Origin of the sequence: Bacillus sp. 95MFCvi2.1 (assembly GCF_000374965.1) — a bacterium.
In the GTDB taxonomy this organism is placed as follows: Bacteria; Bacillota; Bacilli; order Bacillales; family Bacillaceae_G; genus Bacillus_A; species Bacillus_A pseudomycoides.
Genome location: NZ_KB895707.1, coordinates 1 through 57,671 on the forward strand (window position 1 = coordinate 1; position 57,671 = coordinate 57,671).

Consider the following 57,671-nt stretch of genomic DNA (forward strand, 5'->3'; position numbering starts at 1 on the left):
TTCCTTCTACTTTTGTTTGACCTACTTTTGTATTTGTGATGTCGTAACCAGTTACTTCTGATTTGTAACCATCTACCGCTTGTTCTTTCACTTCATACTTGTAGGCAGCGCCATTCGCATCGTATGCCGCTAAGTCTTTGAATTCATACTTCCAGCCGCTTGCTTCTGTTACTTCTTGTGTGCTGATGGCCTGACCATTTTGTAGTAGGTCTACTTGAATCGTTTTCGGACGTTCTTTCCCATTATCGTCTTTCCACGTTTTTGTTCCTTCTACTTTTGTTTGACCTACTTTTGTATTTGTGATGTCGTAACCAGTTACTTCTGATTTGTATCCCGCTACTGGTTGTTCTTTCACTTCATATTTGTAGGCTACTCCATTCGCATCGTATGCTGCTAAATCTTTAAATTCATACTTCCAGCCACTTGCTTCACTTACTTCTTGCGTGCTGATGGCCTGACCATTTTGTAGTAAGTCTACCTTGATCATTTTCGGACGATCTTTCGCATTGTCGTCTTTCCACGTTTTTGTTCCTTCTACTTTTGTTTGACCAGTTTTTGTATTTGTGATGTCGTAACCAGTTACTTCTGATTTGTAACCATCTACCGCTTGTTCTTTCACTTCATACTTGTAGGCAGCGCCATTCGCATCGTATGCCGCTAAGTCTTTGAATTCATACTTCCAGCCGCTTGCTTCTGTTACTTCTTGTGTGCTGATGGCCTGACCATTTTGTAGTAGGTCTACTTGAATCGTTTTCGGACGTTCTTTCCCATTATCGTCTTTCCACGTTTTTGTTCCTTCTACTTTTGTTTGACCTACTTTTGTATTTGTGATGTCGTAACCAGTTACTTCTGATTTGTATCCCGCTACTGGTTGTTCTTTCACTTCATACTTGTAGGCAGCGCCATTCGCATCGTATGCCGCTAAATCTTTAAATGTATATTTCCACCCTGTTGCTTCACTTACTTCTTTCGTATCAATCTTTTGACCGTTTTGAAGTAAGTCTACTTGAATCGTTTTCGGACGTTCTTTCGCATTATCGTCTTTCCACGTTTTTGTTCCTTCTACTTTTGTTTGACCTACTTTTGTATTTGTGATGTCGTAACCAGTTACTTCTGATTTGTATCCCGCTACTGGTTGTTCTTTCACTTCATATTTGTAGGCTACTCCATTCGCATCGTATGCTGCTAAATCTTTAAATTCATACTTCCAGCCACTTGCTTCTGTTACTTCTTGCGTGCTGACGGCCTGACCATTTTGTAGTAAGTCTACTTTGATTGTTTTCGGACGTTCTTTCGCATTATCGTCTTTCCACGTTTTTGTTCCTTCTACTGTTGTTATTTGTACCACTTTTGTATTTATAATGTCATAACCTTTGACTTCTGTTTGATATCCATCTACTGGTTGTTCTTTTACTTCATACTTATATCCTTTGCCACCTGCATTGTATGCCGCTAAGTCTTTGAATTCATACTTCCAACCTGTTGCTTCGCTTACTTCTTGCGTTGCGATGACCTGACCATCTTGTAGTAAGTCTACTTTGATTGTTTTCGGACGTTCTGTCGCATTATCGCCTTTCCATATTTTTGTTCCTGTAATGAATGTAGTTTTCACTTTATTCGAAATCGGCAACTTAACTCCATTTACAGCACCTGATTTAACTTCAAAACTTACTTTTTCCTGAGGATTGAAATCAATATACTCTGGAGCTGAAACCTCTTGCACATAATATTTACCTGATTGTAAATTAGGAATTTCAATTATTCCTTTTTCATCCGTTACATATACATCTCCAACTTGTTCACCTGACTCTTTATACAACTTAAACGAGACATTCGGTATTACTTTGTCTTCATCCGTTCCAAGGTGCTTAACAATTCTTAATGTTCCTTTAGGAGGTAAATCACCTTGAGCACCACCACCAGATGTTATATTTGTGACTGTGGCACTACCCGACTCAGAAACCGGTTGTTTGTATAGAATTTGATAATCAATCTTATAATCATTCTTAAAAGATTCTTGGCTCTTTCCGCTTTCCGTTATAGTACTTGTATAAAAAACGGTAAAAGACCTAGCACTTCCCATATTCCAATTAATCACGACTTTAAATGAATGACCATCGTCATTAAACTGAACATATCCATAACGTTGATCTTCAAATTGTTTAATTGATAAAGATTCTCTGTCATTAACTGTTATCCGAAAACTATCTTTATTAAGTGTTTGACCTTCCTGCAAACTGTCAGACACAACAATATCTCTACTTAAATATTCTTTATTTAAGTTTATACTCAAGAACCAACGCACTTCATCCGGGTTATCTGGTTGAATATCACCAGTTTTGTAGAAAAACGGTTTAGAGCCTGTACCACCACCACTAGTTGGACCGGTAATTGTTACAGTTTGCTTATCTAAAGTTGTGCCTAAATTTGTTTCAACATCTTTTGTTTGATCCGTTCCTACATTAGTAGCTTGAACTGTAAAATTAAAATGGCCTTTAATATTGTGGAGTTTCTCAACCATATCATTAAATGTACATACCACATTACCTGCATTTACTTGACAAGTACCAAAATTCTTACCTTGCTCATCATTTAATGGAATCGCTCCCTTGAATCCTTTTAATTCTGGGGGCAGCGTTAATGTTAGTGTATCTCCAGACTTCATATTATTTCCAGATTTATCACTAAAAGTTACATTTATTTTAGCCTGTTCGCCGTAACTTAGTTTTGTTTTATCAATCTTAAAACTATCCACAAATCCTGTTGTATTTAACTCTTGTGCATTTGCTATTATAGGCATTAAACTTTGACCTATTGTAAACATAAAAAGCATTAGAATTGAAAAAATCGAAGTTACTCTTTTTACCATATCATTCTCCTATCAATTATTTTCAGATGGCTTCTAATATGAATATGCTATGACAATGACTCAATAGGCTGATGGTATTTTTCTCTTTCGACTGTTATAAGCTTAAAAGCTTGAAAATAGATCTCTATAAATGATTCTTCTACTCTCCATACATCTTCATTTTTTCTAATGTAACACTAAATCTATTAATTTTAATATTTACATCCCTAACATATCATGATAGTATTACAACTAGGAAAATTATATTCTCTCACCATTCCTATCAAATCTCAAAATCTTAAGTTGTATCATATATGCCATCTTATTGTGAGCATAAATTTCTGGTTAATAATGTTTTCATTTAAGTGCTATTGGTTTATTCATATTACTTTCCGTTATTATTAGATTCATAACATCATTATGTCCAAGTTTGATAGCACCTTTTTAATGATTCACAATTTTATTCACCAGAACCCTTCACCTCCCTCTTAAAGGCATTTTTCATGCTCTCACCCGTAATATTAGGACTATTTCAACAATAAAAATAGTTTTTGTAACTTTTGTAACCAATTTTGTAATTAAAGAAACCTAACAGTTGTTCCAACATGTATAAATACCAACTTTTGGATAGACCTCCTGTTTTATAGTCCCTCCTATCTGTACCGAAATATCAATTTTTAATGCTTAATATATATAAAACAAAGAAAGAGTAGTAAACATACACGTCAATCAGATGAAAATTAAAAAGCTGAATTTTCAGTCTTTTTATTTTAAAGGAGGATATTTGCAACTACTCTCTCTTTATGATTATGAGTTTAACACTAAACATAAGGTATAACAAGACAAAAATATACAATTTTCTGATAAATTCGACAATTATTCGAAAGTTAATATAACACCACTTATCGTTAATTAATATGTAATACAAAGAGGCTATTTCAACAAAAAATATTTAAACATTAAAAAAGAAGAACCCTCACTTACTGAAACTCTTGAAGTGGCTCATAAGCGGATTGAGCCAACTGGCGTTTCCCTTTCTTCTGATGGTTTGAATCAACATTTTATTTCTCATACCTATATCTAACAAAAATAAACCAAATGCTGAAAAACATCTGGTTTATTTTTGTTAACTTCATGACCATGGATGGTTGTCCCATCCTTTCCGCCTATCAATTATCATTCCTTTTCGTCTTCTTCTTTCACAAGATACGCTTTTTCATATGCAGGCTTCAATGTAGATTCATCTTCTTTATCGACTTGCTTAAAATGAAGCCTCCTTTGTTTATCTTTACGATCCTCATACTCTGTCCGAAGTTTTGCGGTTCGATTTTGCTGATTCTCGAAACTACTCTTTGATATTTCTAATTTCACTGCGAGGCCATTGATAAATCGAATGATTAAGTTACCATCTGCTAATTCTTTATTGTTTTCAATATGAAAGTGAGACAACCAAGCACATTCCTTTCTAGAATAAGAATACGTAGGAAAAAAGTAAAGTTGATCTGTCGGACTAATCGCAATGGGTGCTTTGTGCGTAATACGTGTCAACTCTTTTGTACCGTCTTTTCTACCTAAAAAACTAGATCCGTGCTTGCGGCAACTTCGTTCGACAATATCAAGTGGCTTTTGAAACATGAAAAAAGAGTCTTCTACTTCAACCACTCGCGTTACAATACGTTTTTCTCCTAAAATAACTGGAAGTAAGGCCATAGTGTTCTTGTTTACGACATAGTTTTCGACGTAGCGTTCTACTTGTTCACCCATCTTACATTCGCTCCTTCATTATTTTTTCTTACAATCCATAACAGCAGCTGCATGGATAATTGTACCACCCAAAAACCAAAATAGTTAATATTTTCAAATATTTTACATTTTCTTATAAAACTTTAAAATTTCATAATATTCCTTCATATAAATATCTATATAAAATCTCCATATTTCTCTACAGGAAAAGATATATTGTTATATAAAAACAGAAATTTTCTTTTTTGAAATATTTGTAACATAACAAAATCTTGTTTCACATATATGATTCAATAAACTTGTACAAAATTATCTATTCCCTATATATTTCCACACCCATTTACGTATCTCTCTTACGGGAAAAATAAAACTTTTATCATTTTTCGGTAGATGTTTTACAATCGTTGGCTTAATTGTAAAGGAAGTTTTTTTGCTACGCTCAAACTCGGATGGAAAGATGATTACAAAATTCTCAACAAAAAAAGGATGGCATATGCCATCCTTTTTTATCACGTACTATAAAATTATAGTTTTACAACGTTTTTAGCTTGAGGTCCGCGGTTGCCATCTTCGATTTCGAAGCTAACTTTTTCGCCTTCTTCTAAAGATTTGAAACCTTCAGTTGTGATTGCAGAGAAGTGAACGAATACATCGTTTCCGCCTGGAACTTCGATGAAACCGAAACCTTTTTCGTTGTTAAACCATTTTACTTGTCCTGTTACTGTCATAATTATTTCCTCCTAAGAAAATATAAGTTTTTTTAGTCTTCATACATAAAAAAAGAATCCACACATTATCAAATACGAAACATAAAACAGTTCTCACATACTTTTTCTCGTTCGTTTTCAGCACTTGATAATATATGGATTGCTTGATTTAGTTATTCAACTGAGATAATCATAGCATACTTAAAATAGAATGTACAATATTTTTTGAAATTCTAATTTTCTAATTTTTGGTATCCCTCATAAAATACAGTATTCCTCGCTGATAGAATGTTTTCACCCATCGAGCTTTTTATGAGCAATTATTGTTAAATGGCAATAATCATTACAATCGAAACAATGAGATGAATTACGCCGTCTGTCCAGGAATACACATTAAACGGTGTTAACATAAACAGCTTCATACCAAAATCTAGCAACACCATTTTCACTAACGTAATGCTTACTATACTAACTAATGCAAAATATAAACTTTGCATAAATGTTAATTCGTCCTGTATCAAACCTAAACTTAATAGAAACAGCAACAACATAATAATATTAAATTCCGGATAACCTGTTACTGTCACCACGATTCCAAGTAAAATTGTAAAGACAATACTTAAAGCGATTACCATTGTATAGGACAGGCGATTGTAACGAATTAATTGAATGTATAATAAGACGTGACTAATACCAATCAACATAATCGCGATCATATCATAAACATACATTACAGCTCACCCTTTAACAGTTGACGTACTTTGCGCACTAAACGGCGGGATACATACAAAAGAAAAGCAGGTGCCCTTAAAGGACACCCGCTCCCTCACTTATTTCGTAAACTGCGCCTCTTCCGTAGACCCTTTCAGAGCCGTTGTAGAAGATGTTCCGCCTGTAATCACTTGTGCTACTTCATCAAAGTAGCCTGTTCCAACCTCGCGCTGATGACGCGTTGCAGAGTAGCCGTGCTCTTCTGCTGCAAATTCTGCTTGTTGTAATTCAGAATATGCTGCCATACCGCGCTCTTTATAGCCACGCGCGAGTTCAAACATACCGTAGTTTAATGCATGGAATCCTGCAAGTGTTACGAATTGGAATTTGTATCCGTATGAAGCAATTTCTTTTTGGAAGTTTGCAATCGTTTTTTCATCTAATTTTTGTTTCCAGTTAAAAGATGGTGAACAGTTATACGCTAGTAATTTCCCTGGATATTTCTCATGAATTGCTTCCGCAAAACGCTTTGCATCTTCTAAATTCGGTTCAGATGTTTCACACCAAACAAGATCTGCATACGGTGCATATGCTAAACCGCGCGCAATTGCTTGATCAAGCCCTGCGTTTGTACGGTAGAACCCTTCTGGTGTTCTCTCTCCTGTAATAAATTCTTGATCAACTGGATCAATATCACTCGTAATTAAATCCGCAGCATCTGCATCCGTTCTTGCTACAATAATTGTTGGCACGCCCATTACATCCGCAGCAAGTCTAGCAGAAATTAGATTACGTACCGCTGTTTGCGTTGGTAGTAATACTTTTCCGCCTAAATGTCCGCATTTTTTTTCTGAAGATAATTGATCTTCGAAGTGAACGCCTGACGCGCCTGCCTCAATCATACCTTTCATTAATTCAAATACGTTTAACTGTCCACCAAATCCTGCTTCAGCGTCCGCAACAATTGGTACAAAATAATCTGTATCACCGCTTCCTTCCATATGCTGAATTTGATCTGCACGCTGCAATGTTTGATTAATACGCTTTACAACAGCTGGTACACTGTTCGCTGGATATAAACTTTGGTCCGGATACATGTGCCCGGATAGATTGGCATCCGCTGCCACTTGCCAACCGCTCAAATAAATTGCTTTTAATCCTGCTTTCACCTGCTGCATCGCTTGGTTTCCTGTTAACGCACCAAGCGCATTAATATAATCTTCTGTATGAAGTGATTCCCAAAGCTTCTCTGCCCCGCGGCGTGCTAATGTATGTTCAATATCAATTGACCCGCGCAGACGAATTACATCCTCAGCAGAATAAGGACGCGTTACCCCTTTCCAACGTTCATCTAACTCCCAGCTTTCTTGTAACTTTTGTACTCTTTCGTTTTTCATCTCTTCCATCCCCTTTTCCTTTTATAAAATCTCGTAACCTGGTAATGTTAAAAATGTTTCAAATTCATCATTACGCACCAAATTAGTAAAAAGCTTTGTTGCTTCTACAAATCTACCTTTCTCAAACTGTTCTTTGCCAATCTCTCGTTCTATTTTCGCTAGCTCTTCCGATTTAAACTCTTCTACTAAAGCAAATGTAATCTTGCGACCATCGTTTAGCTTCCCGCCTTCATGACGAATCCATTGCCACACTTGCGCACGTGAAATTTCTGCCGTTGCTGCATCTTCCATCAAATTATAAATCGGTGCTGCCCCGCGGCCACTTAACCATGATGCAATATATTGAATGCCGACGCTAATATTCATACGAAGCCCTTCTTCTGTAATCGTTCCCACCGGTACTTCTAACAAATCCTTTTCTGTTACATCAATCTCTTCACGCTTTCTAAAAATTTGATTCGGTGTTTTCATAATGTGATTAAACACTTCCAGCGCAACCGGTACAAGTCCCGGATGGGCAACCCAAGTCCCGTCATGTCCATCTAAAGCTTCACGTTCTTTATCAGCACGAACTTTTTCAAAAGCAGCTTCATTCGCTTCCGGATTATTTTTAATCGGAATTTGTGCTGCCATTCCGCCAATTGCTGGTGCATTCCGGCGATGGCACGTTTGAATTACTTTTAAAGAATACGCACGCATAAACGGAGCCGTCATTGTAACTTGCGCTCTGTCCGGAAGTAGAAATTCGTTATGATTACGAAAGCTTTTTAAGAAACTAAAAATATAATCCCAACGCCCGCAATTTAGCCCTGCTGAATGATTACGGAGTTCATATAAAATTTCATCCATTTCAAAAGAAGCGTGGATTGTTTCTAATAACACTGTTGCTTTAATCGTTCCATTCGGAATCCCGATATATTTCTGTGCAAAAATAAAAACATCATTCCACAACCTTGCTTCTAAATAGCTCTCCATTTTCGGTAAGTAAAAATATGGTCCGCTTCCTTTTTCTAATAATGTTTTTGCATTATGGAAAAAGTACAAACCAAAATCAACGAGACTACCTGAGATCTTTTCTCCATCGACTAACATATGTTTTTCTTCTAAATGCCAGCCGCGCGGACGAACAATAAGTACAGCTGTTTTATCACTTAAACGATATTCCTTGCCACTAGGGTTTTTATATGAAATCGTTCCCTTTACTGCATCTCTTAAATTAATTTGGCCATCCATCGCATTTTGCCACGTTGGCGAATTAGAATCTTCAAAGTCTGCCATAAAGAGATGTGCGCCTGAGTTTAAAGCATTAATAACCATCTTACGATCTACTGGTCCTGTAATCTCCACACGACGATCTTCTAAATCTTTTGGAAGCGGGGCAATCGTCCAATCTCCAGCACGTATATGTGCTGTTTCTGGTAAAAAGCTTGGAAACTCCCCTGCATCAATTCTTTTTTGCTTTTCCACACGTTTTTGCAGTAAATTTTTACGGCGTGTATTAAAATTCTCATGCAGCTCTTTTAAAAAAGTGAGCGCTTCCGGTGTCAAAATTTCTCCATACGCCGGTAATACTTCTAAAGCGAGTGTAACCCGTGAAGTTTGCGTCGACATATTAGCATCCCCTCCGTAAACTGTTTTATAACAGATTTGATTTTATGTTTTATATTATATAACAAATTTTCTGAAAGTGAAGGAGTTTTTTGAAAATTTATCCTTTTTCTATAACATCCATCTATTCAAAACCGGCACTTTTCTTACTAGTAAATGAGGTAGCATCGTATTTTGCAGCATATTTAAAGCTCTTACCTGTTACCCTTTACTAAAACAAAACGAGTGCAGTTGTTATATAACAACTGCACTCGTTTTGTTGATTATGTTTTACTTTCCTCTAATACTACTGTCTTTGTTTTGGATTTTTGAAAAGTAAACGCCATCCCAACAAAAATCAAAATAATTCCCGCTGTCTGCATCGTGGTCGGACGAAACCCTGTAAATGCTGTATCAAGTAAAATAGCTACACCTGGATCCAAAAACACTAATACAGAAATGAGCCTTGTTGGTAAATCTCTTAAACTATCAAAAAATAAGTAATAAACAAAGCCAGTATGAATAAGTCCTGTCGCTGTAATCGCAATCCAATTACTCTCTGTTAACCCTTGAAATGCTCCAAAGTCTACAAATGGTAGTAACAGAAATATCCCTAAAAAAGTTTGCAAAAATGTCATTGCATATGCACTTGTTTGTTTAATCCCTTTCCCTAACAAGGTGGTAAATGCATAAAATAATGCTGCAAGAAGTGCCCAAACCATCCCAGAGGACATTAACTTTTCTATCGAAACACTTCCATCTACTCCCGCTACTAAAACAGTACCGAGAAAACAAATAACAATTGAAATAACAGATAGCACTGTTAATTTTTCTTTAAACATGACACTCCCAATTATTAATACGATAATTGGTGCAAGATGATACACAGAAATTGCAATTGTCACTGACATGACTTCGAAAGCTTTAAACAGAAACACCCAGTTAAAAACAAGAAAGACACCACACGCTAATATTTGCAGTATTTCTTTTCGATTCCACTTTTCTTCTTTAAACTGACCTGTTGCAATCCAACATAACGTTAAAAATATAGTGGCACAAATACAACGAACAAATACTAATTCAAATGATGGTAAATTTGTTTTCACTGAAAAAAATCCGATTGAGCCAAAAATAGACATCGATATGATCATTTTTATAGCTGGCGATGATTTTGTTTGGAATAACCTATTTGTGGCGCTCTTTTGAAACAATATAAACAACCCCCATTAGTTTAAAACGAACATTTACATTTCAAGTTTCGTTATATTCTAAATTTTAAATATACAATAAGATGAATGGAATGTAAAAAATCGTAAAGATACTTAATTCTCACGAAGTGGCATTTGCAATCCTCATTCCTTTTACAATGTAAAGCATCATTGTAAAAAATAAAGATGATAAAAGGCAATATAGAAATACTCGTTTTCCACGTTATAGCCACCTATATATTTTACCATATTTTACATAAAAATATTTTTTCCTAAACAATCTATTTTGATTTTCTAACATATACATCACGGCTATGTAAACAAAAAGTGACATCCTCTCTTTTGTTTTCACATGGCATGGGGCGAAAATAGGTACTGATCCTTCTATGCATGGACAGATCCTGTTGTAGCTTTGGAATAAAGTTTGATCAAAAACATGTTGTTTATTTTAGAATTGACATGAAATTATATTAAGTTTATACTGTCAGTAACACATCACTGTTAATGACAGTATAATGTTATTAACAGTGATATGTTACTGTTTTGATAACAAAACTATTTTTTACATTTCATTAAGGAGGTTAGATGTTTTATGAAACATACAGGGAGACATACAGGTGCATTTCTTTTGCTGTTTTTAACAGAGGGAGATAGTTATGGAGGGAAACTTCTGCAGAAATGTGAAGAAGAGCTTCCCATCAATCCAATTGATAGTGCCATTATATACCGCACCCTAAAAAAATTAGAAAACGAAGGTGCTGTTGAGTCTTATTTGGATACATCTGATCAAGATAAGCCGAGAAAGATGTACAAAATTACTACAGTGGGAAAAAAACAATTAGAAGAGTTTCAAATAGATATTGAAGAAAAAATTAAAAACTTATCATTTTTCTTAGACAAATATAAAGACTGGAAAGAGTCTAATCATGATTAATGGCGCTCTCCTTTACTCTTTAGCCATTATTCTTATCAGTATTTCTTTTGTAAAGGATCGGAATAAAACAAAAGATGCTCTATTAAAGTCATGGAAAATGTTTCGTAATCTTATACCTTCCATGCTATCAATTATGCTTTTCGTTGGACTATCACTATCTATATTAACGCCTTCCTTCATTTCTTCCATCATTGGGGAAAAATCTGGATTCATCGGTATTGTTTATTCAGCAATAATTGGCTCTGTTGCACTCATTCCAAGCTTTGTTGTGTTTCCTCTTGGAAATACATTAATCCAAAATGGTGCGGGCCTCCCTCAAGTTGCGGCATTAATGTCTACATTAATGTCAGTAGGAATCACAACTTTACCGATGGAACAAAAGATATTTGGGCGAAGTTTTGCTTATTCTCGTAATGCATCCGCATTGTTAATGTCTCTCATATTCTCGTATATTATTTGGGTGGTGATGGTATGAATGAATTAAGAAGATATCGTTTCTTTTTCATTTTATTATTTGGGCTCATTATATGTACTTTTATAAACCATTCGTTGGGATGGAACGCATTTCAATTAACAGGAAAAAGTATTTTAGATATGCTGTTTCTACTTCCTCCTGTCTTAATATTCGTAGGATTGCTTGACCAGTGGGTGAAGAAAGAAACATTAATTAAATATATGGGGGAAAAATCTGGCATCTATGGCATCTTATTCTCCCTATTATTAGGAGGAATTGCAGCTGGTCCCCTCTATGTTGCTTTTCCAATCGCGGCACTTTTATTAAAAAAAGGAGCGAGCATACGATACATTGTATTTTTTCTAGGAGTTTGGACAACTGCGAAATTACCGGTTATGGTGTATGAATTTTCTTCATTTGGAGCTAAATTTACACTCATCCATATTTGTTTTGGTCTATTATTTTTCTATTTAATGGGTATTATTTATGAGAAGTTCTATGATAAACGACAATTGTTGAAATATGATATAACTAAAGAAGGATAGAGTTAGAGGAATCGTTCTTTAAGCCTCTAACTTTTAGCTCCTTTCGTAACTGTAACTTTTAATTGAACTCTCCCCACCTTCACTTCGTTTAGAGGAGAGGGCTTCTCAGTTAAAATGATAAAATTTTACAAAAAACACTTCATACTTTTGGGATTTCCGCATATAAATCACAGCTATGTAAACAAAAATTGATATCCTCTCTTTTGTTTTCACATGGCATGGGGCGAAAAAGGGCTCTGACCGCTTCTATCCATGGACGGACACTCTTTTCCTAAACTTATACGCAAAGAAATGAGAAGCAGCGTCATCGCTGCTCCTCATTTCTTCTGCTTCTCATACTGCTCAAACACATGAATTCTTTCAAAAATTGGCGGATGTGTATATAAGAAAAACTTCACTAACGCCGGTGGATTCACTTGACTTAAACTTGTTTTCGATAAATACTGGAACGTCTTTACACCAGAATTTCCATCTTTCGTTATATCTAAAGCATATTGGTCTGCTGCCCGTTCTTCTATACGTGATACGTAGTTTGATAGTGGGCTTACTGCAAAAGACAACACAGAGGAGATAAGAAAAAATAATGGGATAATCGATAAGCACGCCATCTTTGATAGGCGCAATGTATCTCCCCATTTTCTGAGGCACATATTGATAATACGGCTAATCAAATACATCCCTACAAACGTTAACACAATATAACTCGCCACACCCCAATATATATGTTTCATCACGTAATGTCCCATTTCATGAGCCATAATAAATAAAATCTCTTTATCTTTTAACTGCTGGAGCGTTGTATTCCACAATACAATTCGAGAATTCGATCCAATTCCTGTCACATATGCATTTAGGGCCGTTGTTTTTTCAGACATGTTCACTTCATATACATGCTCAGCTGGAATATCTGCCCTGTCCGCAATTGCTAAAATTTTCTTCTCTAAGTCTTTATTTTGCAATGTAGAAAAATCATTGTATAACGGATCAATTACAACAGGCTGTACAAAGGTTAAAAAAATTGTAAACGGTACTGACACAGCCCAACCAGCTAGCCACCACCGCTTCGGAAATTTATAAATCAGCCATAAAAGAACAGAAACAACGAGAAACATCATAATATAATTTACCCAAAAATCAATTACATGATCTTTTATCCAACTCGCTGTGGATTGTGTTGAAATACCGTAATCGATTGATACTTGATGCCCCATCCATTGCAGAGGCAATGCAAGAACGGTTGTAAGCAATGATAAATAAAAGAGATAGATAGCAACTTGAATAACCCGTACTTCCGTCGTTTCTTTTGACCATTTTTCAAAACGATTTGATATACCTAAAACAAGCACAAACAATAAAATAATCCATTCAAGAGGCGTCGCTAAAAAAAAGAGTAAATTTTTCACACGCGAATAATCTTGACTTAATGTAAGTTCCTTTGCATTCATAAACGTCTCTGGATCAGCACTCGTTCCTTTATACATATCTGGAATAATTTCATGATTCCATCCAAATAAATACCAATATATAAATAACGCAAAACCAACGTACAAAAAAAGTGACCACTTCACAACCTTCTTCACGGTATCTCCTCCTCTATGCTGCCTGTCTCTTATTATTGTAAGTTCGTTCCTCCTAAAATAGAACAAGCTAATACATCGAATTGTCATGCAATTTTCAATCCCTCCCCATTAATTTTTGGATTTTTCTTATAAAATAAAATTAGGAGGAGGATGGAAATTGAAAAAAATTTATATTACGTTTACATTAGGTTTAGTCATCGTAATTGGAATTGGAATTTACTATTTTACAGATTATCGTAAAGCTTCTGCTGAAATACCACGTGGAATCGTTATGGAGGATGTAAATGGTACAACGCTATCTTTTGATCAACTACCAAAAAAACTTAAACTCGTAGAATTTATATACACAAAATGCCCTGATATTTGTCCCGTTACTACATACAAAATGAAGCATTTACGAGACGAACTAGAAAAGGATAAACTATTTGATAAAAAAATTGAATTTATTACAATTACCATTGATCCTAAGTTCGATACAAAAGAAATATTAACTACATATGCCAACACATTTGAAATGAAAAAAACGAAAGGGTGGCACTTACTGCGCGGTGATGAAGATGAAACGAAAAAACTAGCAGATACATTTAACTTTCAGTACCGCGATCCAGGAAGCGGACTCTATATTCATACTTCTAACTCCTATCTACTCGATGAAAATGATCGTTTAATCGAAGTCTTCGGTATGGGAGAACGTGGTTTTAACAGCAAAAAAGTGCTTGAAAAAATTAAAAATGCATTATAAAAACCTCTTCATCATTCGAAGAGGTTTTTCACACATATTATTCTACATAAACTATGCTACGAAACTTTAAACCTATCCATTCTACACTCTCTATTTATCCCGCATTAACGGGCAATAAAAGCCCGATTGGTGAGGGCCTTTAATCAGTGGGTGATGAAGAGCCCCACTGATTAAAGTTTCACTTTATCTCTCTGTATGTTTCTTCGGCTCATATGTTGGAATAAGAAGCGCACTCGCAATCCAGCAAACAAGACCGAAACCACTTATATATTTCCCGTATTCATAATGGTTTAGATAAACCTTCCCTACAAGAATTAAGATAAATCCAAGTAACACAACTACATAGCCAACTTGTTTTTTCGACAATACCAATCAGCACTCCTTATTGAAAAATGTTAACAAAAAAACTTAAATCCTGAAAAGAAATGAAGCTATATTTCATAATTCCTTGTACAGCTAGAAGTAGTATAAGACCAAGTACACATATATAATTAATTCCATCTTCACTTCTTTTCTCAACTACAATTCCGCCCCCAATGCATAGTAGCCCTAGAAGATGAAGTGCTAAATAAACAAAAAAGTATGCTTCATTCCAGCGAAAGCCTACATTCACTGTTGTAATCACAATTAAACTCACCATGATTACATAAAACAATTTATTTGATTGAATTGTTTCATTCATAGAATCATATCCATTCCTTTCTATATAAATCTTTTTTGATTTTCCAACATACAAATCGCCGTTATGAAAACAAAAGGTGACCTGTATTTTTATTTTCACTTAGCATGAGGATGAAATATGCTCTGACCGCTTCTATCCATAGACGGATTCTCTCTCTAGCCTAAAAAAGATAGGTATATCTTTTTTATTATTCAATAAATTCTACGTTCTCTAACCTATATCTCTCATTTTATTCGTATATACTACCGACACCTCTTTATTCATATAACGACGATTCACGAACAAAAAGACGAGTACTAAATTTAATCCAATGATAAAAATAATAAGTCCTGTAAAAAATGGAGTTTGATTAGAAAAATCTGCGAAGCTTATCATTTCTTCCTTACTGAACATAAAAGATGTAATAAGTACGATTGCATTATTTAACATATGAATACTAATCGGCATCAGTAAGCTTTTCGTCCGAATGTATACAATTGATAGTACGATACTAAACATGACAGCACTGAGGAAATCAATATGAAAACATCCGAAAAGAATCGCTACAATAACCATCGCTTTTCCGGTTCCCCATTTCGCTGCAAAACGCTGAAATAGAAATCCCCTAAATACAAATTCACATACAATAGGAGCTACTAGTACGATTATTATAAATTGATATATGTATCCGCCTGCACTCCCTATAATCGGTTCATGTAATATATTTATAATAAAATCCGGTGTAATCCATACAAAGCTATACATATACAATACAAGATATCCATAACTAAAAAGGCATAGCATTCCCGTAATCATTAAAACTTGTAAAAGATTAAATGCTTCTCTTCTATTCACAAATAAAGTAAATGGAATACGATGGCGCTTACATTGATACCATAACCAAAGTGATGGAAATATGTAGAGTACAAGTGTGCTTGCAAAAGAAGAAATTGATATATGAAATGTATTCTCTAACAATTGTTTACTAATACGTTCAATCAAAACAAGTAGTGTAAATACAATCAAAAAATATCTGGCTCGCATCGAACAAAACAGATTCACACTCATCTCCTCCCCTATGTTACATTTATCATATCATTCGAATCTTATTTTTAAGCAAAGAAAACCTTAAATTTTCCTTAAAAATCCCATAACTTACAATAAAATGTTATGATATTCGATGAAAATAGGGGGCGATTCAGATTGTATAATGCAAATGTTTTACTTGTTGATGATGAAACGGCAATTTTACAACTATTAACTACTATTCTACAAAAAGAAGGATTTTCTCATATTACAACTGCTACATCTGCAGAAGAAGCTTTACAATTCGTAGAACAAAATCGTTATGACTTAATGATTTTAGATGTCATGCTTCCCGGGCAATCTGGTTTTGACATTTGTCCAATTATTCGTCAAAAAACAGATTGTCCAATTTTCTTCCTAACAGCAAAATCATCTGATTTAGATAAAGTATCTGGCTTCTTATACGGGGCAGACGACTATATTACAAAACCATTCAATCCACTGGAAGTCGTCGCTCGTATGAAAGCTCAACTTCGAAGACATATGAAACAAACTACACAACCTATGAAAGAGACACACTTTCTTTCATTTGGGAGATTTCAGGTCGATAAACATGCAGCTGAATTACAAGTAGATGGGAAAATTGTGGAATGTTCAGCTCAGCTCTTTCAACTACTACTCTTTTTCTGTGAACATCCTAATTACGTATTCTCAAAAGAAGAAATATACGAAAAAGTATGGGGGGCTCCTGCCTATAATGGGGATGACAACACAGTTATGGTTCATATTCGAAAACTACGTGAAAAAATTGAGCTTGACCCAAGTAACCCTCAATACATAAAAACTGTTCGCGGACTTGGTTATAAATTCATCGCAAAGTAGGTACCAACTATGAATTTAAGTAGAAGGATTATTATACAATTTATTATACAACATATTTTCGTCTTGTTTACTTTACTCATTGCAGTCATCGTCGCTTTCGTCTACCTGGGGCATCTTTTTAGTACGACCCTTTATGAACCAAATGTTCCAGAGTTTGATAACTTTACTATGTCTCAGCATGTTTCTTCAGAAAACGGACGTATTACATTAAGTTCTGAGGTAAAGGAAATGATTGAGGAGAAAAATGATTGGCTTCAAATTGTCGATAAAAATGGAAAGGTACTCTATGACTTCAATACTCCTGAAGATGTTCCTGGTTCTTATACAAAAACAACATTAGTTGCTTATTTGCAGCATCATATACAAAGCCCTTACAAATTTACGTATTGGGACATTGAAGTTAAAGAGAAGACAGCAATTGTGATTTATGGTGGAAAGCTAAAGAGTAATACTTTACTGCAAGAGTTAAAACAAGAACACGGTTCACCATTATCAGCTGAATTTTCTTTAACAGAAAAAGAAAAGAAACAGCTTACCGCAGAAGGTGCTACGCTGCAAATATTTAACGCACAAGGAGAAGAGATTTTTGCTTATCCTAAAACAAAAAGAAACTCCTTTTCAGCCATTCAAGCTGTACTTTCTGAAAAAGAGCCTTGGAATCACAAAGAAAATATCTCGAGTTTATATAATCCAGAGGACCAAACCTTATTTACCATAACAGTAAAAAATGATCATTACTATCCATCTGATATGAATGAAGATTTATTAACAAAAAAAATATTCATAGGATTTGGAGTTATTATTCTAATCGCTTTTGTCTACTTAGTTATTCTTTCTATTTGGTACGGAAGAAAATTTGGTAAACCATTATTACACACAATGCGTTGGCTCAAAAATATAGCTAGTGGAAAATATGAAGAACCGGTAAGTAAAAAAGGAAGAACAGTTCGCTTCCGGCGCTCAGGTAAAGAAAAATGGTCATTCAGACTGTTTAAAGATGTAACAAATGCTCTAGAGCACCTTTCTATTACACTCAAAAAAAATGAGTCCATACGACAAGTTATTCAACAAACACGTGAGGAATGGATTACTGGCCTCACTCATGATTTAAAAACACCACTCAGTTCCATTTATGGGTATTCTCTATTACTAGAATCGAAACAATATAACTGGGATGATAACGACATTCAACAATTCGGTCGTGTTATACGAGAAAAATCTCAATATATGACAACATTAATTGATGATCTAAGCTTAACTTACCAATTAAAAAACAACGCGATTCCCTCTCAGCACGTTAAAGTTGAGATTAATCAATTTGTCCAAAAAGTCTTGTTACAATTTATTAATAACCCGACACTTCAAAATCAAAACATAGAATTTGTTCCTAGTTCCAATGCAATTTATTACTCTATTGAAGAAAAATGGTTCCAACGTATCATTGAGAATTTATTAGCAAATGCAGTAAAGCATAATAATGAAACAACAAATGTTATTGTAAAACTTGGACAGAATAAACAATCTTTTACACTTTCTATTTCTGATAATGGAAAAGGAATGGATGAGCAAACGAAAGAGCTTTTATTTGAACGATATTACCGCGGTACAAATACTGAAGAAAACAACGCAGGAACAGGCCTTGGCTTAGCGATTACAAAACAACTTGTTCTTGCACATAACGGTACGATTTCCATTGAAAGTGAAATTGAAAAAGGAACAACCATTACGATGGTGTTCCCATTCTCACCTAATAGCAAAAAAGAGTCCTAATATAAAGTGAAACTCTAATCAGCGGGGATAAACTCCCCCCGCTGATTCAAGTTTCACTTTAGTTATCATTTGCTCCAATTCTAATGGTTGAAATGTATATGGTTGTACATCATATCCGATGTTGTAAGTAAAAGACAGGTAACAATTTTGATATTAGGAAAGTACTACTATAGTTAATAGGAAATCCGTATATAGTAGTCCATCAATAATACGTGGTACTACATTTCATGAACAGCCCCTACTTCCATACCGTCGTCACTTTTCATAATCGTTGGACACAGCGCCCGAAGCTGAGCTATCGTTTAAACAACTTCTTTAATATGATTAATCTTAGCCTTAATACGAGAAAAAGTTTCCTAGAATCTAGGAAACTTTTTCTCTTCTTATTGTTGTTTCTTCTGCACCGGCAACCAAATCTCAACTTGCGCAAACTCGCTCTTATCCTCATGACAACGTTCATCGTATAATTCAAACTCTGTAACTCCAGCATGTTCATACCCTGAGTGCGGGAACCATTCTGTGAAAACTGCATTCCACGTTTGTTGAATGGAAGATACCATATCTTTATGCGGTACTTTAGGCGTTGTAAATACAGCGTAAGTTGCTTCTGGGAACGTGCGCTGCGCTAGTTCAGTCGGCACCCCGTCAAAACTTGTTACTTCCATTCCAATAATATACGTGAAATCCCCTGTTTCTAAATTAAAATCCGTGCACATTCCAAGCTCTACATATTGATCTGTATGTTTACGGTTTGTAATGTTACTCGCAAGATTGTTTTGTAGATAACGGTCCCAAAATGCCGGAATATCTTTAAGGTTTTTCCCTTCTTTACTAGACGTCTTCATCTCATATCCAGCCACATGAAAAGCTGGTTTTTTTTCAATACGAAATTCCATTTGTATTCCCCCTAAATATGGATTGAACTTCCGCTGCTTCACATTTGCTTTATAATACATCGGTGTCTTAATTCCTTGCCTTCGGTAGCTACTTGGCGTCATCTGAAACAACTTTTTAAAGGCTCGAATGAACGTTTCATGAGATTGAAAGCCATGTTCTAATGCGATATCAAGAATTTTTTCTTCCGTATGAGAAAGCCGATAAGCTGCCCGGGCTAGCCTCCTCCTACGAACATACTCCATGACAGTATCGCCTACTAGCGCTTGGAATACGCGATGAAAATGATACTCCGAGAACCCTGCAATACGAGCCAAATTACTTAATGTTTGCTTCTCCATTACATCTTCTTCAATATAATCAATTGCTTTTTGAATTTGTGTTTCATAGCTTTCCATCTCTGTTCACCCGCCTTATGTATTATCATAAAAGAGAAGACAATTCTTTTCTTGACGTTTTTTGCTTTTATTTTACAGAAATTTGTAACTTTTTCATATTACATTCGTTGTTATAAGTGAAAGGAGGGAGATAATTGAAAAAACATGGTGTGAAAGTGTACGGTATTGTCATTACTGGCCCATCGAAAGAATTAGTAAAATTACAAAATTCTCCTCATGTTCGCGACGCTACTCTTGGAGATATTGAGTTTTGGAATTGGTTTAAGCATCCAAGTGGTTCTCGTCACTAAAGTGAAAACAACCATTCGAAGTTGAATGGTTGTTTTATTATTACATCACTCAAAAGTAACATCGATATGAATAACTTCCGACCGGCTCCCAAGTCTAAGCGGCGGACCCCAAAATCCGAATCCAGAAGAAACAATCGCATGAAATGTTTCCTTTTGTAAGTATCCCCAGTCCAGTTCATACATTCTTCTAGTAATAAGATGATTCGGTGCCATTTGTCCTCTATGCGTATGGCCTGATAATAATAAATCAACGCCAGATTCCGCTGCCTGTTTTAATTCAAATGGCTGATGATCCATCGCTATAACGGGAAGCGATTTATCTACGGTGCTCATTAACTCTTCGAAACTTTGACGATCTCGCTCCGTTTTATCTCTTCTTCCAACGAGATAAAAACTATCTTCAATTTTGATTACTTCATCTAACATGATATGAATATCGATTTTCTTCATTTCTTGCAAAAATTCTGGAATGGCTCTTCCGTAATATTCATGATTTCCGAGTACTCCATACACACCAAGAGACGCCTGCATTTGTTTCATAATTTGTCCCATGTTCTTTTTTATAAATTCTCCTGGATGATCGTCAATGATATCACCAGGTAGTAAAATGATGTCCGGCTCCATTTCATTTACACGGTGGACTAATCTTTTTAAATGTGAAACACCTGATAACTTGCCGAAATGCATATCGGAAGCCATCGCAATGCGAAGTGCTTTCCGCCCTTTCGCTTCTTTTGGTATATGAATTTCATACTTTCGAACAATCGGACTATACGCATTAAATGTTCCATAACCGAATATGAAAAGAAACATAATAAGGGTAACAATTCCTGTCCAAATAATAGCTGTATCTCTCGGCACCGCTACCAGTTGTAAGATAAATACTGCTATATCAGCTAGCGGCAGCAAAATAAGTGCATATTGCATTACCGCAAACCAATAGGAACCAATTGTCCTTAAGAACGGAAGGAATTTGAAAATCTGGACGATTACATACGCATATGAGAATAATGCAACTAACAAAGCATAATATTCCCAAGATTGCCAACCAAAACTTGTTTGAAGCCAAACCCATCCGTTCCATCCGATGTAGATCATCAGTAATGTATATAGAATCAAAATAGTAACTATATTAAAATATCGACGAATTTTCACAGCGTGCCTCCTTTTCTCTTTCTTTTATTATAACTCGATAGCTATTCAAACTATAAATATTACGTATCATGAACGACTAACAATTCCCTATCATTTCATAAAATGAAGCTTTAATTAGTTGGGATTTTCTTCCTCTCCCCCTAACCTCTTTGCTTTTGCTGAATGTTGTAGTACGTACTACCCAAAAAAGTTTGCTCATTTTAGGATACGTTTTGTTGAGCAGGGACAGGGACATTTTCTTTTATTGAAAAGTTTTAATATCTTCTGCTATATTTAAAAAGAAACTAAAGGAAGTGCTACTTGATGAAACAGGCTCTAGTAATCATTGACATGCAAGAAATTTTCTTTAATTATCCTCAAAACTATTTATTTAACAATGAGCAATTAGTTACAAATATAAACGAACTAATTAAGCAAGCTCATGAAAAAAATGTACAAGTTATCTTTATTCAACATACGAGTCAAAACGAACAAGACGAACTTTTTGAAGGAAAAGATGACTGGAAACTTCATAAAAATTTATTCGTATCCCCTACCGATAAAATTATCCAAAAATCAAAATGGGATTCATTCTATCAAACTGAACTCTTAGATTACTTAAAGACCAATGAAATAGAACAACTTATTTTTGCAGGAGCACAGACGGAATTTTGTCTCGACACAACGATTAGAGCTGCCTTTAGTTTAGGGTATCAAAAAAATCTACTTTTCAAAGAAACACATAGTACAATAGATGGTGCTATTTTAGATGCGGGTGATATTATTAATCATCATCAATCGATTTGGAATAACAGATTCCTAACTGTCATTGATGGTAAAATAAAATTATAAATATAGAATTCTATTATAAAAATAAAACGAACCATCCTTATTTACGGACGGTTCGTTTTATTTTCCCTAACAGGTATCCATGTTTTATGCTTGCACTGCCTTTTCCCTTAACGCTCTTCTAAGTAGTTTACCAGTCGTATTCTTCGGCAACTCCTCCAAAAACTCGATACTCTTTGGCACCTTATATTTTGCAAGATGTAAAGAACAGTAATGCGTTAACTCCTCTTCTGTTACCGCACCATTCTTCAGAACAACATAGGCGCGCACTGCTTCTCCTAAGTTTTCATCTGGAACACCAATCGCAACAACTTCCGCAACCGCTTCATGTTGATATAGTACTTCTTCTACTTCACGAGGATATACGTTATAACCGCCTACAAGGACAATATCTTTTTTACGATCAACAATATAAAAGTAACCTTCATCATCCATTCTTGCTAAGTCCCCTGTATACAGCCATCCATCACGAAGCACTGCCGCTGTGTCTTCTGGTGCATTATAATATCCTTTCATCACGTTTGGACCACGAACAATTAATTCACCTACTTCGCCTACAGAAACTTCTTCCCCAAGCTCATTCACAATTTTATTTTCCACATGCCAAATATTTGTTCCAATCGAACCTGGTTTACGCGGACGATCTAATGGATTAAAGCAAGTAACTGGTGAAGCCTCTGATAATCCATATCCCTCTGAAACAATAACATTAAAGCGATTTTCAAAGTTTTTCAGGAGAGCAACAGGCATAGAAGCCCCGCCAGAAATACATAGACGAAGTGTCTGAACATCGTCTGCGCTTGCTTCCTCATATAAATATAAATAATTGTACATTGTCGGTACACCGGCAAATATTGTCGGTTCATACATACGACAAATACGAAATACTTCTTTCGGACTAAACTTTGGTAGCATTAAAATCGTTGCACCGTTAACAATTGGGGCATTGACTGCAACGGTTAAACAAAACACATGGAACATTGGAAGCGCAGCAACAACGCGATCATCCGCAGTATATTGCAAATACGATGCTACATCGCTAGCATTACTATATAAATTTTTATGTGTAAGCATAGCGCCTTTTGGCTTTCCAGTTGTTCCTGACGTATACAAAATAACAGCTACGTCTTCTTCATTTAGCTCAGGACCTTCATAAGATAGGTCACCGGTTCCTATAAGACTAGTAAACGTTTTCATTTTTTCGGTTTCTGTATGATTGAAATCTGCTGAGGTTTCACATATGATGATATGTTCAAGAGAAGGAAGTCTTGTTGTAAGAGATTGTATAACAGGTAGAAGAACGTCGAGTGTGATGATTGTTTTTACATCTCCATTTTGTAAAATATAATGCATTTCGTCTGCTGTATAAATTGGATTAATTGGAACGACAGTTGCTCCAGCTTTCATTGTTCCATATAAACCAATTAAAAAATGTGGTGAATTACCAACAACTAATGCAACATTGTCCCCTTTTCCAATGCCCATTTTTGCTAAATTACTAGAAAACTGTGTGACCATTTTATTTAATTGGTCATATGAGACCGACTGATCCATAAATATATACGCCGGTTTCTCTCCTTTCTGTTTTGCTGTTTCAGCTAAAGATTGAACGAGATTCACACAAACCCCACCTTTATAAAATTTAGAAAATTTAAAAATTCTAAATACATTATATTAAAAGAAAATTAAACTAGCAAGTAACATTTAATTAACTGCATATAAATGAGCATTCATTCATTTTTTAATTAGAGACTCTATTTCTTGTTTTTATGCACTTTTTTGCAACAAAATAAAAAACAGTCATACGGACAATATGACTGTTTTTACGAGTTAAAAGAATAACGCTAAGAAATCTTCTTTTGTTATATTACCAAAGTAGCGTTTTACATCTACATCTTCTAAAGCCGCGGCAAAAGCTTCTTTATCAAACTGTACTCCTGTTAAACACTCTTCAATATCATGAACATCTTCCACGCCGAAGAAATCACCGTATACTTTACATTCAGTTACTGTTCCTTTTGTTACCTCTAGGCGAACATCAACTTGTCCAACTGGGAAACGGTGTGAATGTTGTAAGTTGAACTTAGGAGACTTTCCGTAGTTCCAATCCCAATTACGGTAGCGCTCTTCAGAAATTTTATAGATTTCTTTCCAATCTTCTTCTGTTAATTCATACGTTGGAATTTCTGTTTCTCCTTCAAAAATCGTCGCTAGAAGAAGCTGTTTAAATTCTTCCGTTGTCATTTTTTCATTTAAAAATTCCGTAATGTTCGCTACGCGGCTACGAATTGATTTAATCCCTTTTGATTGAATCTTATCCATTTTTACTTTGAGTGCAGATACAACGTGATCGATTTCAGAATCAAATAGTAATGTACCGTGACTAAACATACGACCTTTCGTTGAAAACTGCGCATTACCTGAAATTTTTCTACCTTCAGCTAAAATGTCATTACGACCGCTAAGCTCTGCATTTACACCTAATTTTCCAAGCGCTTTCGTAACAGGCTCTGTGAACTTTTTAAAGTTATGAAAACTATCCCCATCATCTTTCGTAATAAAGCTGAAGTTTAAGTTCCCTAAATCATGATATACAGCGCCTCCGCCAGACAAGCGCCTTACGACATGAATACCTTTTTCTTTTACATAATCAGCATTAATTTCTTCTACTGTGTTTTGATTTTTTCCAATGATAATAGAAGGTTCGTTAATGTAGAACAAAAGGTATGTTTCGTTAATATCTAAATTTTTCACGCAGTATTCTTCAATCGCTAAGTTAATTGTTGGATCTGTAATTCCTTTATTATCAATAAATAACATCATATCTCACCTCATGAATTCCAAACATAACCGCTATGCGCAAGCGTAATGCGGCCGTCAAAAATTTGTTTTGCTTCTTCTACTAAATCAGATATGTTTCCTGTGTGCGGCAGATGCGTTAACAGTAATTCCTTTACATTTGCATTCTTTGCAATATCCGCTACTTCTGTACTATTCATATGCCCTGCTTTTGCAGCTTCCTGATGTGCATACATATTACACTCACAAATAAATAAATCTGCATCTTTTGTAAATGGAATAAATTCAGGAATGTAGCTAGAATCAGCACTATATACAATAACTTTATCTCCCACCGTAATACGCATCGCATAGCATATAACAGGATGCACCGTCTTTAAAAATGAAATAGAGAACGGCCCAATCTGTAATGTTTCTTCCGGATTGTACACAATCCCTTTCGTGTGTGGTGCATGTGTTAAGGAAGAGAATCCTTGCACATCAAATCCATGTCCATAAATCGGTAGTTCTGGTAATTGCCCTTTTGCCATGCTTGTAATTAATCTTGCATATTGCAATACCCCAATATCCGCAACATGATCGTGATGATAATGTGACAACAGAACCGCATCTATATCAGATGGTGTTATATATTTTTGAATCTGTGCTAGTACACCACTACCACAGTCAACAAGTAAACGAAAACCATCGTGTTCAAACAAATACCCCGACGTTGCTTCTCCCACTTCTGGAAAGCCGCCCCAAAAGCCAACAACAGTCATTTTCATATGTATCCATCCTTTCTAAACCACTAGAAATGCAGTATTCTTCCTCTAATGAGAAAGATTTTTACTTACACTCTACATTGTTAACTATAATCCATTTCCTAAACTTTTTCATTATTTTTCACTTTGTTATAAAACAGTTGTTGACATTTCATTTTTGTACTAATACAATGATACTAAGAAATGGAAATGGAGGGATTTACATGATCGATCAACCGATGGAATTTTTCAGAAATTTACCAACAAAAACGTGTGCGCACTGCGGGAAGGAAATTGATGAGCAACACGAAGCATATCATAATAAATGTGACGATTGCGTTCACGAAGAATAATAGTTTGTAAACATAAGAAAAACCTAGCAGACATTGTCTACTAGGCTAGTAACATCGTATTTTTCATCGTTGAACCTTTCACCAAGAGCTCCAGTTCAAACTCATACAATTCTTTTTTACGATAATTTTTCGTATGGATTTTATCCATCATTAAATCAACAACTTTATGAGCCATTTCATCAATTGGCTGTTCAATCGTTGTAATACCCGGTTCTGTAATCTGTGATAAAATTTGATTATCAAAGCCAACTACAGCTAAATCATCAGGAATGCTCCAGCCATGGCGTTTCGCTTCTGCGATAATTCCAGCTGCGACTTCATCGCCTCCTGCCAAAATAGCGGTAGGATTTTTTTTGTCCTTTAATACTTCATGGAATATTCTTTTTCCATCTTCCCAAGAGAAAGCGTTTTCAAGAAAGTCAATCGCTTCTACTTCTTTGCTCTTTTCAGTGATTGCACGTAAAAAGCCCATTTTTCGCTGTTGGCTCACTACTTTTGTTTCATTTCCACGGCAAAAAATAAGGTTGCGATAATCTTGTTCTAGCACATGTTTCGCAGCTATGTATGCCCCTTGCGCATGATCAAATTTAACCGTTGGAATATTTGCTTCTTCAATGTATTCATTACATAACACGATTGGACCGTGTTGTAAATATGGCTCCACGTTCTCCCATGGATTCTCAAGTGAACATAAGATAATACCATCAACTTGTTTTGTTGATAACAGTTGTAAGTATTCCATCTCTTTTTCTGGTAAATATCTTGTTTGACAAATAATCAGTTTATATTTATGTTCGGAAGCAGCAATTTCAATTGCTTCAATAAATCTACTGAAAAAAGGATTTGTAATTCTTGGAACAAGAACTGCAATTGTTTCTGTTTTCTGTTTACGAAGTCTTCTTGCTGCAGAATTAGGAACGAATCCTAAATGCTTCATCGCCAATTGAACTCTCTTTTTCTTCTCATCTGATACATACGGATGGTTGTTAATCACCCGAGAAACCGTTGTTCTTGATAACCCCGCTAATTTCGCCACGTCCTCGATCGTTGACACGAAATTCTCCCCCTTTGTATGAAAACGTTTTCTTAAGTAGATTATATAGTATATTATTGGAAACCGCAATACAGGCTCGCATGATTTTACTATATTAATATTATACATAGGGAAAAGTCTGTATTTGCAGGAAGATTTGACTCATATTTAGAACTTCACAATAAGGATATTTATTACATATGAAGGATGATATTTCATGAATCGAACAGATCGTTTACTTTCTATTCTCATTGAATTACAGAGAAAGCAAATCGTCACAGCTAACAGTTTAGCTGAAAAATTTGAAATATGTAAAAGAACAATATACAGAGATATGCAAGCACTCAGTGAATCAGGTGTCCCAATCTTTTCAATGCCTGGACAAGGTTATTCTTTAATGGATGGTTATTTCTTGCCGCCCATTCAATTCAAACCAGAAGAGGCAGTAACTCTTCTATTAGGAAGTGATTATGTCGAACAAAATCTCGACTCAGCTTTTTCTACACATGCAAAATCTGCTAAAGAAAAATTAGAAGCAATCCTCCCTTCTGAACAGCAAAAGAAGGTCAAGGAGTTAAGAGGAACTTTTCGTTTCCTCTCCGGTACTTTCTCTCATCAAACATTTGCTCAAGAACAACTAGAGAAACAACTTCTTCTATTACAAGAATCTATTCTGGAACAACAATGTGTTTCTTTTTCTTATCGTAAACCGAATCAAAGTGAACAAAATAAACGTACGGTAAATCCTTATGGTTTAGTCAATATTTCAGGGATTTGGTATATTGTTGCCCATTGTCTACTTCGGCAACAAATACGTCATTTCCGTTTGGATCGCATGGACAACTTACAGCAAGAGCAAACGTTCTTTACTAAACCGGAGAACTTTTATTTACCAGACTATCAACCTGAAAATAATCGAACCATTATCATTCATTTATTATTTCCATCCCATATTGCACACAAAATTATTGAGTCTCGCTACTTTTTTATAGATTCCTATGAACAAAAAGATGATGGCTTTCATGTGCTTCTAACATCAAGAAGTATAGATGAAGTATTTCCATGGGTATTGAGCTGGGGAAGCCAAGTAAAAGTGCTAGAACCGACTATTCTTTCTGAGAAACTTCGAGAAGAAGCAAAGAAAATGCTACAAATGTAATTTTTCCTTTCACTGCTGACATAATGGTGTCAACATCACTCGTTTATAGTGATCCTTAAGAACTACATTTTATAAAAGAAAAGGAGCTAACCCTATGAATCCAAATGCCATTTTAGAGAAATTTGAAAGTGTAACAATGTATTACATAAAAGAATTAGAGAAATACTCCCTTGAACAATTGAGAAGAAAACCTTCCGAAGACGAATGGTCTCTTGGACAAATGTATAATCACTTACTTACAGCTTCAAATATGCAATTAGATGCCATTGCAAAGTGTACAACTGATTCTGCAACTATAGATGGTAAGAAAACAGAAATGGGTGAAAAAGTATATGCAATGGGTGCTTTCCCTCCAGTACAAATAAAAATACCTGATCGCCCTGGATACACGCCTGAAAATCCTACAGATAAAGAGGAAATTAAACAAGCATTGTTACAGATCATTGAGAAAATGAAAGGGATTGAGCCACAACTCCCTTCAATTCTAGCCAATTATAAAGTGGCACATCCAGGACTTGGGTACTTAAATGCTGTAGAGTGGTTTCAATTGATTTATATGCATTTCTCTCACCACCTTCATCAGAAGGAAAGGCTGGAGCAGCATATTATTCTAAAATAAGTGATACTTTATGACTAGAGATATAGTTGCTTATTAATTTAAAAGAACTCCTGGTGAATAAGAAAAAGGATTCCCTATATTTTAGGAATCCTCTTTTTGATCTAGAACAGAAGTAAACTAGTACACTTACTTAAAGATTATTTTCAAATTAATTTAACCTGATTTATCCCGCATTAACAGACAGTACCAATCCTTTTAGGCTAAGTCCTCAGTTACTAACATAGAACGGTTTTGAAGGCCTTTGGAACGCAGACTATACCCGACTACTTTTTTCTTGTATTGTTTGATTACATCAACGTGATCGTCGTAACTGTACACAGAAAAACGAACATCGGTTTTTCCTTTTTTCGTATTAATAACTACTGGAGTCCCACTGCTCTGTGGCGGAAAATAATATTTCTCTAAAAATATCGCTTCATTAAATTGATCAATAATTTGAATTTTATCTTTACCTTCTAATTGCTTTCCTTCGATGGTTACAGTGACAGCCGCATCACTAAGTTTTGGATGCAATTCAAATTTGCTGGAAAGCGACTTCACAACAGAGCTTGGAAGGCACGTCACTATTATTTTAAGACCACCGAGAATAATTAACATAACTATAAAATATGTCGTCATATTGTATCATCTCCATTACGTTCTAAATTAATATGATTACATTATTAATATTACCATAGTGTAAATGGTTATTTTTTGTACATTATGTGAAACTTGGTAAAACAAAGAAACATACTAGGATTAGTGTGTTTTTCTATAATCTATAAATCCCCCCACTTATTCCACGCTTCCTTGGCATTTACATGATACATACTTTTATTCCGATCCATAAATCCATGAATGATGAATTCTCTTCTAATTGTACAAAAATCTTCATGATACTGTTTATTGAACTACTCCCACCTACCTCTACACGAGCTTGAGGTGGGGATCTTCTCGGTTAAAATGATAAAAAACCTAGAGGATCACTCCCCTAGGCTTCTATCGATTTTTCTTCTACTAAATTCCGAAATTGTCGCTTATGCATCCAAGTTAACGAACCAATTGTTCCAAGTGACAACAGAACAATAAAGATCGTTAATATCCCTGCATTTTGCCACATAAACCCGAAGTCTCCACTTGATACAACTGCTTTAAATCCGGATACAGAATATGTCATTGGTAACCACGCATTAAAGTGTTGTAAAAACTTTGGAATTAATTCCAGCGGGAATGTTCCTGCGCTTGTTGTTAACTGCATAATTAATGTTAAAATCGCAATAAAACGTCCTGCATCTCCAAAAGCTGTTACTAAGCATTGAATTAACGCAATAAATGCTAAGCTTGTAAGAATACTAAACAGAATGAAATATGGAACACTCTGTACTTCCACACCTAACCCTAGCAATAGCACTAAATCTGCTACTAAAGCCTGAATAATACCCACTGATAATAAAACACCAAATTTACTAATAAACCAGCTAAATCCTGATTTTGGAACACCAACTGTATCACGTAATGGATACACAATCGATAATAAAAGTGCCCCAACAAATAAACCTAGAGATAAGAAATATGGTGTAAATCCTGTTCCGTAGTTTGGAACCTCTGACATCTTCTCAGTTTGTACTTTCACCGGATCTGCAAACATATTATATGTTTTATCAGTTCCTTTTACCTCACTTGTTTTTTCTGCGCCTTCGCCGAGCTTTTCAGCTAATTCACCAGTTCCGTCGTTTACTTTGATTAAACCGTCTGTTACTTTGCCGGAACCGTCTTGTAAACGAGCAAAGCCGCCTTGGAACTCACCTTTTGGATCTACTAATTGTCCTAACCCTCCTGTTATTTGCTGTGAACCACCCAGTAAAGCACCCACTCCATTTGTTAACTGGCCTGATTTACTTGCTAATGTATTTAAACCACCTGTTACTTGACCTGAACCATCTAGTAAAGCACTTACCCCACTTGTTAACTGGCCCGATTTACTTGCTAGCGTATTTAAACCACCTGTTACTTCATTTGAACCATTTGCTAATTTATTTAATCCTGCCGTTGATTTTTCTAAAATTTGTCCTAAACCTGTATTTAATTGGTCTGCCCCTACTGTTAACTGTTTCGTTCCTTCAACTAATTGCAAACTACCTTTTGCCAGTTCATCAGCTCCATTTACAAACATCTGCTGGCCTTCTTTTAATGAACTTATTCCTGTTTCCAAGCTAAGCTGTCCTTTAGAAATTTTATTTGCACCATTGGAAATTTCCGTTGCATCAGCTTCTATTTTTCCAGCTCCTGCTTTTCCAGCTAGTTTTTGTACACCTTGTGCTACTCCTACTGTTCCTTTTGAAACCTTTTGATTACCTTCTATTATTCCTTGAATAACAGGTTGTAATTGTTTTCTATATTCTTCTGGCAAATCTTCAATTTTTTTATTTAATTCTCCCAAGTCGTTTGAAACTTGTTGGGCTCCTCCTGCTGTTTCATTTGCAACGGAACTTAATGTATCTGCTTGCTTCTTCCATTCTGATACACCCTGTGAAAATTGAGAAGATTTTACACTTAAATCTTTTGTCCCCTTCATTAATTCAGGAAGTTTATTCTCCATATTTATTATGCCAGCTAATGATTGGTTTAAGCCCTCATCTAAATTACTAATACCTTTTTGAGTTTTTTCTGTCCCCACTGATAGCTCTTTTAGCTTTTCATGAAGTTGCTCTGAGCCTTTAGCAGATTGTTTTAATCCTACTTGAAAATCTCCCCGTGAATCAGTGAATTGATTTAACCCCTTTGTAATCTGTTGTGAACCCGCCAATAGTTGGTTCACTCCACTAGGCATGCCACTTACTTCACTATTCAGCTTTCCTAATCCATCTGTGATTTTACTAGAACCTGCTAATAGTTGATTCACTCCACCAGGCATTCTACTTACTTCACTATTTAGTTTTCCTAATCCATCTGTTAATTCTCTAGAACCCGATGCTAAACGATTAAATCCACTATTAGTTTTCTCCGACAATTGATTTATTCCATCTGTCACTTGTTGGGAGCCATCCTGCAACTCCCCAGCCCCATCATGCAGCTTATTTGCTCCATCTTTTGCATCAGTAAATCCTTTGGAAACATCTTTTATAGAATCAAACATTTTCTCTGCATACGTTTTTGTTAACGTATTAGATACTTCACCTTTAATTTTTTCAATAGCTGTTCCGCCGATTTGTGAAGATAAGAAGTTCAAGCTTTCATTTGGAATATATTCTAAGTTTAATGGTCTTGGATTTTCTTTTAACAGCGTTGTCGCATTGTCTGAGAAATTTTCTGGAATCCGAACTAACATATAATATTTCCGATTTTCCATTCCCTCTTTTGCTGTTTTTTCACTGACAAACTCCCATTTAAAACTTTTATTGTCTTTTAATTCGTCGACTAATCCTTTACCAACTTCAATTGGTTTCCCATCAAATACTGCACCTTTATCAAGATTGACTACTGCAACCGGCAAATCATCTAATTGTTCATACGGATCCCAAAACGCCCATAAAAACATGCCCGCATATAAGAGTGGTACAAATAAAACAGCAATAATAGGTATTAAGATTTTTTTGCTTTTTATAATTTCCGTAAATTCCTTACCAAGCAACGTAAATCCTCTCATTCGTTTTCCTCCTCTTTGTTTATGACCGAAATGTTCAATCGGTCATTTTAAAGTAAATAAAAAGGTTACATCCTGTTCTACATATTACCTAACCTAACTTTTATCCCGCTATTTGCGGACAGTAAGACCTCCGTGGAATCAACTTTCCATAAAAGCCCGATTAGTGAGCGTTAATAATTAGCCGGGGATGAAGCGCACCTACTGATTAACGTTTCACCTTATCTCTATACTCTATGCACCTTTTTATTTTGAATGACTATTAAATTCATTTGGTCAACGTGAACGTATTCAAAAATTATCTTTTCACAACCTTACATACGTAATCTGATTTTTTCTCTACTTCCCCCTTTTGGACTTATGACTGATTTGTTCAATCGGTCATTTTTAACTATAATAAAAGGATTATCTTAGTTTGACAATCCCTTTAACAAATAAAGTTCAAATAATTCTGCAATTCTTTCCTTTTCTAATGGTTCATGATTCTTTTCCCAATCGAAAATAAGTGATACATATAACCGAAGCATGATAAACGCCGTAATTTCTGGATCACACTTACTAATTTCACCTTTTTCAATCGCAATTTCTAAATAAGATTGAATAACAGATACAATTTCAACATCTACTTGTTGCATAACATCTTGTACTTCTTTTGTTCCCATATCTCGCTCTTCTTGAATCAGTTTAATCATGAGCTGATGTTCTTTTCTAAATTCTAAGATGTTATATAATGCTCTATGTACATTTTCAAAAAATGAAACATCTGGACGAATTGCTTCTTTTGCAACTTGCTTCATTTCAGTAATTAAATTAGAAATAATTTCGCCAAATAATTCTTCTTTATTTTTGAAAAAAGTATAAATTGTTCCTTTCCCTACATTCGCTAATTTTGCGACTTGATCCATTGTTGTCGCCTTATAACCAAATGCTGAGAAAGATTTTGTTGCAGCTTCAATAATAGAACGTTTTCGATCGACAGCCACATCTTCACCTCCAAAAATGACCAATTGGGTAATCTAGTCAATTAGTACATTTTTGATATTATCACGGTTTTCCATTGTTTACAAGTTCTCTTTTTATTTATTTCCAAGTATAAAACATTTAAATCTATACATCGACCTTTATTTAAGATACTACTGTCATAGTGTATCAAAAAAAGGGAGAAAATGAAAAGGTAAAGAAACGTAGTAAAATCCATTAGCAAATATTAAGCAACAAAAACAATATCTTTTATGAATTTTCCCTCTTTTTCAAATTATCAATTGAAAAAACAAGAAATTTTTTACAATTAGTAGTAATATAGAACATAGATATATTTATTAAAAATAGTGGGGGCTCTTTCAATCATGATACGTGCACTTAGCTTACATATAAAACAAGCCTTTTTAAATAAGATTTCTCTCACTCTCTTGTTTAGTTGGTTGATTCTTGTTTCAATTTATCATTATTTCTATATTTTAAAATATTCAGGAAGGGTACCTGACGAGCTTTTAGCAACGGCTTATAAATGGATTGGCTTTCGTGATGATGAAATGGATGTGTATTTGCTTTTAATGCCTGTACTAGCAGCACTCCCTTTTAGTACAAGCTATAACTCTGATAAAGCTGATAAATTTAAATCATTTGTAAGTAAAGAAGTTCCCTTTTTTCCCTATGTATGTACGAAATATATCGTTACCTTCTTAAGCGGGGGGCTTCTTTATATTCTCCCATTCGTATTTTCATTGCTTTTTTGTAAGCTGACAATCCAAGATGGTATTCCTACACCCGCCTTAAGTATTATAAAAGACAACGGTATGTTTGCATCATTGTATTTCTCTTCTCCAATTACTTATATTTCCCTATATATTGGGATTAATTTCTTGTTTGCTGGTCTTATGGCGGTATTGGGTCTCTCTGCATCCATATGGTCCAGAAAAGATTACATGGCAATTCTATTCCCTTTTGCTATAACCTCTCTACCATATGTTGTTTTAAATATCGTATTCCCTACGATTGGAGGAGCACCTATTCATTTATACGATCCAAAACAGCCGCTCCAAGGAATGTCGCCTTACATTTTAATCATGCAATGCACCGTATTTTTTGGAATTAGTTTATTTATGTATATGAAAGGTGTACAGAAAGATCGGAAGATATATATGCGGAGACTTCAAAAAAGAATCCGGTGTAAAAAATCGATTCAAAAATCAGTTAGTATGTAATGTAAAATATCCCACAGCAATTATGCTGAGGGATATTTATACTTAGGAAGCTTTTTTTAAATCAATTTGCGCAAGCACTGGATCATGGTCACTTACACGGCCATGTTCTTTCATAATGTTTGAATTTAAATGTACCGGATCGACAACTGTATGCGGTGCAATATTATTTGTTACTAAAATATGATCTAGTACTTGTGCATTTCCGTCATGAATATACGTGTAACGATTTTCTTTCGAAACCGTTTCTAACATATCTTGCATGTTTTCTGCTTTTAATGCTTGCAGTGGTTTCGAGAATTCGAAGTCATTCATATCACCAACTATAACAACTGGTGCATTCACATCTCGTTTTTGAATTTCTTTTACAAAATTGTTTGCTTCTTGTGCAAGCTGAATTCGTTTCTCTTCACTCTTTAATACAAGTGGTTGAATTTTCCCAAACGGCGTCGCATCACCAAGTTTTGAATTTAAGTGATTTGAAACAACGACGATATTTTGTCCTTGGAATGTAAACTCCGCAGCTAACGGTTTACGAGTATTATCAAACAGCGAATTTTCTTGTCCTATGCGCGTTGGATTTGTTTCTAATAGCTTTGGCTTATCTGCCAATTTCACACGTGATGGATTATAGAAGAAACCAACGCGAATGTTCGCTCCTGGCGCTCCTCCATCTTGATTATTTTGCGGAGCAACTTCTACATATTCATATTTTGGCCCGCGAATCTCTTGTACCGCATCAATAATACGCTTTGCACTTAATGAAGCATCTGTTGTTCCATCATTGATTGATCCATTATTATCTTGCATTTCTTGTACACCAATAATATCTGGCATCTTTAAATTATATTTAATAGAATAAGCAATTGCTTTTACCTTTTCATCAGATGTTTCTTTTGCATTCGCTGAAAAGTTTTCAATGTTATATGTTGCTACTGTTAATTTTCCAAGGCGAGGCTGAATATTTGCCCCTACTTGTTTAAATCCACCATCTGTTACTGATGGTAATTCTGTTACTGGTGAAATTCGATACGCACCATAGTCATACCCGACTACACCTGTTATATCTCCAGTAAACTTGTCTCCTGCTTTCGCTACATAATCACGAGGTACTTTTAAAGATAGACGCTCTGGATTGAATTGGTTCTCGCCTAATAACGGCGTTCCATATTTCGTAGTTACTTTATCTCCACCATTTGCAACTGTTACATATAAATTCCCATTTTTCTGCGGTCCAACAATTTGAGGAGTCGGCATTGTAACACGCATACCTTCTAAACTCTCATAAAAGTCAATTGCATCTTCATTTGGATCGAATACACCAAATGCATCATTATCAATAATTTGATCAGGAATCTTTACGCCATTTTCACCTAATACAATCGCAGATGGCAATTGTTGATTATTTGCTTTCACAGCAATATTGCTTGCTTTAATTTCTGTGATGGATAAATCTGTATCAAATCTGTCAGCATATCCAGATCCAATAAACTCTTCGACTTCTCCATCAATTTGAACAAGATCTCCGGCAGCTACATTTGCCTCTTTTTTATATACATAAATCCCTTCTGAAGTTGCAGGATCATTATCAGGCTGCGAGTCTTGCATATAAAATCCATTCTTATCTAGCGCTGTTACAATACCTTCTACATTTCGTACTTTTTTCCCATTATAAGGAGAAATATGTGATGCACCTTGAATATCATGAATGCGAACTTGCTCATTTTTTACAACCGTAAAAGAAAAAGTAGCAACGGCTGAAGATGAAAGACCTTCTTTTACTCCAATTGCTTTTAGAACACTGTTTTCATTTAAAACAATCGGTTCATTATAACGAATACTTTTATTCGTAGGAACAGATCCATCTAACGTATAATAGATTGTTGCCCCTTCTGTATTTGTTGTTAATGTAACTGCCGTTCCCTTTGCAATTTCTCCACCATTTGGTGATGCAGTAACATCGCTAACACGATTTTCTGTTTCACCTTGAAATTTATATGCTGTTACTGACTTTAAACCAGGACTATTAAAATATAATTCAAGTGTCCCCGTTAAACGAACCTTCTTCCCGACGTTTTCAGGATGATCCTTTACATTCACTGCTGTTCTCACGTCACCTTTTGGCAACTGAACAGGCATAATTTTCTCTGGATCCGTCTCATTTGGCGAATCTGCTATCGCTACATTCGTATCTCCAAACTTCGCTGGATCCTTCGTATACTTAGAAGAGCTTTCTGTATATCCAACAATATACCCTTCCACTACCCCTTTACTGCTTCCTTGCTGCTTAAACATTTGAATCGCATCCTGCACAGACAATGCAGAACGTTCTTCTGCTTTTACTAAAGTTCCAGTAAATGAAATCAGTAGTATAAATGATAGCAAGATACTTACTAGTTTCTTCAAATTCATCGTCCTCCCCTAATTTTAATATTCTCTTAGCATGTATTATCATAACAAAAAATTCTTTATAAAGAACTTAAAATTCGACAAATTTTACAAAAAATTAATCTCATACTTCCGTATGAGATTTCTATTATGATTCCCCTACTATTTTCTTACAGTATTCCATTCCTTTTAGGGATTTTATTGATAGCTGATTTTCTTACAATATAAGTAAGAATCATACAGAAAGAAGTGACTTGAAATGTTTATCTATATATTATGCAGTGTTTTAGTCTTATCTTTTCTCTACGACTTTGTATTTGATGCAAATTTATTACCAGCTCTTGTACTGAATGACCACCCTACGAAACAACCTCGTGAGTATGAAAGAGAGTATTATAACAGCAAAAGCACCCTTATACATTAAGAGTGCTTTTTATCATTGCTCAACTCATTCAGTTTTATCTATTTTTTCTAAGTAAGATAACGCGCTGCTTCTTAAAATACACCTTTCTATTGAGTTGCTAATACTATTAAAGTGTCTGTCCATTATCAATTGTAAATATCTGTCCTGTAATAGATTCCTGAGTCAATTGAAAAAGGATAGCCTCTGCAATATCATTTGGTGTTGAAATTCTTTGAAGTGGTAAGTTCCCCGCAAGTTGGTACATCTTCTCCTCATTACCTGACCACCATCTCGTATGAACTGCACCAGGAGAAATACTATTTACTCTGATGTCAGGTGCTAATGCAATAGCAAGCGACTTTGTCATCGTATGAATGGCTGATTTTGTTGCTGCATACGGTATAGATGATCCTAGTCCCGTTATCCCTGCAACGCTCCCCATATTCACAATCGCACCTGATTTTTGCTTCTTCATATAAGGAACAACAGCTTTTATACAATGAAACATCCCTTTCACATTTACGCTGAAAAGCGAATCCCACACTTCCTCAGTTACAGACTCTAAGTCATCCATAGGTATTTGAGCTGTTATACTCGCATTGTTTACTAAACAATCAACTGTTCCAAAAAGACGAACAGTTTGAGATACCATCGCCTCCACTTCTTCTTTTTGTGCTACATTTGCTTTCAAAGTGATCGCTGTACCTCCTCGCTGCTTTATTTCATTCACTGCTTCTAGCGCTTCTTTTTCTGAACGACTATAATTAATCACAACTTTTGCTCCTAAACTAGCTAACTTCAAAGCAGTAGCCTTTCCGATACCCGTACCGCCACCTGTTATAATAACGACTTTATCTTTTATGTCCATTTTAAAATCTCCCCACTGTATCTGATTCCATTTCATTTTATCTTCGTTCATTTGAGGAGTATAATACTGAATAATGAAGCCGATATTATTTTAAATGATACCTAGTGGAGGGATCTATTCTTGGAAAGCCATGACTTATGGATTTTTAAACATGTTGCAGAACTACAATCAATATCTAGAGCTGCTGAGAAATTAGGATATGTACAACCGAATATAAGCCAGCGCATTAAAAATTTAGAAGATGAATTAGGCGTTAAAATATTAAAGCGTAATAATAGAGGTGTCACATTAACGGAAGAAGGAAAAGTGTTATTAGATTACACAAATGAAATTATGCTTTTAATGAATGAGGCAAAATCAAAAATAAACCCTCAGAAATGGAGAGAATCTTTAACAATTGGAGCATCTCAAACCATTTCTGCGGTGAAAGTGCCTCAGCTATTCTCTTCTTTTTTGGCATCCTATAAAAATATGGATGTGAAAATAAGAACGAATGATAACGCAAAGTTACAGGAAATGCTTTTATATGGAGAACTTGACGGGATTTTTTTAAGCGGGACATACAACCATTCACAACTCGAAACCGTGTACAGTTATTATGAAAATATCATACTCATCTCATCAAAACATAATCCACTCGAAAATCAAATTTTACTCGTGAACAGTGATCCAAATTGTATATATAGACAACAACTTTTAGATTACTGTAATAAGAACGACTTTGACCAGAAAACGATAATGGAGTTTGATTCACTTGAGTCTATTATGCAAGCTGCTCATGATGGGCTCGGTATTAGTATAATACCAGCTAATGTTGCGTATAGCCGAACAAAGACAAAAGCGATTCATTATGAAGAACTACCTGAAACAGTCAAAATTGACTTTGTGATTAGGCGTAGAAAACAACAACCGCAAAGCTTAAAGAAATTCATTCGTTTTTTAAAAGAATTATAAATTTCAAACAAAGCCCCTTTAGTTTTTCAAAAGGGACTTTGTTTGAAACCTCACTTGAACAGAAGATACGTTTTTCCTCTCTCCTAAATCAATATGGGTATTTATAACAACAACGATTCAATTAGTTTCATAAGTTGTTGTTTTGTTTGGCTCAAATAGTTTCTTTTTTTAGAAGAAATTAATAATCCTATAGGCACTTTAGGATTAAATCCTTTAATCTTAAATGATATATTACTTTGTTTTAAGACCGTTCCCTTAGGGAGAATACCTATGGCATTTCCAAAAACCATTTGTGGAATGAGATGTACCGCACTACAATTGTAGACTCTTTGAAAAGATACATTGTTTTCTACTAAGAAAGAGTTTACAGCTTTGTAATAATTACAACTATTTTCTCCAATCAAGATTGGATAATGAATGATATCAGATATTTCAACTGACTCTTTTTTTAATACTGGATGATTCGGGTTATTGACTATAAATTCGATTTGTTCTTTGCTAAGTGGGGTGAAATTTAGATTAGAAATATTTTCGTTGTTTGCACAAACAGCAAAATCAATCTTATTTTGCTCTATCATTTGTGATAAAAGCGCTGTGTTTCCTACAACAAAATCACAATGTATGTACGGTTTCTCATCGTTTAAATATTTTAATATGGGGGGAATTAATTTTTCTGCAACAGATTCTAATATCCCGATTCTTAATGTTCCTTTCTCCTCATTACTTATACGCTGCGCTTGAGATATTGAATAATTCCAATGCATTAATAAGTTATCTACTTCCTCTGCAAATAAAATGCCTTCCTCTGTTAACCGAGCATCCCATCCACGTTCAAATAGAAGAAAACCAAGTTCATTTTCGAGTTTTTTTATATGTGTTGTTACGGTTGATTGAGCATAGTTTAATTTTTTGGCCGCAAGTGAAAAAGTTCCTTCCTGGACAATCATTTTGAACGTTTTTAACTCTTTTATTTCCATTTTCACACCTAATCTCTATCGGTTTTATTGATAATTTTATTATATATTTTCAATTATACAAATCAAAATCACAGCAGTAAAATAAATCCATAAGAAAGGGAGTGAATATATGCCATTTGTTACTGTTTATTATCCAGACGGTCAATTGCATAGAGAAGAGTTAAAAAGAGTAAGCAATCGTATTCACTATTCATTAATTGAACATTTTAGCATTCCAGAAAATGATTACTTTCACATGTTTTTACCCTACCCACCCGATCAATTTTTTTACGACCCGCATTATCTCTTAGAAGAGGAGAAAAAGAGAACAGATAAAATGATACATGTTTCTATTACATGTGGACCTGAACGAACAATACAGCAAAAAAGAAATTTGTATCAATCAATCTCAGAAGCTTTTTATGACCATTTAAACATCTCTACAACTAATATTTTTATTACATTGAATGAAACATCTGCTGAAAACTGGTCATTTGGTCAAGGAATAGCCCAAATGGTTACAATGAAGGAGAAAAAGAATCATGAATGATCGTATCGAACTCAATATTTCAAAGAAAATGAGGGATACTGCTCCCAATTTTGTTGATTATAGTGAAAATGTGTTATTCGAAAAGGTATGGAGAGACCCTGCTTTAACACCAAAAGAAAGAAGTTTCATTACACTTTCTGCTTTAATTAGTATTGGTAATACTGAACAACTACCATTTCATCTACAACTAGCCGAAAAAAACGGAATGAACCAACAAGAAATCATCGCTCTCATAACACATTTAGCCTTTTACGCCGGATGGCCAAAAGCAGCTGCAGCACTGAACGTAATACTGCGTTAAAAATAAATGACTTATTACATTATCCTCTGTTTCCTATTGGCATTCGGAAACTTATTAAAAACTTTCATACAGGTAATCACTCTAGTCCTGTTTATATAGGGGAAATTGATTAAATGAAATCACAAACCCTATTTTAGCAATTAACGTAAAAACTCCATTTTGAATAAAGATTGTTCAAAATGGAGTTAATTCTTTAAATTATGTTTTTGATTTTTATAGAAAAGTTTAATCATTTCTTGCGATTATTATTAAAAAAGCGCCTGTTAACTTAATAATCACTCTTATGCTTCGCAAAATAGGTTAGAAAAAGTATGACCACCTTCTAATTTAAAGGTGGTCTGTTTCATCATTGCGCAATTAATTCCGCTTCATCTATTTTTTCTAAATAAGACAACACATGCCTGACTGCCGCCTCACCTTGATCAATACAATCTGGAAGACCAGATCCAGCATAAGAACTACCTGCTAAATAAACACCCGGTAATTCTTTATCCATAAATGTTTTTAACTTTGTCATACGTTCTTTATGTCCCACTGTATATTGCGGCATTGCATCTTTCCAGCGGCTTACAACAGTAAAGTCTGGATCTGCCTTAATATCCATTGTTTTTTGCAAATCTTCTAATATAAATTGAACAATTTCTTCATCTGTTTGCTCTACGATTGCTTCATCACCAGGACGCCCAACGTAACAACGAAGAAGAACTTTTCCTTCTGGTGTTGTATGCGGCCACTTCTTATGTGTCCACGTACATGCTGTAATAGAAAAATCGCTATTTCGAGATACAACGAAGCCCGTACCATCAATATCACGCTTGATTGCTTCTTTCGGAAAAGCGAGTGCAACATTCGCAACCGATGTTGATGGAATATTGCGGAAGAAGCGGAACTCTTTATACTGTGCAAACATAGATGGCAATACTTTATGAGACGCAGCAACAACGATGGAATCCGCCTCAATTTCTTTTCCATTACTTAGTGTAATATGATAACCATCACCCATTTTTGCAACTTTTTCAATGCGAGTGCCCTTCACAACAGTTCCATCTTCTAGCTGCTCTTCTATTTTTTCTACAATGGATTGTAAGCCTGTTTTTAATGTTAAAAAGATCCCTTTCGGCTTTACATCTTTTATTTTCTTCGGAGCCAACGTACGCATACCTAGTGAAATACTACGATATTTTTGCTCCACTTGATAAAATTGTGGGAACGTGGCCATTAAACTCATTTGATCAATATCCCCCGCATAAATTCCAGATAACAATGGTTCGATTAAGTTTTCAACCACTTCATTTCCTAGACGACGACGGAAAAATTGACCAAGTGATTGATCAGAAACAGGTTTTGAACGTGGCAATACAAAATCAAAACCTGCTCTTACTTTACCAATCGGAGAGAACAATCCTGAAAATAGAAACGGGGTAACTTGCGTTGGAATGCCCATCATAGATCCGCTCGGCATCTTATGTAATCGATTGTTCACGAGAACAAATGATTGACCAGTTGCATTGTTTACAAGCTCATCTCCAAGTTCGAGTTCTCTTGCTAGTCTAGCTGCACTCTCTTTTCTTTCTAAGAAAGAATCTGGACCACGCTCAATTGTAAATCCATCTTTTCGAACGGTTTGAATTTTCCCTCCAAGTTTACCCGATGCTTCTATTAACAATGTATCAATCGGCAATCCTTTTTCGCGAATTTCTTTTTGTAAGTAATACGCTGTTGTTAAACCTGTAATTCCACCACCGATGATAACAACTTTCTTCTTCAAAACGGCTCCTCCTTTCCCAAGGTATTACGAAACATCCATTTGTTTCTTTAACACTACATCTGCTAAACAAGAAATAAATGAATCTGATGCATTTGGCATTTCTGGACGATAATACTTTGCTCCAATTTCTTCTGTAACGATTTTGCATTCAATATCATTGTCATATAACACTTCTAAATGTTCAGCTACAAATCCAACCGGTGCATATACAAATGAAGTGTAGTTATACTTTTCATGTAGCTCTCTCGTTAAATCTTGTACATCTGGCCCAATCCATGGGTCCGGTGTATTTCCAGCACTTTGCCAACCGACTGCATAATTTCGAACTTCCGCACCACGTGCAATATAATCAGCTGTTTCATTTAACTGTTCTGGGTAAGGATCACCTAACGCAATAATTTTCTCTGGTAAACTATGCGCAGACACGATTAACACTGCTTTTTCACGTTCTTCTTCTGTCATACTATCATATATTTTTTTCACTTCGTTTACCCAATACTCGATAAACTTCGGTTCTTTATACCAGCTATCGATACCATGAATTGTTAAGTTTCCAAGCTTATCTGCTTCTTCTTGCGCCCGGCCGACATAGGACTTTACGCTGAACGTAGAATAGTGCGGAGCAAGAACAAGGGCAATTGCCTCTTCAATCCCATCATTATGCATTTCTTTCACAGCATCCTCAATGAAAGGTTCTATATGTTTTAAGCCAAGATACATGTGGAATTCCACATGATCCTGCATTTCGTTTAAACGCTTTTCTACTTTTTTCGCTTGTTCTAATGTAATAGTAGCTAAAGGAGAAATACCACCAATCGCGCGATAGCGTTCCGTTAAGTCCTTCAGCATTTCTGGACTCGGCTTTCGCCCTCTGCGAATATGCGTATAGTACCGTTCAATATCTTCTTCTTTATACGGTGTGCCGTATGCCATTACAAGCAAACCAATTTTCTTTTTCATACACCTATTCTCCTTTACTTCGCTAACTGTTCTTTAGAATACTCATGAATAAATGTCGTCAAGCGTTTTAATGTATCTGGATTTACTTCTGGGAATACACCGTGACCTAAGTTAAATACATAACCAGGCTGCTTCATTCCTTGATCGAGAATCCCCTTTACATGCTCTCTGATAACGTCCCATGGTGCAAGTAAGAATGAAGGATCCATATTGCCTTGTACTGCTTTATGAATGCCGCGTGCACGCGCTTCTTCAATTGACAGGCGCCAATCAAGTCCGACTACATCAAGAGATAAGTCATTCCATTCATTTGCTAAATGTCCTGCTCCAACGCCGTGCATAATCATCGGAACGCCCATCGTGCGAACTTCCGTGAAAATACGCTCCATTGCAGGTTTAATAAACAAACGATAATCTGCTACATTCACTGTTCCAACCCAAGAATCAAAGACTTGCACTGCTTTTGCCCCTGCTTTGATCTGTGCCTTCAAATATGTAACTACCATATCTGCAAGCTTATCCATTAAAGCAAACCAAGCTTTCGGTTCTGCATACATAAACGCCTTCGTTTTGTGGTAATTACGAGAAGGTCCGCCTTCGATCATATAACTTGCTAATGTAAATGGCGCCCCTGAAAAGCCAATTAGCGGAACATCTAACATCTCGTTTGTTAATAAACGAATTGTATCTAATATGTATGGAACATCCTCTTCTGGATGAATTTCACCAAGTTTTTCTACGTCCTGTAAAGAACGAATTGGGTTATCAATAACCGGTCCAATCCCAGATTTAATTTCAACATCAACGCCAATTGCTGGAAGTGGTGACATAATATCTTTATAAAGAATTGCTGCGTCTACATTATATTGATCAACTGGAAGCTTTGTAACATATGCACATAACTCCGGATTGTGTGTAATTTCAAATAAAGAATACTTCTCTTTTATCTTTCTATACTCAGGTTGTGAACGCCCTGCTTGTCTCATATACCATGCTGGTATATATTCTGTTTGTTCCCCTTTACATGCTTTTAAAAATGTCTCATTTATATTTCTTACCAAAACCCTTGCTCCCTTCCTTACCTATACGAACCCTATCCTATTATTTATCTTTTTTTACTATACAGCTTGTAAAAACAAAATGCATAACATTATGTACGTTGTTCATGAAATTGACACAAACGCTCGTAAAACCGCTTACTATTTTCATAACATTCTTATTATATCACAAGCAAAAATTACGGTTTAGCTACTTTTGTCTTTTCTCCTTCTCGATTTGTTTGTGGATTGTACGGAACTACATAAAAGCTTGGTTTAGAGAATATGTTAATAAACTTTTCCTCATACTCACCAATCCCTTTTACCGTTCCAACGTGAATATGCTTCCCTTGTTCTACTTTATAGATTCTATATACAACTCGTTTATCGAGAAGTGGAGTCCAGTGTAATTTTGCAGTAAACAAGCTAAATGGACTAAAAGATAACTGTGCTTCCACGTTCTCAATTTTACTTAGGCGGATTGGTTTTCCAATTGTTTCGACACCTTTTGGCCGCTTGAAATTTGAATTATCTTGTACATTTGCCTTCGTTAAAATCTTTTTAAATAATTCTGTTGCAGATAGCTTTCCATCATAAAGTTGGTGTTCTTTATCCGTACGATCATACCCAATCCATACCGCGCCTACTAAACTCGGAGTATATCCAACAAACCAAATATCCCTAGCGCCTTCACTTTGATTAGGAAGTGACGTTGTACCCGTTTTCCCAGCTAATGCACCGTTATATACTCCCGCTCTCGCTGTCCCCTCCCTTACAACCCCTTCTAACATTTTTGTCATATACCATGCTGTTTGTTTTGAAAAAACTTTCGTTTCGTTTTTAGGTGATTCTCCAATCACCTTTCCGTGTCGATCGAGTACCTGTTCAATAACATGTGGCTCAATAATTTTTCCATTCGCTAAGAACGCACGGTACATCTTTACAAGTTCAAATGGAGAGACCCCTTCTTTAAGTCCGCCAAGTGCCGTACTTAAACCAGATTCTGCAATATGAATATTTCCCTTCTCTAAATATTGCTTCCCTTGCTCTACACCCATTTCATGTAATAAAGATACAGCCGGTACATTCGCCGATTCTAAGAGTGCATCATACATCGTTACTTCTTTTGAATACCTATGATTATAATTTCGTGGTTCATACCCTTCAAAAGATGTTTGCTCGTTTGTTAATAAAGAATACGGATTATATTTTTTCGTTTCCAGCGCTGGTGCATACACAATGAGCGGCTTTAAAACAGACCCTGGCTGTCTTTTCGCAAACACTCTATTAAATCCTCTTGGGACATACTCTCTTCCGCCAATTGCGGCTTTAATTCCTCCAGTTGCATTATCCATTAATAAAAAAGCACCTTGTGCCCCGTTTTCTTTACCTGGAAAATTTCGTGCATCTTGAAATTGATCATAAGCTACTTTTTGAATTTTTTCATCCATAGATACAATAAATGTATATCCTCCGCGAAGCACTTCTTGATGTGACAAACCATATAACTGTGCTGCTTCATCTACAACCATATCCACATACGGTATATAAGCAAGTTCTCGCTCATCTAAACTTTTATAAAGAGCAATTGTCTTTCCTTGGTAACGAACACTCTCCTCAGCTGATAAATATCCTTGTTTATGCATAAGAGATAAAACTAAATCACGGCGCTCTTTGTTCTTTTCTGGATATAAAAAGGGAGAATATCCATTCGGTGCTTTCGGAAGACCTGCAAGCATCGCCCCTTCTTCAACTGTTAATTTTTCTACATCTTTATTAAAATACAATTTCGCCGCTGCTTGAATCCCGTAAGCACCATGACCAAAATAAATATGATTCATATACATTTCAAGAAGCTGTTGCTTCGTATATTTATGTTCCAATTGAAGAGCGATTGCCACTTCTTTTAATTTACGTGTAAATGTTTTTTCATGAGTTAAAAAAACATTTTTAACTAACTGCTGCGTAATTGTACTTCCGCCTTCCACTTTCTCTCCTGCTAAAATGTCTTTATACAACGCGCGAAACACAGAAGGGTAATCGATTCCATAATGTTCATAAAATCTAGCGTCTTCTACAGCTATAAACGCCTCTGCTACATGTTTTGGAATTCGCTCAATTGGTACAAGCTCTCTATTTTCTACATATAACTTCGTAATTTCTTTTCCTCGCTGATCAACGATACGTGATGAAGAGTGGAAAACAAGCCGTTTTTCATCCATTATATAACCACCAGCTAACACAATCAGTTTATAGAATACAATCGCCACTACAAACACTGCTACGCCGCCCATTAGGCTCCACTTTATTTTCTTCATACATCGTCCTTCTTTCCAAATGATGGTATGTTTATTATTTGAAAAACGATTATCTTTATGTATATAATCTTCGAAGTTTTTTGTAAGAGTTGCTATAATGAAACTAAACTCATAAAGGGGGCATTACAATGAAAGCGATTATTTCATACGAAACACCTCTAGAACAACCACATTTCACTGCAAAGAATGATGAGAAAGATATGTTTTATAAAGAAAATACCGAGGAAACTGTAGAAGGATCACTTCAATATGACGTGCTAGATGCAGTCGGGGAATTTAAAGGACAACCTGGCTATATTGTGTGTAACAACATTTCTGTTACAGATGAAGGCCGTCCTGTTTTTGAAAATCGTTTTAAAAACCGTGCAGGACTGATTGAAAATGAGCCTGGTTTCCAAGCAATCCGCGTTCTTCGCCCATTAAGTAACGATACCTACGTCATTATGACAATGTGGGAAAATGAACAAAACTTTAAAGATTGGACAGAGTCACGTTCTTTCGAAAATGCACATAAAAAACGCCCTGCACAAACAAATGCAGAGCCGCAAAAGAGCATTTTTTCAAGACCTTCTTTTGTGACTACTTTTGATGTGTTAGCTTAAACAAAAAAGCTGTAACTTCGATTGAGGAGAAGCTACAGCTTTTTTCTCTGTCTTCCACGAACTCATCGCTCTTTTATCTTGAAATACTTTCCACTTCATTTACGAATTGCTACATATTATCCCATGTCCCCAACATAAATTGCGGACTTCCTACTTTGAAGACCATATTCTATTAAGAACGGTATGATTGCTTTTGGATAAAGGTTTGTGTTTAAAAAGTCTTCTAGCGGCAACCATTCAAGTGCTAGTTGATCAGGATCAAATTCTGTCCCTTCCCCAAAAGAACGATCGTCATCCGGATACAGGCATTCAAAAAGATGAACAACGACATGAACATTACGATCCCACTCGGCATGTTCATGATTCTTTCCTATATACTCATCACTTACAAATAGCAATTCTCCTGCTTGTACTTTTAATCCAGTTTCCTCCAAACATTCTCTGACAACAGCTTCTTTTAAAGTTCCCCCCGGTTTTTGACCACCACCAGGTAGGATGTTCATAAAGTGAAACTTTAATCAGTGGGGGTTTTCTCCATCCCCCACTGATTATTAGTTGAACCAATCGGGCTTTTACGGACAGTTCATCTCCCACCTAACTTCCTTGCTTTCGCTGAATTTTGAGGTGGGAGTGTTACTGTCCGTTAATGCGGGATAAACTTGTTACAGTCATATTTCTTAATCGTTAATATTTGGTTGTCTCTAATTATAATCGCCTGCACTGAATTCTAATTTTCACCTATCTCTTCCCTCTTTCACAATACTTGCGTCAAAAACACTTCTATCTTAAAAATGACCATAAAATACATGCAATAACATACAAGAAACCCGAATAATAGAATTTTTGAATTATCCACTATCCGGGTTATATATCTAACTTTTTCTTATTTTTGCTTATACCATTCATGAATACGGGCTACATCCTCTTCACGCACATGCTTCAATTCATAATGACGTCCCGCAACACTGCAAGCTACTGCTACAATATACGTATACAATCTATCTTTTCGTTGAAAGTATGATTGCGTTTTTGTCATTGCTTGTACATGTCTTCTTTTCACAAATCCTGTATACTTTGCAATGCCCCTGTACACAAGCGTTAACTGATCAGATTTTATCGCATATCCACCCGTTTTATACTTGCCATATCCAAGAATCGTAAAGAACAAAAATAATGGCACTAATACAAATAAAGCACTATATTGCTGAAAATATACACTCGCTCCTATAATCGGTACTGCTACAGCTACAAAAATCATCCAACTCATAATGAGATAACGGCGTAATGCTGCTTTCGGTAAATGGACGATCTCCTCTTCCATTTCATAAGGCAAATCTAAATATGCCAGCAACTCTTGCACATCTTTTTTCTTCATGAGCGGGTGCAATATGACATTCATATTATTTGTATCTATGCTCTGAATGACTTCTACTTCAATAGAACAATACCCAAACGGTTGACGAAGGATTCCTTCTTTCATTGTCAATGCCTGAATCCGGTGCAGTTTTAACACAATCTCTTTCTTTTCAAGTAGCCCTTGTGAAATACGAATTTCATTTCCATTTCTCTGCACTGTAAAGTTCGCATGTTTTAAAGCATAACCAATTGTAGAAATGATCCATGAGATTACAATTAAAATAGCAACCATACATAACAAATCATACACACTATTGTCTTTCACATACGTTTCTACTTTTTCTATTAACCATTTCGGAAGAACGTTATCAAACTGTGTATAAAGGAAAATCAACCCAGAAAATAATAAACCGAACCGACCAGATGTAATAGATGCTAGCAAAATTTCTTTTGGCGTTAACTGATAAACAGTTGTATTTGTTTCTGACGGTAGGGTTTCCTCTTCTTTTAAAGTTTTCTTACTTTCTACTTTATTTAATAAGGCGATTAATTCTTTCGCTTGCTCTTCCTTAATGCCAGCTAACGTCACCTCTGGGTCCTTTCCGCCACCAGCCGTTTCAATTTTAAGCTTCGTTAACCCAAATAACTGATAGATGATATTTGAAGCTGTACTAATTGTTTGCACACGCTCTTTATTTAAATAGCTCTCTTTTTTGACAAATACCCCGTATTTTATATGTAAAATATTATTTTCAATCCAATACACTTTAAAGTACCATTTCACAAACGAAAATATGGCCAAAATCAACAAAAAACCTAGAATGAAAATGGGAAATAAGTACCAAGGCTCTACTTCATCTTTAGGACCAAATAAAACAATGATAATAAGGGGAAATAAACTAGAAATCCTTATATCAAATAATATAGTAATCGGATGTTGCCTCTTATACATCCTTATCACTCACTTTCGCAAGTTCCCCAATTTGTCGTTTCAACTGTTCTGCCTCTCTCTTTGTTAGTCCTGGAATACTATGAGAAGTCGCTGCCGTTGAAATTTGTAATTCTGCTAGTTCATATTTTCTCATAATCGGCCCTTGTTCAATCGTCACATGCTGAACACGAATCATTGGAACTAACACACGCTTTACAACAAACATCCCTTTTTGAATTTCAATCTCTTCTTCATCTAATCGATAGCTATAATAACGCTGGCGTAGTTCCGGAAAGATAAAATAATCTAGCGGCGTATATATAATCGTGGCAACGACCAATATACTAAACAACCAACCCCACCAATTAAACTTGATCATAAAAAAGAGATATGCTAAAACGATACTTACAAGTACCCCTGCACCAATTAATGCATGGATCTTCCACACCTTAACCATATTCGAATGAATTTCATTTTCTAATGGCTGCATTTGATCACTCCAAATTTAGAAATCTATTAAATATGTATACTTTGTAATATGCCATAATCATACAATACAAAACAAGGAAGAATAAACATTTTTTGTAAAAATAAAACTTGTTATTTTCTGAATATGTAGAATACAACCAACAATAGATTAGATTTACGTATTTTACTTTTCCAGTCATTGAATATTTCCCTGGATTTGAGTCAATATATTTATGATAGAACTGAACCTTTTAACTACATTACACTATTATTAATGTGCATATTAAATTATAAGTATGTAGTGAACCGTTGAAAGTAAACTTTTAATAATAGATAAAAATACTTTGTTATCCATATCACCCGTAAACATAAATATCCAATAAAGATATTTAATTACAAATATCTTTATTTAATTTATAATTATATTTAGAAAATAGAATAGGAAGGTCTTGGTGATATGTTAGGTATTGATGTTATAAAAACAACAGAGGAACTAATTATTAAATGGCAATTAGCAAAAGTTAGTATTCCATTAAATGAAATTATTGAAGTTACTGAAGATGATACTTATGCTGGTATTGAAAAAGCTGATGCGATTCGAATAGGAACAGCATATGGCACAACTGATCGCATTTTAATTAAAACTAAAAAACAGAATTATATATTATTTACCACTAATAAGGTTTCAATTTTAAATAAAATAAACGCTTAATTACTTAATGATTTAACATGATTTTTTAGAAAAAAAGGCGACTAATGTAAAGTCGTCTTTTTTTCTTCTTATAATAAATATGAAAGTAAACCTCTTATTATTAGTTTACTTTCAAATCCTCTGATATCCTCAAAATTAACAATAAAAGTATACATTCAAAACAATATAAATAAAGGGATTAAATCCCATGCAAGCAAAAAAACGAGTATCTCATCACTATTGAGATACTCATCAAAGAAAGCATAAATTAACTAGTAGTATTTAGCTCCTTACTGTATTTCTTTACAAAAAACGCCATTATTAACGTAATAATTCCTATACTTAAACCAAGTAATTGATCTAACGAAATTACATCACGAAAAATCCAACGTATAATAAATCCCATACCAAATACTAATACAAGTAAAAAACCAGAATATCTTAGTCCTCCATATACGTCTTCCATACCCACACCCCTTTTAACTTTACAACTAAATTATACCATATTGTGGAATTCAAGTAAGGGTATCTAAATCAGTTCACATAACCCCACTTATCAGTAGCAAAAAAGAATCCAAAGATCGGATTCTTTTTTATTTTACTTATATATGGCGGGACCCCATGCCCATCAACTTAAGAATTTTATAACACCCCAAAACAAAAAAATGCACATTTTCTCCTGGAGATGTCAATTTTTTCGTTTTGGGGTATTCGCTATATCCCTGCTGGGCATCGGTGATTGCAAGCTTTGAATAGACCTCCAAGGACTTGCGGTCATGCCCCTGCCCGCTTCCACTCCGTCCAACCAACTCCGCGTCACGTCCTGATTCTGCCCCAATAAGGTCGATGAAATTCACCAGCCTTTTTTTAAACGAACGACGAACCACGGGCTCGGTGTCAGTCTTCGATTGCCTGGTAGACCATGGTCCAGAAGTCGTGGATAAGCCGTGCCGAATTCGGGACTGACAGCCCGACCTGAGTAAGCAGGATTCCGGTGAGCTGGTTGTCCGGGTCGGCGTAGGTCGTGGTGCCGCTTCCGCCGTCCCAGCCGAACTGGCCGATGGGCGCGTAGTCGCCACGATAGGTGCGCACCGCCATCCCGAAGCCCCAGCCGCCGTGCTGCCCTTGGCCGAATGACACATGGACGTTGTTTGTGGCCATGGCGTTTCGAGCGGCTTGCTGCTCGGGCGTGAGGCGGTTGGTGGTCATCAGCTGGACGGCGGGCCGGGACAGGATCCGTTCGCTTTCGTGCATCCCGTGATTCAGCAGCATCCGTAAATACGCGTTGTAGTCGTCGACGGTGGAGACCAGCCCACCTCCGCCGCCCTGGAACGCCGGAGGCTGGCTCCAGCGTCCCCCCTTGGCCTCGTCCCACACGATGAACTCTCCGGTCTGCGGGTTCGGGGCGTAGAGGGTCGGCAACCGGTCGATCTTGTTGGCGGGCACGTGGAAACCGGTGTCCTTCATGCCTAAGGGGGCGAAGATGCGTTCGCGCAGGAACGTCTCAAACGACTGGCCCGTGACCCTGGCGACGAGCACGCCGAGTAAATCGTTGCTGATGTGGTATTGCCAGCGCTCTCCGGGCTGGTGCATCAGCGGAAGCTCACCAAGGCGGCGCATCCACTCATCCGGCTCGGGCATCGGCACCGGTAGATCGGGCGTGAGCCCCTTCTCGAAGATCGCGTTCATGATCGGAGTGCCCAGCGACGTAATATCCATACCGAGCCCGAACGTGGAAGTCAGCAGGTCCCGTACGGTGATCGGCCGCCGCGCTGGCACGGTATCGTCCAGCGGGCCGTCGATCCGCTTCAGCACCCGCCGGTCGGCGAGTTCCGGTAGCCACGTCTCTACCAGGTCATCCAGCCGCAGCCTGCACTCGTCGAGCAGGATCATTGCCGCCGCAATCGCAAGCGGCTTGGACGTCGAGGCCATCCGAAAGATCGTGTCCCGGCGCATCGGCGCACCACCATCATGGCGCATCGTGCCGAGCACTTCGACGTGCGTCTCACCGTTCCGGCTGACTAAGGCGACGACCCCAGGAATCTTCCCGGAATCGACATGTCGTGCCAGCACGTTGCGCATTTTGTGCAGCCCTGTTTCGGAGAAGCCTTTGTTACTTTGTCCCATCATGAATCTCTCCTTTTTTCCCATTTTCTGATGAACGAAAATCTTCTGTTGTAATCTTTTTCATTTGGTTTCCCTCTTTTTACTTTTTTATCAGCCCTATTGTTTTAAAACTACAAATTCTCTTTTGTTGTTCATGCTTGAAAGCCCTTTGTCAAAAAGGTGGATTCGATGCATCAAAGAAAATGAATATTGGCAATCAAAATCTGACTCACTTCCTTTTCTTGCTTATCAGAATCGAGATATGTCCTGCACTTAACATAGAGCCATGTGTTCATCAGACGTTTATTCTACAACCGTTGTCTTGTCCGCCCCATTGGAGCCGAGCAGGGCGAAAATACTGCCCTTATCCACCTCGAAATCTACGCCCTTTAGGACTTGTAGCTATATATCTTTATCTATCTAAATATCTAATTCAATACTTCCCTTTTTTGGAAGTAACTTTAACTTTCTAGATGCCTTATCTAAATCCCTTTCTTTTTCCAGAATATAGCCCGATTGCGGAACAAAAATAAAAGAGCTCTCTTCAGCTTTTCTGTGTGCTTAATAAATTCGCCCCATAAATGAAGGGTATAAGTTTTCACGAGAAGATCATGTTATGCTGAGTTCATACCTTACAAGGCACATTAAACGTTTTGGTGATTATGTCATCGATTTACAAAGCATCCCTCAACCAGTAGAGGAAAATATACCGGTATAAACATAAAACGGGTCATCGTCTGGAAATAAAAGTAAGCCTATGACCCGTTTTTACACGTATCTCGGCTGAACCCCATATTTGCACCAGAACCGAAAATTTTACATATTTCTGTATTATGTTTTTCTTAGCTTGATGGCGATGTTGCCGTGCCCCTTATAGGGAATTCATTATACTTATTAAAACAACAACATGATATAGACAAAGCCAAAGAATAAACATAATGGACTATAGAACCAAGTGTCGTATCTAGCAAACTGAGAATGTTTAATTTTTTTAAAAAATCCAACAAACTTAAAATCACCAATTGCCCTAATAATGAAAACTAAAGCACAGACAATACTTCCGATTTTAGATAAACTACTTGCTTGGAACCCTTGCAAATAACCTCCTTGAACAACAATAATGACACTAGCCAGTAGAATAAGAATGGCTACGAATAATGTTCCCCATATGCTCGGAGTAAAAGCGGGCTTATGTTCTCCCTCTTTTACTGGGAGAACAGCGGCAGAACCCCATCGACCTCCAAAAGCCCAATAAATATGCAAAAAACTGATAAACCACAGAAGCCCTACAGCTACTAATATTAATAGTAATTTCATTTATTCGCCCCCAATGTCGTAACTTCAAATAAAACATACACTACCGTATGTTATAGTGAAAATTTTGTCCCTTCAGGTTTTATAACCATATTAGGGACATTTATTATCGAATAATCAATTATGCCTCGGCATAATTGCGTCCGGAATCGGATTTGTGCTTGCACAAAGAACTCCTTTCCGATTCCGTGACATCCGCCGGAGGCTTTAACTTCTTTCAGCGGATGTTTGGACACCCGCTGAAAGAAGTTAAAAGCTCAACCATTTTATCAATATCAAAATTAGGATTTGCTTCAAACCTTGTCATCCATCCTACATACGTTAAATAGGCAAGTCTCGCTCGATCAATTGATTCAGTTTCGTCTATGCCCATTTTTTGATACAATTTTGCAACACAAGAAATTCTCTGTTCTTCCATATCTACTAAACGTACTGCCACAACAGGATCATATTTAGCCCAAGTATAAATACCATTCTCAATTTTTTTATCTCGATTAAAACTAATCTGTAATAGCTTTTCTAAAGAGGCATCCTGTTGCTCCATACTTTGAACAATCAGCTTTGTTGCATGTACTTCCCAAAAGTCGAGCATAGAATCTAAAAGCTCTTGATGGTCACGAAAATAGTGATAGAAGCTTCCTTTGCTTATTTTTAGCAATCGAGCAAGTGCTTCAATGCGAACTTTATGTATCCCTTCATCAGCTAATTGTTGTAATCCTGCTTTTATCCAATCTTCCCTCGTTAATTGCATATCATCTCTCCAGTAAAATACGGTAGCGTATGTTTTACGTTAGATTACTACTATTCTCATTTTTTGTCAATTAGGGGTTCAGCCCATAGCCATCAAGCTAAAATTTTATAGTACCCCCAGAACGAAATTTTGTGCTAACTTGTAACAAAAAAGCTTATTTTTTCGTTTTAGGGTAATTCTGAATTCTTAAGTTGATGGGCATGGCCCCCTATATATGCTATAAAACAATAATCTGTGAAAATTAAATATTTTCATATTGAAAACTATGAATGTTTTTTTCACAACATAAACATTCATACAATAAAAAGGCACCTTTTTAACTTTACTTATTGTACACCATATTGAATATAACTCGCATCATAATAAATCCATTCATTTGTTCCTAAACAAAGCCAGCCATCTTGTTCACCCCATACTCGATACGCTTCTCCATGATGTAATTGACGTATAATATTCCCGCTTAGCGATGGTACATCTCGTAAATTCACGTTATCTCCAGTGATAGTAGCAACGTAATGTTTATACTGAATATAACTAGGATCATCGTAAACCCATTCATTGGTCCCTAAACAAAGCCAATTATTTTGTTCACCCCATACTACATACTCTTCTCCATGGTTCAATTGACGGATCACACTTGCTTGTAAAGATGGACCACTTCGTAAATTCACATTATTTCCATTAATGACAGCAATTCCATATACCGATGTTGCGTTGCCAGATGATGATCCACCATCCTTTAATGCATCTAAAGAAATAGCCGCTGATACATCACAATTCCCTACCCCTGAAATATAACCAGAATCTGTATATTGCCAAGCTGTCCATTTTGTCCACCCACCACAATCAACAGGTGGAGTATTGGAATATCTTGCAACCCAAAGTGGCACATCACTTAGTCCACTAATCCCAAATTCAGTGATATACCAAACACCTGTATATAACATTACATTTTTCCCAGTAGCTTGTTTCACATAATTAATAAAATCTCTTGCCCACTTGGATAGAAATGCTCCGGTTATGTTACTTGTATTTGAATTTGTTGGAGATTCAAAATCTAAAACTGGTATAAGATCCGTTTGATTTTCTTGTAAAATACTAACAAAATACTTCGCCTCGGAAATCGCATCATTTTGATCCGGGTGAGCAAAATGATAAGCTCCTATCAATACACCAGCACTTCTCGCTGCTTGTACATTTTGAACGAAAATAGGATCTGTATAACCCACACCTTCCGTTGCTTTCGCATACGCTGCTGGAATCCCTGAGGTTTTAACAGCATTCCAATCAATAGTCCCTTCCCAATGCGATACATCAATAAACTCAGTATCTGAACTTGATCTATTTTGCATACCATATTCTCCTATCAAAAATATTTTTCTTCCATATATGGTATGTACGATTTTAACGGACGGACACTATCACATTCTCATCAATTTTTCCTCAAGAATATCACAAAAAGAATCTTATTTTTCATCTCATTTCGAAAGTAAACTTTAGTATATTAGTTTACAGTTAATAAAAAAGTTTAATCAAAACCCAATTGGTTTTTTTGAAGTAATGAAATATCGCGTCTTTCTTCAAAACATCGTGACTTTATTTCAAACCCACACAAGAAAAATTAAATTACCTGTGCACTAAAAAGTATAGCGAACAGGTAATCTAGGTGTTTTGATGTTTGTCCCATTTTCAGAACTCACTTCAGTAAGAGGGATGAGGCTGATTACGAGTGCCCTGCATCAATGTTTGTATTTTGAATCCCGATTTTTCCTGATTTAATCTTGCTCCGGAACAGTGCAAAGTATACAAGAGTTCCCATTAAAAATAGTGTTCCGCCTACAATTGCTACTTCATGGAACATATCAGGGATGGTCAATATCCCCATTTCGAACACGAGCCATATTAAAGCACCGTACGTGACAGGTACTCTCCATTTCCCTAAATTAAATGCCTCTGCGTCAGGTAAATCTTTTCTACGCAAATAGTAAACCAAAACTGTTATGAAGTATACAGCTGTAAGAACAACGGATGTTGATCCGACTAGCAAAGTCAAAGAATCA

At 35.9% G+C, this 57,671-nt stretch carries 52 protein-coding genes and 4 pseudogenes (1 of these 56 running past the window's edge); 17 read left to right on the top strand and 39 right to left on the bottom strand.

Features of this window, described 5'->3' with window-relative positions; all coding sequences use genetic code 11:
• From C568_RS33385 to C568_RS0121115, 7 genes and pseudogenes are all read right to left on the bottom strand, one after another.
• Positions 1-2,869, bottom strand: a 2,869-nt coding sequence (locus tag C568_RS33385; protein ID WP_018782639.1) for a Cna B-type domain-containing protein, incomplete at its 3' end; no start/stop codon positions are given.
• A 1,155-nt stretch (positions 2,870-4,024) separates the two neighbouring features.
• Positions 4,025-4,612: a competence protein ComK gene (locus C568_RS0121090; protein ID WP_018782640.1), complete on the bottom strand. Its 588-nt coding sequence runs from the start codon at positions 4,610-4,612 to the stop codon at positions 4,025-4,027.
• 503 nt (positions 4,613-5,115) lie between these two features.
• Positions 5,116-5,319, bottom strand: a complete 204-nt coding sequence (locus C568_RS0121095) for a cold-shock protein (RefSeq protein WP_003195857.1) — start codon at positions 5,317-5,319, stop codon at positions 5,116-5,118.
• 308 nt (positions 5,320-5,627) lie between these two features.
• Positions 5,628-6,029: pseudogene (locus C568_RS0121100) on the bottom strand (GHKL domain-containing protein); the annotation flags it as partial.
• 99 nt (positions 6,030-6,128) lie between these two features.
• Positions 6,129-7,406: an isocitrate lyase gene (aceA, locus tag C568_RS0121105; RefSeq protein WP_018766564.1), complete on the bottom strand. Its 1,278-nt coding sequence runs from the start codon at positions 7,404-7,406 to the stop codon at positions 6,129-6,131.
• A 21-nt stretch (positions 7,407-7,427) separates the two neighbouring features.
• Positions 7,428-9,017, bottom strand: a complete 1,590-nt coding sequence (aceB, locus tag C568_RS0121110; protein WP_018782642.1) for a malate synthase A — start codon at positions 9,015-9,017, stop codon at positions 7,428-7,430.
• Between the two features lie 260 nt (positions 9,018-9,277).
• Entirely contained in the window at positions 9,278-10,144 is an 867-nt protein-coding gene (locus tag C568_RS0121115) for a DMT family transporter (protein ID WP_042511532.1), read from the bottom strand.
• Positions 10,145-10,793: 649 nt separating this feature from the next.
• Here C568_RS0121115 and C568_RS0121120 point away from each other — a divergent pair.
• From C568_RS0121120 to C568_RS0121130, 3 genes are read left to right on the top strand one after another with little or no spacing between them, the layout of a single operon-like run.
• Complete coding sequence (locus tag C568_RS0121120) at positions 10,794-11,135, top strand: PadR family transcriptional regulator (protein ID WP_003195853.1); 342 nt, start codon at positions 10,794-10,796, stop codon at positions 11,133-11,135.
• Positions 11,128-11,610: a hypothetical protein gene (locus C568_RS0121125; protein ID WP_018782644.1), complete on the top strand. Its 483-nt coding sequence runs from the start codon at positions 11,128-11,130 to the stop codon at positions 11,608-11,610. Before C568_RS0121120 ends, C568_RS0121125 begins: the two co-directional genes overlap by 8 nt.
• Positions 11,607-12,134: a permease gene (locus C568_RS0121130; protein WP_018782645.1), complete on the top strand. Its 528-nt coding sequence runs from the start codon at positions 11,607-11,609 to the stop codon at positions 12,132-12,134. Before C568_RS0121125 ends, C568_RS0121130 begins: the two co-directional genes overlap by 4 nt.
• Before the next feature lie 317 nt (positions 12,135-12,451).
• Here C568_RS0121130 and C568_RS0121135 read toward each other — a convergent pair whose 3' ends face one another.
• On the bottom strand, positions 12,452-13,714 hold the full coding sequence (locus C568_RS0121135) for a M48 family metallopeptidase (RefSeq protein WP_018782646.1): 1,263 nt from the start codon (positions 13,712-13,714) through the stop codon (positions 12,452-12,454).
• A 157-nt stretch (positions 13,715-13,871) separates the two neighbouring features.
• Between C568_RS0121135 and C568_RS0121140 the strand changes: the two genes are divergently transcribed.
• Entirely contained in the window at positions 13,872-14,456 is a 585-nt protein-coding gene (locus tag C568_RS0121140) for an SCO family protein (protein ID WP_018782647.1), read from the top strand.
• A 183-nt stretch (positions 14,457-14,639) separates the two neighbouring features.
• Here the strand turns inward: C568_RS0121140 and C568_RS0121145 are convergent, their stop codons facing one another.
• The 3 genes from C568_RS0121145 to C568_RS0121155 form a co-directional block, all read right to left on the bottom strand.
• Positions 14,640-14,828 (bottom strand): hypothetical protein, encoded by a 189-nt coding sequence (locus C568_RS0121145; protein WP_003206100.1) that lies wholly within the window; start codon positions 14,826-14,828, stop codon positions 14,640-14,642.
• 10 nt (positions 14,829-14,838) lie between these two features.
• Positions 14,839-15,138 (bottom strand): hypothetical protein, encoded by a 300-nt coding sequence (locus tag C568_RS0121150; RefSeq protein WP_018782648.1) that lies wholly within the window; start codon positions 15,136-15,138, stop codon positions 14,839-14,841.
• Between the two features lie 210 nt (positions 15,139-15,348).
• Positions 15,349-16,179, bottom strand: coding sequence for a CPBP family intramembrane glutamic endopeptidase (locus tag C568_RS0121155; protein ID WP_029427575.1), 831 nt, complete (start codon positions 16,177-16,179; stop codon positions 15,349-15,351).
• Between the two features lie 141 nt (positions 16,180-16,320).
• On the opposite strand from C568_RS0121155, the gene C568_RS0121160 reads away from it, so the two are divergent.
• Together C568_RS0121160 and C568_RS0121165 are read left to right on the top strand one after the other, a co-directional pair.
• Positions 16,321-17,025: a response regulator transcription factor gene (locus C568_RS0121160; RefSeq protein WP_006093894.1), complete on the top strand. Its 705-nt coding sequence runs from the start codon at positions 16,321-16,323 to the stop codon at positions 17,023-17,025.
• Between the two features lie 9 nt (positions 17,026-17,034).
• Entirely contained in the window at positions 17,035-18,795 is a 1,761-nt protein-coding gene (locus C568_RS0121165) for a sensor histidine kinase (protein WP_018782650.1), read from the top strand.
• Positions 18,796-19,178: 383 nt separating this feature from the next.
• On the opposite strand, the gene C568_RS0121170 is transcribed toward C568_RS0121165, so the two are convergent.
• Positions 19,179-20,087 carry an AraC family transcriptional regulator gene (locus C568_RS0121170; protein ID WP_006093890.1) on the bottom strand — a complete coding sequence of 303 codons (909 nt, stop codon included), beginning with the start codon at positions 20,085-20,087 and terminating at the stop codon, positions 19,179-19,181.
• A 134-nt stretch (positions 20,088-20,221) separates the two neighbouring features.
• Between C568_RS0121170 and C568_RS0121175 the strand changes: the two are divergent.
• Positions 20,222-20,377 (top strand): annotated as a pseudogene (locus tag C568_RS0121175) (anti sigma factor C-terminal domain-containing protein); the annotation flags it as partial.
• Between the two features lie 45 nt (positions 20,378-20,422).
• On the opposite strand, the gene C568_RS0121180 reads toward C568_RS0121175, so the two are convergent.
• A complete protein-coding gene (locus C568_RS0121180; protein ID WP_018782652.1) occupies positions 20,423-21,532 on the bottom strand; it encodes a metallophosphoesterase in 1,110 nt (369 codons plus the stop codon).
• Positions 21,533-21,835: 303 nt separating this feature from the next.
• Between C568_RS0121180 and C568_RS0121185 the strand changes: the two genes are divergently transcribed.
• Complete coding sequence (locus tag C568_RS0121185; protein ID WP_018782653.1) at positions 21,836-22,363, top strand: isochorismatase family protein; 528 nt, start codon at positions 21,836-21,838, stop codon at positions 22,361-22,363.
• A gap of 84 nt (positions 22,364-22,447) precedes the next feature.
• Here C568_RS0121185 and C568_RS0121190 read toward each other — a convergent pair whose 3' ends face one another.
• From C568_RS0121190 to C568_RS0121200, 3 genes are all read right to left on the bottom strand, one after another.
• Positions 22,448-23,980: a fatty acid--CoA ligase family protein gene (locus tag C568_RS0121190; RefSeq protein WP_018782654.1), complete on the bottom strand. Its 1,533-nt coding sequence runs from the start codon at positions 23,978-23,980 to the stop codon at positions 22,448-22,450.
• A gap of 210 nt (positions 23,981-24,190) precedes the next feature.
• Complete coding sequence (locus C568_RS0121195; protein ID WP_029427577.1) at positions 24,191-25,180, bottom strand: lipoate--protein ligase; 990 nt, start codon at positions 25,178-25,180, stop codon at positions 24,191-24,193.
• A gap of 11 nt (positions 25,181-25,191) precedes the next feature.
• On the bottom strand, positions 25,192-25,926 hold the full coding sequence (locus tag C568_RS0121200; protein WP_006093885.1) for an MBL fold metallo-hydrolase: 735 nt from the start codon (positions 25,924-25,926) through the stop codon (positions 25,192-25,194).
• Positions 25,927-26,126: 200 nt separating this feature from the next.
• Here C568_RS0121200 and yhfH point away from each other — a divergent pair, with 200 nt between their 5' ends.
• Entirely contained in the window at positions 26,127-26,255 is a 129-nt protein-coding gene (gene yhfH / locus C568_RS33395; RefSeq protein ID WP_000567010.1) for a protein YhfH, read from the top strand.
• 40 nt (positions 26,256-26,295) lie between these two features.
• On the opposite strand, the gene C568_RS0121210 is transcribed toward yhfH, so the two are convergent.
• Positions 26,296-27,309 (bottom strand): LacI family DNA-binding transcriptional regulator, encoded by a 1,014-nt coding sequence (locus C568_RS0121210; protein WP_016113707.1) that lies wholly within the window; start codon positions 27,307-27,309, stop codon positions 26,296-26,298.
• Between the two features lie 196 nt (positions 27,310-27,505).
• Here C568_RS0121210 and C568_RS0121215 point away from each other — a divergent pair, with 196 nt between their 5' ends.
• Complete coding sequence (locus C568_RS0121215) at positions 27,506-28,447, top strand: helix-turn-helix transcriptional regulator (RefSeq protein WP_018782655.1); 942 nt, start codon at positions 27,506-27,508, stop codon at positions 28,445-28,447.
• Positions 28,448-28,541: 94 nt separating this feature from the next.
• Positions 28,542-29,066, top strand: coding sequence for a DinB family protein (locus tag C568_RS0121220; protein WP_003195824.1), 525 nt, complete (start codon positions 28,542-28,544; stop codon positions 29,064-29,066).
• A 195-nt stretch (positions 29,067-29,261) separates the two neighbouring features.
• Here the strand turns inward: C568_RS0121220 and C568_RS0121225 are convergent, their stop codons facing one another.
• The 4 genes and pseudogenes from C568_RS0121225 to C568_RS0121235 all read right to left on the bottom strand — a co-directional run bounded on the left by C568_RS0121225 (position 29,262) and on the right by C568_RS0121235 (position 33,671).
• Positions 29,262-29,684, bottom strand: a complete 423-nt coding sequence (locus C568_RS0121225) for a YfmQ family protein (RefSeq protein WP_018782656.1) — start codon at positions 29,682-29,684, stop codon at positions 29,262-29,264.
• A gap of 140 nt (positions 29,685-29,824) precedes the next feature.
• Positions 29,825-29,956: pseudogene (locus tag C568_RS33400) on the bottom strand (DUF2087 domain-containing protein); the annotation flags it as partial.
• Between the two features lie 80 nt (positions 29,957-30,036).
• Positions 30,037-32,691, bottom strand: coding sequence for a YhgE/Pip domain-containing protein (locus tag C568_RS0121230; RefSeq protein ID WP_018782657.1), 2,655 nt, complete (start codon positions 32,689-32,691; stop codon positions 30,037-30,039).
• Between the two features lie 407 nt (positions 32,692-33,098).
• Entirely contained in the window at positions 33,099-33,671 is a 573-nt protein-coding gene (locus C568_RS0121235) for a TetR/AcrR family transcriptional regulator (RefSeq protein WP_018766595.1), read from the bottom strand.
• Positions 33,672-34,034: 363 nt separating this feature from the next.
• Here C568_RS0121235 and C568_RS0121240 point away from each other — a divergent pair, with 363 nt between their 5' ends.
• Positions 34,035-34,892, top strand: a complete 858-nt coding sequence (locus C568_RS0121240; protein WP_018782658.1) for a hypothetical protein — start codon at positions 34,035-34,037, stop codon at positions 34,890-34,892.
• A gap of 42 nt (positions 34,893-34,934) precedes the next feature.
• Here the strand turns inward: C568_RS0121240 and C568_RS0121245 are convergent, their stop codons facing one another.
• Positions 34,935-37,301, bottom strand: coding sequence for a DUF6359 domain-containing protein (locus tag C568_RS0121245; protein WP_018782659.1), 2,367 nt, complete (start codon positions 37,299-37,301; stop codon positions 34,935-34,937).
• A gap of 506 nt (positions 37,302-37,807) precedes the next feature.
• Entirely contained in the window at positions 37,808-38,548 is a 741-nt protein-coding gene (locus tag C568_RS0121250; protein ID WP_018782660.1) for an SDR family NAD(P)-dependent oxidoreductase, read from the bottom strand.
• A gap of 120 nt (positions 38,549-38,668) precedes the next feature.
• Between C568_RS0121250 and C568_RS0121255 the strand changes: the two genes are divergently transcribed.
• Positions 38,669-39,502: a LysR family transcriptional regulator gene (locus C568_RS0121255; RefSeq protein ID WP_018782661.1), complete on the top strand. Its 834-nt coding sequence runs from the start codon at positions 38,669-38,671 to the stop codon at positions 39,500-39,502.
• Between the two features lie 101 nt (positions 39,503-39,603).
• Here C568_RS0121255 and C568_RS0121260 read toward each other — a convergent pair whose 3' ends face one another.
• Positions 39,604-40,479, bottom strand: coding sequence for a LysR family transcriptional regulator (locus C568_RS0121260; protein WP_018766603.1), 876 nt, complete (start codon positions 40,477-40,479; stop codon positions 39,604-39,606).
• A gap of 109 nt (positions 40,480-40,588) precedes the next feature.
• Between C568_RS0121260 and C568_RS0121265 the strand changes: the two genes are divergently transcribed.
• Positions 40,589-41,008, top strand: a complete 420-nt coding sequence (locus C568_RS0121265; RefSeq protein ID WP_006093873.1) for a tautomerase family protein — start codon at positions 40,589-40,591, stop codon at positions 41,006-41,008.
• A complete protein-coding gene (locus C568_RS0121270) occupies positions 41,001-41,309 on the top strand; it encodes a carboxymuconolactone decarboxylase family protein (protein ID WP_018766604.1) in 309 nt (102 codons plus the stop codon). The genes C568_RS0121265 and C568_RS0121270 overlap by 8 nt, the downstream gene beginning before the upstream one ends.
• Positions 41,310-41,655: 346 nt before the next feature.
• Here C568_RS0121270 and hemY read toward each other — a convergent pair whose 3' ends face one another.
• From hemY to C568_RS0121290, 4 genes are all read right to left on the bottom strand, one after another.
• Complete coding sequence (gene hemY, locus C568_RS0121275) at positions 41,656-43,077, bottom strand: protoporphyrinogen oxidase (RefSeq protein ID WP_018782662.1); 1,422 nt, start codon at positions 43,075-43,077, stop codon at positions 41,656-41,658.
• Positions 43,078-43,101: 24 nt separating this feature from the next.
• Positions 43,102-44,037, bottom strand: a complete 936-nt coding sequence (gene hemH, locus C568_RS0121280; RefSeq protein WP_018782663.1) for a ferrochelatase — start codon at positions 44,035-44,037, stop codon at positions 43,102-43,104.
• 14 nt (positions 44,038-44,051) lie between these two features.
• Positions 44,052-45,098, bottom strand: coding sequence for a uroporphyrinogen decarboxylase (gene hemE, locus C568_RS0121285; protein WP_003195782.1), 1,047 nt, complete (start codon positions 45,096-45,098; stop codon positions 44,052-44,054).
• A 176-nt stretch (positions 45,099-45,274) separates the two neighbouring features.
• The gene (locus C568_RS0121290; RefSeq protein ID WP_029427581.1) at positions 45,275-47,392 is read right to left on the bottom strand and encodes a transglycosylase domain-containing protein; all 2,118 of its coding nucleotides are present in this window, start codon (positions 47,390-47,392) and stop codon (positions 45,275-45,277) included.
• Positions 47,393-47,520: 128 nt separating this feature from the next.
• Between C568_RS0121290 and C568_RS0121295 the strand changes: the two genes are divergently transcribed.
• Positions 47,521-47,994: an antibiotic biosynthesis monooxygenase family protein gene (locus tag C568_RS0121295; protein ID WP_006093868.1), complete on the top strand. Its 474-nt coding sequence runs from the start codon at positions 47,521-47,523 to the stop codon at positions 47,992-47,994.
• A gap of 116 nt (positions 47,995-48,110) precedes the next feature.
• On the opposite strand, the gene C568_RS0121305 is transcribed toward C568_RS0121295, so the two are convergent.
• The 3 genes from C568_RS0121305 to C568_RS0121315 all read right to left on the bottom strand — a co-directional run bounded on the left by C568_RS0121305 (position 48,111) and on the right by C568_RS0121315 (position 50,771).
• Positions 48,111-48,497, bottom strand: coding sequence for an NUDIX domain-containing protein (locus C568_RS0121305; RefSeq protein WP_006093867.1), 387 nt, complete (start codon positions 48,495-48,497; stop codon positions 48,111-48,113).
• A gap of 380 nt (positions 48,498-48,877) precedes the next feature.
• Positions 48,878-50,302: a PH domain-containing protein gene (locus tag C568_RS0121310; protein WP_018782665.1), complete on the bottom strand. Its 1,425-nt coding sequence runs from the start codon at positions 50,300-50,302 to the stop codon at positions 48,878-48,880.
• The gene (locus tag C568_RS0121315) at positions 50,295-50,771 is read right to left on the bottom strand and encodes a PH domain-containing protein (RefSeq protein WP_018782666.1); all 477 of its coding nucleotides are present in this window, start codon (positions 50,769-50,771) and stop codon (positions 50,295-50,297) included. Before C568_RS0121315 ends, C568_RS0121310 begins: the two co-directional genes overlap by 8 nt.
• 435 nt (positions 50,772-51,206) lie before the next feature.
• On the opposite strand from C568_RS0121315, the gene C568_RS0121320 reads away from it, so the two are divergent.
• The gene (locus C568_RS0121320; protein WP_003195766.1) at positions 51,207-51,461 is read left to right on the top strand and encodes a SunI/YnzG family protein; all 255 of its coding nucleotides are present in this window, start codon (positions 51,207-51,209) and stop codon (positions 51,459-51,461) included.
• 247 nt (positions 51,462-51,708) lie between these two features.
• On the opposite strand, the gene C568_RS0121325 is transcribed toward C568_RS0121320, so the two are convergent.
• From C568_RS0121325 to C568_RS0121360, 8 genes and pseudogenes are all read right to left on the bottom strand, one after another.
• Positions 51,709-51,906 carry a hypothetical protein gene (locus C568_RS0121325; RefSeq protein WP_018782667.1) on the bottom strand — a complete coding sequence of 66 codons (198 nt, stop codon included), beginning with the start codon at positions 51,904-51,906 and terminating at the stop codon, positions 51,709-51,711.
• A 136-nt stretch (positions 51,907-52,042) separates the two neighbouring features.
• Complete coding sequence (locus C568_RS34840; RefSeq protein ID WP_123767167.1) at positions 52,043-52,327, bottom strand: hypothetical protein; 285 nt, start codon at positions 52,325-52,327, stop codon at positions 52,043-52,045.
• A 10-nt stretch (positions 52,328-52,337) separates the two neighbouring features.
• Positions 52,338-53,567: a serine hydrolase domain-containing protein gene (locus C568_RS0121340; RefSeq protein WP_018782669.1), complete on the bottom strand. Its 1,230-nt coding sequence runs from the start codon at positions 53,565-53,567 to the stop codon at positions 52,338-52,340.
• 288 nt (positions 53,568-53,855) lie between these two features.
• Positions 53,856-53,945 (bottom strand): annotated as a pseudogene (locus tag C568_RS34365) (ABC transporter ATP-binding protein); the annotation flags it as partial.
• A gap of 495 nt (positions 53,946-54,440) precedes the next feature.
• A complete protein-coding gene (locus C568_RS0121345) occupies positions 54,441-54,863 on the bottom strand; it encodes a DUF3995 domain-containing protein (protein WP_018782670.1) in 423 nt (140 codons plus the stop codon).
• Positions 54,864-55,077: 214 nt separating this feature from the next.
• On the bottom strand, positions 55,078-55,611 hold the full coding sequence (locus C568_RS0121350) for a TetR/AcrR family transcriptional regulator (RefSeq protein WP_018782671.1): 534 nt from the start codon (positions 55,609-55,611) through the stop codon (positions 55,078-55,080).
• 326 nt (positions 55,612-55,937) lie between these two features.
• Positions 55,938-56,963 (bottom strand): GH25 family lysozyme, encoded by a 1,026-nt coding sequence (locus tag C568_RS0121355; protein WP_018782672.1) that lies wholly within the window; start codon positions 56,961-56,963, stop codon positions 55,938-55,940.
• 371 nt (positions 56,964-57,334) lie between these two features.
• Positions 57,335-57,671, bottom strand: partial view of an amino acid permease gene (locus C568_RS0121360; protein WP_018782673.1) — the final stretch only. The gene runs 1,100 nt beyond the window's last position; the window shows 337 of its 1,437 coding nt (coding positions 1,101-1,437); its start codon lies off the right edge, out of view; it ends in the stop codon at positions 57,335-57,337.

What these genes read in the sequence shown, in the direction of transcription:
- C568_RS0121260 (WP_018766603.1), bottom strand. Translation starts at nt 40,479, where the DNA reads ATGGAAATAAAAGAGTTAAAAACGTTCAAAATGATTGTCCAGGAAGGA.
- C568_RS0121185 (WP_018782653.1), top strand. Translation starts at nt 21,836, where the DNA reads ATGAAACAGGCTCTAGTAATCATTGACATGCAAGAAATTTTCTTTAAT.
- C568_RS0121240 (WP_018782658.1), top strand. Translation starts at nt 34,035, where the DNA reads ATGATACGTGCACTTAGCTTACATATAAAACAAGCCTTTTTAAATAAG.
- C568_RS0121225 (WP_018782656.1), bottom strand. Translation starts at nt 29,684, where the DNA reads ATGACGACATATTTTATAGTTATGTTAATTATTCTCGGTGGTCTTAAA.
- C568_RS0121315 (WP_018782666.1), bottom strand. Translation starts at nt 50,771, where the DNA reads ATGCAGCCATTAGAAAATGAAATTCATTCGAATATGGTTAAGGTGTGG.
- aceB (WP_018782642.1), bottom strand. Translation starts at nt 9,017, where the DNA reads ATGTCGACGCAAACTTCACGGGTTACACTCGCTTTAGAAGTATTACCG.
- C568_RS0121265 (WP_006093873.1), top strand. Translation starts at nt 40,589, where the DNA reads ATGCCATTTGTTACTGTTTATTATCCAGACGGTCAATTGCATAGAGAA.
- C568_RS0121200 (WP_006093885.1), bottom strand. Translation starts at nt 25,926, where the DNA reads ATGAAAATGACTGTTGTTGGCTTTTGGGGCGGCTTTCCAGAAGTGGGA.
- C568_RS0121195 (WP_029427577.1), bottom strand. Translation starts at nt 25,180, where the DNA reads ATGTTATTTATTGATAATAAAGGAATTACAGATCCAACAATTAACTTA.
- C568_RS0121290 (WP_029427581.1), bottom strand. Translation starts at nt 47,392, where the DNA reads ATGAAGAAAATAAAGTGGAGCCTAATGGGCGGCGTAGCAGTGTTTGTA.
- C568_RS0121310 (WP_018782665.1), bottom strand. Translation starts at nt 50,302, where the DNA reads ATGTATAAGAGGCAACATCCGATTACTATATTATTTGATATAAGGATT.
- C568_RS0121270 (WP_018766604.1), top strand. Translation starts at nt 41,001, where the DNA reads ATGAATGATCGTATCGAACTCAATATTTCAAAGAAAATGAGGGATACT.
- C568_RS0121245 (WP_018782659.1), bottom strand. Translation starts at nt 37,301, where the DNA reads ATGAATTTGAAGAAACTAGTAAGTATCTTGCTATCATTTATACTACTG.
- C568_RS0121095 (WP_003195857.1), bottom strand. Translation starts at nt 5,319, where the DNA reads ATGACAGTAACAGGACAAGTAAAATGGTTTAACAACGAAAAAGGTTTC.
- C568_RS0121230 (WP_018782657.1), bottom strand. Translation starts at nt 32,691, where the DNA reads ATGAGAGGATTTACGTTGCTTGGTAAGGAATTTACGGAAATTATAAAA.
- hemH (WP_018782663.1), bottom strand. Translation starts at nt 44,037, where the DNA reads ATGAAAAAGAAAATTGGTTTGCTTGTAATGGCATACGGCACACCGTAT.
- C568_RS0121350 (WP_018782671.1), bottom strand. Translation starts at nt 55,611, where the DNA reads ATGCAATTAACGAGGGAAGATTGGATAAAAGCAGGATTACAACAATTA.
- aceA (WP_018766564.1), bottom strand. Translation starts at nt 7,406, where the DNA reads ATGAAAAACGAAAGAGTACAAAAGTTACAAGAAAGCTGGGAGTTAGAT.
- C568_RS0121250 (WP_018782660.1), bottom strand. Translation starts at nt 38,548, where the DNA reads ATGGACATAAAAGATAAAGTCGTTATTATAACAGGTGGCGGTACGGGT.
- C568_RS0121325 (WP_018782667.1), bottom strand. Translation starts at nt 51,906, where the DNA reads ATGGAAGACGTATATGGAGGACTAAGATATTCTGGTTTTTTACTTGTA.
- C568_RS0121120 (WP_003195853.1), top strand. Translation starts at nt 10,794, where the DNA reads ATGAAACATACAGGGAGACATACAGGTGCATTTCTTTTGCTGTTTTTA.
- C568_RS0121220 (WP_003195824.1), top strand. Translation starts at nt 28,542, where the DNA reads ATGAATCCAAATGCCATTTTAGAGAAATTTGAAAGTGTAACAATGTAT.
- C568_RS0121345 (WP_018782670.1), bottom strand. Translation starts at nt 54,863, where the DNA reads ATGAAATTACTATTAATATTAGTAGCTGTAGGGCTTCTGTGGTTTATC.
- C568_RS0121215 (WP_018782655.1), top strand. Translation starts at nt 27,506, where the DNA reads ATGAATCGAACAGATCGTTTACTTTCTATTCTCATTGAATTACAGAGA.
- C568_RS0121340 (WP_018782669.1), bottom strand. Translation starts at nt 53,567, where the DNA reads ATGGGACAAAGTAACAAAGGCTTCTCCGAAACAGGGCTGCACAAAATG.
- C568_RS0121305 (WP_006093867.1), bottom strand. Translation starts at nt 48,497, where the DNA reads ATGAACATCCTACCTGGTGGTGGTCAAAAACCGGGGGGAACTTTAAAA.
- C568_RS0121130 (WP_018782645.1), top strand. Translation starts at nt 11,607, where the DNA reads ATGAATGAATTAAGAAGATATCGTTTCTTTTTCATTTTATTATTTGGG.
- C568_RS0121090 (WP_018782640.1), bottom strand. Translation starts at nt 4,612, where the DNA reads ATGGGTGAACAAGTAGAACGCTACGTCGAAAACTATGTCGTAAACAAG.
- C568_RS0121355 (WP_018782672.1), bottom strand. Translation starts at nt 56,963, where the DNA reads ATGCAAAATAGATCAAGTTCAGATACTGAGTTTATTGATGTATCGCAT.
- yhfH (WP_000567010.1), top strand. Translation starts at nt 26,127, where the DNA reads ATGATCGATCAACCGATGGAATTTTTCAGAAATTTACCAACAAAAACG.
- C568_RS0121115 (WP_042511532.1), bottom strand. Translation starts at nt 10,144, where the DNA reads ATGATCATATCGATGTCTATTTTTGGCTCAATCGGATTTTTTTCAGTG.
- C568_RS0121150 (WP_018782648.1), bottom strand. Translation starts at nt 15,138, where the DNA reads ATGAATGAAACAATTCAATCAAATAAATTGTTTTATGTAATCATGGTG.
- C568_RS0121295 (WP_006093868.1), top strand. Translation starts at nt 47,521, where the DNA reads ATGAAAGCGATTATTTCATACGAAACACCTCTAGAACAACCACATTTC.
- C568_RS0121165 (WP_018782650.1), top strand. Translation starts at nt 17,035, where the DNA reads ATGAATTTAAGTAGAAGGATTATTATACAATTTATTATACAACATATT.
- C568_RS0121170 (WP_006093890.1), bottom strand. Translation starts at nt 20,087, where the DNA reads ATGGAAAGCTATGAAACACAAATTCAAAAAGCAATTGATTATATTGAA.
- C568_RS0121320 (WP_003195766.1), top strand. Translation starts at nt 51,207, where the DNA reads ATGTTAGGTATTGATGTTATAAAAACAACAGAGGAACTAATTATTAAA.
- C568_RS0121125 (WP_018782644.1), top strand. Translation starts at nt 11,128, where the DNA reads ATGATTAATGGCGCTCTCCTTTACTCTTTAGCCATTATTCTTATCAGT.